Annotated in this window: 55 protein-coding genes, 1 other RNA gene and 2 pseudogenes (2 of these 58 running past the window's edge); 48 read left to right on the top strand and 10 right to left on the bottom strand. The window is 47.2% G+C overall.

Features of this window, described 5'->3' with window-relative positions; translation table 11 throughout:
- From MAMMFC1_RS11990 to smpB, 27 genes are all read left to right on the top strand, one after another.
- Positions 1 to 481, top strand: partial view of a methylated-DNA--[protein]-cysteine S-methyltransferase gene (locus MAMMFC1_RS11990; RefSeq protein WP_232035431.1) — the 3' portion only. Its footprint begins 65 nt before the window's first position; 481 of the gene's 546 nt are visible here — the last part of the coding sequence; its start codon lies beyond the left edge, outside the window; its stop codon occupies positions 479 to 481.
- 306 nt (positions 482 to 787) lie between these two features.
- Positions 788 to 1,585 carry a Cof-type HAD-IIB family hydrolase gene (locus tag MAMMFC1_RS11995; protein WP_126308735.1) on the top strand — a complete coding sequence of 266 codons (798 nt, stop codon included), beginning with the start codon at positions 788 to 790 and terminating at the stop codon, positions 1,583 to 1,585.
- Positions 1,586 to 1,747: 162 nt separating this feature from the next.
- The gene (locus tag MAMMFC1_RS12000; protein WP_126308736.1) at positions 1,748 to 3,484 is read left to right on the top strand and encodes a methyl-accepting chemotaxis protein; all 1,737 of its coding nucleotides are present in this window, start codon (positions 1,748 to 1,750) and stop codon (positions 3,482 to 3,484) included.
- Between the two features lie 193 nt (positions 3,485 to 3,677).
- Positions 3,678 to 4,259 (top strand): YqaA family protein, encoded by a 582-nt coding sequence (locus MAMMFC1_RS12005; RefSeq protein ID WP_126308737.1) that lies wholly within the window; start codon positions 3,678 to 3,680, stop codon positions 4,257 to 4,259.
- Positions 4,260 to 4,362: 103 nt separating this feature from the next.
- On the top strand, positions 4,363 to 5,085 hold the full coding sequence (locus tag MAMMFC1_RS12010; RefSeq protein WP_126308738.1) for a phosphatase: 723 nt from the start codon (positions 4,363 to 4,365) through the stop codon (positions 5,083 to 5,085).
- Positions 5,086 to 5,142: 57 nt separating this feature from the next.
- Entirely contained in the window at positions 5,143 to 6,021 is an 879-nt protein-coding gene (gene rapZ, locus MAMMFC1_RS12015) for an RNase adapter RapZ (protein WP_126308739.1), read from the top strand.
- A gap of 388 nt (positions 6,022 to 6,409) precedes the next feature.
- The gene (locus tag MAMMFC1_RS12020) at positions 6,410 to 7,765 is read left to right on the top strand and encodes a gluconeogenesis factor YvcK family protein (RefSeq protein ID WP_126308740.1); all 1,356 of its coding nucleotides are present in this window, start codon (positions 6,410 to 6,412) and stop codon (positions 7,763 to 7,765) included.
- Positions 7,766 to 8,031: 266 nt separating this feature from the next.
- Positions 8,032 to 9,000, top strand: a complete 969-nt coding sequence (gene whiA, locus MAMMFC1_RS12025) for a DNA-binding protein WhiA (RefSeq protein WP_126308741.1) — start codon at positions 8,032 to 8,034, stop codon at positions 8,998 to 9,000.
- Between the two features lie 282 nt (positions 9,001 to 9,282).
- Complete coding sequence (locus MAMMFC1_RS12030) at positions 9,283 to 10,371, top strand: copper amine oxidase (protein WP_126308742.1); 1,089 nt, start codon at positions 9,283 to 9,285, stop codon at positions 10,369 to 10,371.
- An 87-nt stretch (positions 10,372 to 10,458) separates the two neighbouring features.
- Entirely contained in the window at positions 10,459 to 10,602 is a 144-nt protein-coding gene (scfA, locus tag MAMMFC1_RS12035) for a six-cysteine ranthipeptide SCIFF (RefSeq protein WP_126308743.1), read from the top strand.
- A gap of 71 nt (positions 10,603 to 10,673) precedes the next feature.
- Complete coding sequence (gene scfB, locus MAMMFC1_RS12040) at positions 10,674 to 12,017, top strand: thioether cross-link-forming SCIFF peptide maturase (RefSeq protein ID WP_126308744.1); 1,344 nt, start codon at positions 10,674 to 10,676, stop codon at positions 12,015 to 12,017.
- Between the two features lie 312 nt (positions 12,018 to 12,329).
- On the top strand, positions 12,330 to 12,551 hold the full coding sequence (locus tag MAMMFC1_RS12045) for a HypC/HybG/HupF family hydrogenase formation chaperone (RefSeq protein ID WP_126308745.1): 222 nt from the start codon (positions 12,330 to 12,332) through the stop codon (positions 12,549 to 12,551).
- Entirely contained in the window at positions 12,541 to 13,635 is a 1,095-nt protein-coding gene (gene hypD, locus MAMMFC1_RS12050; RefSeq protein ID WP_126308746.1) for a hydrogenase formation protein HypD, read from the top strand. Before MAMMFC1_RS12045 ends, hypD begins: the two co-directional genes overlap by 11 nt.
- A gap of 2 nt (positions 13,636 to 13,637) precedes the next feature.
- Positions 13,638 to 14,645 carry a hydrogenase expression/formation protein HypE gene (gene hypE / locus MAMMFC1_RS12055; RefSeq protein WP_126310591.1) on the top strand — a complete coding sequence of 336 codons (1,008 nt, stop codon included), beginning with the start codon at positions 13,638 to 13,640 and terminating at the stop codon, positions 14,643 to 14,645.
- 154 nt (positions 14,646 to 14,799) lie between these two features.
- Positions 14,800 to 16,233, top strand: coding sequence for an RNA polymerase factor sigma-54 (gene rpoN, locus MAMMFC1_RS12060; protein ID WP_126308747.1), 1,434 nt, complete (start codon positions 14,800 to 14,802; stop codon positions 16,231 to 16,233).
- A gap of 451 nt (positions 16,234 to 16,684) precedes the next feature.
- Positions 16,685 to 17,728 carry a sugar-binding transcriptional regulator gene (locus tag MAMMFC1_RS12065; RefSeq protein WP_126308748.1) on the top strand — a complete coding sequence of 348 codons (1,044 nt, stop codon included), beginning with the start codon at positions 16,685 to 16,687 and terminating at the stop codon, positions 17,726 to 17,728.
- Positions 17,728 to 18,735 carry a type I glyceraldehyde-3-phosphate dehydrogenase gene (gap, locus tag MAMMFC1_RS12070; RefSeq protein ID WP_126308749.1) on the top strand — a complete coding sequence of 336 codons (1,008 nt, stop codon included), beginning with the start codon at positions 17,728 to 17,730 and terminating at the stop codon, positions 18,733 to 18,735. The genes MAMMFC1_RS12065 and gap overlap by 1 nt, the downstream gene beginning before the upstream one ends.
- 50 nt (positions 18,736 to 18,785) lie before the next feature.
- Positions 18,786 to 19,976 carry a phosphoglycerate kinase gene (locus MAMMFC1_RS12075; RefSeq protein ID WP_126308750.1) on the top strand — a complete coding sequence of 397 codons (1,191 nt, stop codon included), beginning with the start codon at positions 18,786 to 18,788 and terminating at the stop codon, positions 19,974 to 19,976.
- A gap of 16 nt (positions 19,977 to 19,992) precedes the next feature.
- Positions 19,993 to 20,748, top strand: coding sequence for a triose-phosphate isomerase (gene tpiA, locus MAMMFC1_RS12080; protein WP_126308751.1), 756 nt, complete (start codon positions 19,993 to 19,995; stop codon positions 20,746 to 20,748).
- Positions 20,749 to 21,141: 393 nt separating this feature from the next.
- On the top strand, positions 21,142 to 22,683 hold the full coding sequence (gene gpmI, locus MAMMFC1_RS12085; RefSeq protein WP_126308752.1) for a 2,3-bisphosphoglycerate-independent phosphoglycerate mutase: 1,542 nt from the start codon (positions 21,142 to 21,144) through the stop codon (positions 22,681 to 22,683).
- Positions 22,684 to 22,704: 21 nt separating this feature from the next.
- Entirely contained in the window at positions 22,705 to 23,991 is a 1,287-nt protein-coding gene (gene eno / locus MAMMFC1_RS12090) for a phosphopyruvate hydratase (RefSeq protein WP_126308753.1), read from the top strand.
- A 167-nt stretch (positions 23,992 to 24,158) separates the two neighbouring features.
- Positions 24,159 to 24,389, top strand: coding sequence for a preprotein translocase subunit SecG (gene secG / locus MAMMFC1_RS12095; RefSeq protein ID WP_126308754.1), 231 nt, complete (start codon positions 24,159 to 24,161; stop codon positions 24,387 to 24,389).
- A 169-nt stretch (positions 24,390 to 24,558) separates the two neighbouring features.
- Positions 24,559 to 26,562, top strand: coding sequence for a sodium-translocating pyrophosphatase (locus MAMMFC1_RS12100; protein ID WP_126308755.1), 2,004 nt, complete (start codon positions 24,559 to 24,561; stop codon positions 26,560 to 26,562).
- A gap of 200 nt (positions 26,563 to 26,762) precedes the next feature.
- Positions 26,763 to 27,494: an alpha/beta hydrolase gene (locus MAMMFC1_RS12105; protein WP_126308756.1), complete on the top strand. Its 732-nt coding sequence runs from the start codon at positions 26,763 to 26,765 to the stop codon at positions 27,492 to 27,494.
- 346 nt (positions 27,495 to 27,840) lie between these two features.
- Entirely contained in the window at positions 27,841 to 28,242 is a 402-nt protein-coding gene (locus MAMMFC1_RS12110) for a PaaI family thioesterase (protein ID WP_126308757.1), read from the top strand.
- Entirely contained in the window at positions 28,239 to 30,536 is a 2,298-nt protein-coding gene (gene rnr, locus MAMMFC1_RS12115; RefSeq protein WP_126308758.1) for a ribonuclease R, read from the top strand. The genes MAMMFC1_RS12110 and rnr overlap by 4 nt, the downstream gene beginning before the upstream one ends.
- A gap of 339 nt (positions 30,537 to 30,875) precedes the next feature.
- On the top strand, positions 30,876 to 31,352 hold the full coding sequence (gene smpB, locus MAMMFC1_RS12120; protein WP_126308759.1) for an SsrA-binding protein SmpB: 477 nt from the start codon (positions 30,876 to 30,878) through the stop codon (positions 31,350 to 31,352).
- Between the two features lie 350 nt (positions 31,353 to 31,702).
- Here the strand turns inward: smpB and MAMMFC1_RS12125 are convergent, their stop codons facing one another.
- Positions 31,703 to 32,608: a DMT family transporter gene (locus MAMMFC1_RS12125; protein WP_126308760.1), complete on the bottom strand. Its 906-nt coding sequence runs from the start codon at positions 32,606 to 32,608 to the stop codon at positions 31,703 to 31,705.
- Positions 32,609 to 32,736: 128 nt separating this feature from the next.
- Between MAMMFC1_RS12125 and ssrA the strand changes: the two genes are divergently transcribed.
- The 9 genes from ssrA (at position 32,737) to MAMMFC1_RS12170 (ending at position 41,138) form a co-directional block, all read left to right on the top strand.
- Positions 32,737 to 33,082: a transfer-messenger RNA gene (gene ssrA, locus MAMMFC1_RS12130) on the top strand.
- Between the two features lie 819 nt (positions 33,083 to 33,901).
- Positions 33,902 to 35,074 (top strand): MFS transporter, encoded by a 1,173-nt coding sequence (locus tag MAMMFC1_RS12135; protein ID WP_126308761.1) that lies wholly within the window; start codon positions 33,902 to 33,904, stop codon positions 35,072 to 35,074.
- A gap of 110 nt (positions 35,075 to 35,184) precedes the next feature.
- Complete coding sequence (locus tag MAMMFC1_RS12140) at positions 35,185 to 35,787, top strand: TetR/AcrR family transcriptional regulator (protein WP_126308762.1); 603 nt, start codon at positions 35,185 to 35,187, stop codon at positions 35,785 to 35,787.
- A gap of 694 nt (positions 35,788 to 36,481) precedes the next feature.
- Positions 36,482 to 36,661 carry a hypothetical protein gene (locus MAMMFC1_RS12145; RefSeq protein WP_126308763.1) on the top strand — a complete coding sequence of 60 codons (180 nt, stop codon included), beginning with the start codon at positions 36,482 to 36,484 and terminating at the stop codon, positions 36,659 to 36,661.
- Complete coding sequence (locus MAMMFC1_RS12150) at positions 36,655 to 36,957, top strand: type II toxin-antitoxin system RelE/ParE family toxin (RefSeq protein WP_126308764.1); 303 nt, start codon at positions 36,655 to 36,657, stop codon at positions 36,955 to 36,957. The genes MAMMFC1_RS12145 and MAMMFC1_RS12150 overlap by 7 nt, the downstream gene beginning before the upstream one ends.
- A 59-nt stretch (positions 36,958 to 37,016) precedes the next feature.
- Complete coding sequence (locus MAMMFC1_RS12155) at positions 37,017 to 37,265, top strand: hypothetical protein (protein WP_126308765.1); 249 nt, start codon at positions 37,017 to 37,019, stop codon at positions 37,263 to 37,265.
- Positions 37,266 to 38,034: 769 nt separating this feature from the next.
- On the top strand, positions 38,035 to 40,149 hold the full coding sequence (locus tag MAMMFC1_RS12160) for a catalase (RefSeq protein WP_126308766.1): 2,115 nt from the start codon (positions 38,035 to 38,037) through the stop codon (positions 40,147 to 40,149).
- 379 nt (positions 40,150 to 40,528) lie between these two features.
- Positions 40,529 to 40,804 (top strand): type II toxin-antitoxin system Phd/YefM family antitoxin, encoded by a 276-nt coding sequence (locus MAMMFC1_RS12165; RefSeq protein WP_126308767.1) that lies wholly within the window; start codon positions 40,529 to 40,531, stop codon positions 40,802 to 40,804.
- Between the two features lies 1 nt (position 40,805).
- Positions 40,806 to 41,138 (top strand): type II toxin-antitoxin system RelE/ParE family toxin, encoded by a 333-nt coding sequence (locus tag MAMMFC1_RS12170; protein WP_126308768.1) that lies wholly within the window; start codon positions 40,806 to 40,808, stop codon positions 41,136 to 41,138.
- Between the two features lie 180 nt (positions 41,139 to 41,318).
- Here MAMMFC1_RS12170 and MAMMFC1_RS12175 read toward each other — a convergent pair whose 3' ends face one another.
- Positions 41,319 to 41,540 carry a cysteine hydrolase family protein gene (locus MAMMFC1_RS12175; protein WP_126310592.1) on the bottom strand — a complete coding sequence of 74 codons (222 nt, stop codon included), beginning with the start codon at positions 41,538 to 41,540 and terminating at the stop codon, positions 41,319 to 41,321.
- 49 nt (positions 41,541 to 41,589) lie between these two features.
- On the opposite strand from MAMMFC1_RS12175, the pseudogene MAMMFC1_RS22915 reads away from it, so the two are divergent.
- From MAMMFC1_RS22915 to MAMMFC1_RS12200, 5 genes and pseudogenes are all read left to right on the top strand, one after another.
- A pseudogene (locus MAMMFC1_RS22915) lies at positions 41,590 to 41,865 on the top strand (hypothetical protein); the annotation flags it as partial.
- Between the two features lie 36 nt (positions 41,866 to 41,901).
- The gene (locus MAMMFC1_RS12180) at positions 41,902 to 42,516 is read left to right on the top strand and encodes an MORN repeat-containing protein (RefSeq protein WP_232035432.1); all 615 of its coding nucleotides are present in this window, start codon (positions 41,902 to 41,904) and stop codon (positions 42,514 to 42,516) included.
- A 1,077-nt stretch (positions 42,517 to 43,593) separates the two neighbouring features.
- Positions 43,594 to 43,929, top strand: coding sequence for a nucleotidyltransferase family protein (locus MAMMFC1_RS12185; protein ID WP_232035813.1), 336 nt, complete (start codon positions 43,594 to 43,596; stop codon positions 43,927 to 43,929).
- On the top strand, positions 43,926 to 44,330 hold the full coding sequence (locus MAMMFC1_RS12190; protein ID WP_126308771.1) for a HEPN domain-containing protein: 405 nt from the start codon (positions 43,926 to 43,928) through the stop codon (positions 44,328 to 44,330). Before MAMMFC1_RS12185 ends, MAMMFC1_RS12190 begins: the two co-directional genes overlap by 4 nt.
- A 528-nt stretch (positions 44,331 to 44,858) precedes the next feature.
- Positions 44,859 to 46,583: an SWIM zinc finger family protein gene (locus tag MAMMFC1_RS12200; protein ID WP_126310593.1), complete on the top strand. Its 1,725-nt coding sequence runs from the start codon at positions 44,859 to 44,861 to the stop codon at positions 46,581 to 46,583.
- Positions 46,584 to 46,987: 404 nt separating this feature from the next.
- Here MAMMFC1_RS12200 and MAMMFC1_RS12205 read toward each other — a convergent pair whose 3' ends face one another.
- From MAMMFC1_RS12205 to MAMMFC1_RS12215, 3 genes are read right to left on the bottom strand one after another with little or no spacing between them, the layout of a single operon-like run.
- Entirely contained in the window at positions 46,988 to 47,197 is a 210-nt protein-coding gene (locus MAMMFC1_RS12205; protein ID WP_126308772.1) for a hypothetical protein, read from the bottom strand.
- A 1-nt stretch (position 47,198) separates the two neighbouring features.
- Entirely contained in the window at positions 47,199 to 47,678 is a 480-nt protein-coding gene (locus MAMMFC1_RS12210; protein ID WP_197723809.1) for a PIN domain-containing protein, read from the bottom strand.
- Positions 47,679 to 47,691: 13 nt separating this feature from the next.
- Entirely contained in the window at positions 47,692 to 48,078 is a 387-nt protein-coding gene (locus MAMMFC1_RS12215) for a helix-turn-helix domain-containing protein (protein ID WP_126308773.1), read from the bottom strand.
- A 346-nt stretch (positions 48,079 to 48,424) separates the two neighbouring features.
- On the opposite strand from MAMMFC1_RS12215, the gene MAMMFC1_RS12220 reads away from it, so the two are divergent.
- Positions 48,425 to 48,706, top strand: a complete 282-nt coding sequence (locus MAMMFC1_RS12220; protein ID WP_232035433.1) for a metal-sensing transcriptional repressor — start codon at positions 48,425 to 48,427, stop codon at positions 48,704 to 48,706.
- 566 nt (positions 48,707 to 49,272) lie between these two features.
- Here MAMMFC1_RS12220 and MAMMFC1_RS12225 read toward each other — a convergent pair.
- The 3 genes from MAMMFC1_RS12225 to MAMMFC1_RS12235 form a co-directional block, all read right to left on the bottom strand.
- A complete protein-coding gene (locus MAMMFC1_RS12225) occupies positions 49,273 to 49,686 on the bottom strand; it encodes a Fur family transcriptional regulator (RefSeq protein ID WP_174234374.1) in 414 nt (137 codons plus the stop codon).
- Positions 49,687 to 49,895: 209 nt separating this feature from the next.
- Positions 49,896 to 50,702: a metal ABC transporter permease gene (locus MAMMFC1_RS12230; protein ID WP_197723810.1), complete on the bottom strand. Its 807-nt coding sequence runs from the start codon at positions 50,700 to 50,702 to the stop codon at positions 49,896 to 49,898.
- Complete coding sequence (locus tag MAMMFC1_RS12235) at positions 50,699 to 51,367, bottom strand: metal ABC transporter ATP-binding protein (protein WP_126308776.1); 669 nt, start codon at positions 51,365 to 51,367, stop codon at positions 50,699 to 50,701. The genes MAMMFC1_RS12230 and MAMMFC1_RS12235 overlap by 4 nt, the downstream gene beginning before the upstream one ends.
- Positions 51,368 to 51,533: 166 nt before the next feature.
- Here MAMMFC1_RS12235 and MAMMFC1_RS12240 point away from each other — a divergent pair, with 166 nt between their 5' ends.
- From MAMMFC1_RS12240 to MAMMFC1_RS12255, 5 genes and pseudogenes are all read left to right on the top strand, one after another.
- A complete protein-coding gene (locus MAMMFC1_RS12240) occupies positions 51,534 to 52,505 on the top strand; it encodes a metal ABC transporter substrate-binding protein (RefSeq protein ID WP_126308777.1) in 972 nt (323 codons plus the stop codon).
- A 224-nt stretch (positions 52,506 to 52,729) separates the two neighbouring features.
- Complete coding sequence (locus tag MAMMFC1_RS22920; protein ID WP_408631247.1) at positions 52,730 to 52,858, top strand: hypothetical protein; 129 nt, start codon at positions 52,730 to 52,732, stop codon at positions 52,856 to 52,858.
- A 357-nt stretch (positions 52,859 to 53,215) separates the two neighbouring features.
- Positions 53,216 to 54,448: an ankyrin repeat domain-containing protein gene (locus tag MAMMFC1_RS12245; protein WP_158618747.1), complete on the top strand. Its 1,233-nt coding sequence runs from the start codon at positions 53,216 to 53,218 to the stop codon at positions 54,446 to 54,448.
- 424 nt (positions 54,449 to 54,872) lie between these two features.
- Positions 54,873 to 54,950: pseudogene (locus tag MAMMFC1_RS22925) on the top strand (zinc-ribbon domain-containing protein); the annotation flags it as partial.
- A gap of 53 nt (positions 54,951 to 55,003) precedes the next feature.
- Positions 55,004 to 55,981 carry a protein kinase domain-containing protein gene (locus MAMMFC1_RS12255; protein ID WP_232035434.1) on the top strand — a complete coding sequence of 326 codons (978 nt, stop codon included), beginning with the start codon at positions 55,004 to 55,006 and terminating at the stop codon, positions 55,979 to 55,981.
- A gap of 71 nt (positions 55,982 to 56,052) precedes the next feature.
- Here the strand turns inward: MAMMFC1_RS12255 and MAMMFC1_RS12260 are convergent, their stop codons facing one another.
- The gene (locus tag MAMMFC1_RS12260; protein WP_126308781.1) at positions 56,053 to 56,364 is read right to left on the bottom strand and encodes a spore coat protein; all 312 of its coding nucleotides are present in this window, start codon (positions 56,362 to 56,364) and stop codon (positions 56,053 to 56,055) included.
- Positions 56,365 to 56,378: 14 nt separating this feature from the next.
- Positions 56,379 to 56,579 carry a hypothetical protein gene (locus tag MAMMFC1_RS12265; RefSeq protein ID WP_197723811.1) on the bottom strand — a complete coding sequence of 67 codons (201 nt, stop codon included), beginning with the start codon at positions 56,577 to 56,579 and terminating at the stop codon, positions 56,379 to 56,381.
- A 702-nt stretch (positions 56,580 to 57,281) separates the two neighbouring features.
- Between MAMMFC1_RS12265 and MAMMFC1_RS12270 the strand changes: the two genes are divergently transcribed.
- A protein-coding gene (locus tag MAMMFC1_RS12270; RefSeq protein WP_126308782.1) for a DUF1638 domain-containing protein crosses the window boundary here: on the top strand, positions 57,282 to 57,671 show its 5' portion. Its footprint extends 288 nt past the window's final position; the window shows 390 of its 678 coding nt (coding positions 1-390); its start codon is at positions 57,282 to 57,284; the stop codon falls past the right edge of the window.

Raw genomic sequence — 57,671 nt, forward strand, 5'->3', positions numbered from 1 at the left:
GGGGTATGTAGCGGCGGTCTGGTCGGAAAACGGATTATGGGAATTAGGTTTTCCCCGCCCGGATAAACAAAAGGCTTTGCAGGAAGTGAAAACGGAAAATATAGTTGAGGACAAACCATATGGGGAGATTGAAGGCAGTGAGCGGTTGCAGCGGGAACTAAACATTTATTTTCGCGGCTTTCCGGTTAAGTTTGAAACACCGGTTGACTGGCGAGGATATACACCTTTTCAAAGGGCAGTTCTCCAGTATGCCGCCGGCATTCCTTACGGGAAAGCCGCTTCTTATGGCGAAGTAGCGACCGCTGTCGGCCGCCCGAAAGCGGCGCGGGCGGTTGGCGGCGCCATGCATATTAACCGGACACCCATTATCGTTCCCTGCCACCGGGTGATCGGGGCCAATGGCGATCTTGTCGGATTCGGCGGCGGTATGGAACTTAAGCGGGCTTTACTCATTTTGGAAGGATTTCTCAGCTTAAAGTAGGGAACTGCTTATAAACCGCCATCTGCGTCGTTGCTCCTGCGGTCCTCACTACGACGTACATCCCAGTACGCCTTCGTTCCGGTCCCCGCACAAACTGTTATGCTAAGCTAACGAAATCAGAATCGTCGTCGCGCCTACGGTCTGACTATGATAGTTCGAACCGTAATTAGCAAATATCATTGCAATAAGTTTTTTTCATATGCAACGGTATCTGACGATTTTTAAGCAGTTCGCGGCAATTCATTATTTGAGTAAATTCCTTAGAGAGACATTTGGCAGAATGATTTTATACGAGGAGAGGATACAATGTCAATTAAACTGATTGCAATTGATTTGGACGATACCTTGCTTGATGATCATTTAACCATATCCCCCCGGGCCAGGGAGACAATCCGGGAAGCCGTGCGGCGGGGCGTGGCGGTTACGGTGGCGACCGGGCGGATGTACCGGTCGGCTTTGCCCTTTGCCCGGCAGCTGGAACTGGATGTGCCTTTTATTACTTATAATGGTGCGCTGATTAAATGCAGCATATCCGGTGAAATCATCCTGCATATCCCGGTTAGGCGGGAACTTGCCCAGCAAGCAGCGGAGCTGTGCCGGGTCAAAAACTGGTACATCCAGACCTATGTCAATGATATGCTGTACGTAAAAGAACTGGATCGTTATGCCGATATGTATTCCGCTCTTGCCGGGGTGGAACCTATCCCGGTCGGCGAAAACATCTACAAGGTTCAGGACCCCCCAACCAAAATGCTGATCGTCTCCGAACCGGACAATATCCCTGACATTCAACAAACACTGCAGAACGTTTTCAATGATAAGCTATACATTGTTTCATCCAAACCCATGTATGTTGAAATAACCGATCCGGCGGCCAATAAAGGCCGGGCGCTGGAGCTGCTGGCCGCCAGACTTAAAATTGACCGGCAGGAAGTCATGGCTATCGGCGACTCCGGCAATGACCTGGAGATGATCAAGTATGCCGGCTTAGGCGTTGCCATGGGGAATGCCAGGCCGGAGGTGAAAGCTGCGGCGCAAGCAGTGACGCGTCACAACAATGATGACGGCGTAGCGGCAGCAATCGAGAAATTTGTGCTGATTTAGAAAAAGTCTCTTGACTACGGGAGAAAGGATTTGGTAATATATACATAATGTAATAAAATGTAACTATTTGTAATACTATGCAAGTCTAGACGCCTGCTGCAGCAAGAGACTGTTGACAGAAAGCTTTTTGTGATTGTCACAAAGTAAGAGGGGAGCTTGTGTATGAACATCAAAAAAATACAAATTGGAATCAAAATCGGTATTGGCTTTTTTATCATGCTTGGACTCATTGCTACCATGGCTGTGGTTGCCGTTATCTCTCTCCAATCGTTTTCCCGTAATCTTGACGCTATTGACAAAGCAAACCACCGTTTGACTCTCGCCATGCAGATTGAAAGTAGTTTTTATAACAGTGTTGCGACGATACGCGGGTACATGGCCTACGGGGATGAGAAGTTCGCCAAGCAAATGGAACAAGCAGCCAGCAATGCGGTGGTACTGGAGCACGAGCTCTTGGAGCTGACCGGTGAAAACGACCGGCCGGAAGTGCAAAAACTGGTGCAACTGACCAGTAAATATTCCGACGGGGTGATGAACGACTTATTACCGGTAGTCCGCACCTACCACCAGGAACTTAAGGCCGGAAACGCTGAAAAGGCTCAGCTGTTGACTGCTGAAGCCTATCAGATTGCTGGTAAAATTAGTCCATACTCCGATCAGATCACAACTATAGTGCAAAATTTAGTTGCTAATAACAAAGCAATCGTAGCAGAAAGTACGGCATCTTCCTTAGGCAATATGAACAAGCAAATCATTTTTTCCGGCATAATTGCCGCCACCGCTATTGTTATTGGAATTATTCTCAGTTTAATTTTGACTTATATGGTGCGTAAACCAATCAACCAAATGCTGACTACTGCCAACCATATGGCGGAAGGTGATCTTGCCGGCTCCTTTTCTTATGTTGAGGAAGGTGACGAACTGAGTCAACTGGCTATTGCCCTCAATAAAATGCGGCATAGTTTTAAAACTGCTGTCAGCAAAATTTTAAATTCCGCCCGGCAGGTTGCCGCTTCCTCCAACAGCCTGGCTCACATTGTCGACGATTCGGCCAGAGCCGCTACTCAGGTCCAAGACTCCATCAGCCAAGTCACCCATAATGCCGAACAGCAGCAGGAAGCCGCCACTTTAGCTTTAGGAGCGGCGGAACATTTAGTAGCCAGTATTCAGCAAATTGCCGCCAATGCCGCTATTGTTGTCGATGTATCCCTTGAAACCGCCCAGGCGGCGCAGGCGGGAAGCGAGAAAGTCACTACTGCAGTCAGGCAGATGAGTAATATCGATCAGACAGTGGGCGGTTTGGCGCAAGTAATTGGCAAGCTGGAAGGACATTCCCAGGCAATCGGCCAGATTGTCAACACCATTTCGGCTATTGCCGGACAAACCAATTTATTGGCGCTGAATGCCGCCATTGAAGCGGCCCGGGCGGGTGAACACGGCAAAGGATTTGCCGTTGTGGCTGAGGAAGTGCGCAAACTGGCCGAACAAGCCGGAGAAGCTGCCCAGCAAATTGCCGATCTGATTGTGGAAATTCAGCAAGAAACCACTTGTGCGGTAGCCGCTATGCATTCCGGTACCCGGGAAGTGACAGTAGGAACCGAAGTGGTTAATAGTGCCGGTAAGGCGTTTGAAGATATTGCGGCTCATATTGACCGGGTCACCGGTCAGGTCCGGGAAATATCTGTGGCGATACAGGATATGGCGGAAGGCAGTCAGCAGATTGTTACCTCTGTTCAGTCTTTTGAAACCAGCAGCCGGGATATTGCCGCTCAAACGCAGACCGTTTCGTCTGCTACGGTGGAACAGTCTGTTTCCATGCAGCAATTGTCAATCGCAGGGCAAAACCTTTCTCAGATGGCGCAGGCTTTAACCGGAGTGGTAACCCACTTTAAGATTTAACTTATGTTTAACTTATGTTCCCTTGACTTTGGTTGAATTCTTAGATACAATAATTATGAAGTTTGTAAGTATATGGCAACCCTTCGGTTTGATTTATAGCCCTCTAAAATTCTTTTGGAGGGCTATTGCTGTAAGGGATTTTAACATGGCATGTTGCCGGATACGTGAAATTGATTTGGAAGGAAGGTGACTTATGGAGGAAGTAACTGCATTATTATTACAGTGGGGAGTAGCCGGCCTCATAGCGGCGGCGTTCACCGAATCATTCTGTTCGCCTATTCTCCCTGATTTTGTGCTGATTCCGCTGGCACTTGCCAGTCCTGAGAAAGCACTGTATTACGGTATGGTGGCTACTTTGGCCTCAGTTGCCGGCGGCTATGTGGGCCATTGGATCGGCAGAAAAATAGGTTTGCCGGCGGCTAGAAAGATTATTCCCCCCAAATACCAGGAGCTTGTTCAGCGATACGTCCGGGAAAACGCCGTTTGGGCCATTTTTCTCGCCGCCTTGTCGCCGATTCCCTACAAGTTCGTCAGCATTACAGCCGGCGCCCTTGGCGTTCGCCTGGATGTTTTCTTTATTGCTTCATTTGTCGGCCGGGCAAAACGATTTCTCGTGGAAGGAGTGCTAATATACTATTTCGGTCCGAAAGCCGTTGAGTTATTTTCAAACCACTCGGACAGTTTTATAATTGGGTTATTGATTGCGACCGGTCTTGTTATACTCTTGGTATATATTGTAAAGCGTTACCGCAAAGCGGAGACTGTGTCCGAATAATGGGTCTACTGCAATTAAGTCAGGCAGTAGACTCTTTTTTTGCATTTTTTTAGTTGCTGCAATATAATTGTGATATAACGGATAGTAGAGGGGAGGATAGCAAATGAAGTTTGTTGCAGACCTGCATATTCACACAATTGCCAGTGGTCACGCTTACAGCACGGTGCTTGAAATTGCCCGCGCCGCAGCGGATAAAGGGCTGCAGATGATTGCCCTGACCGACCATGGGCCTGCTATGCCGGGGGGACCTCATGCATATCATTTTGGCAACTTGACAGCCATTCCTGGCGAAATATATGGTGTAAAGATACTTAAAGGGGTAGAAGCCAACGTTATTGACCGCAAGGGCAAGCTGGACTTGGATGACGGCAGGTTAGCCAAACAGGACATCGTTTTAGCCGGACTTCACACGTTATGCGCTCCTGAAGGCTCTGTGGCCGAAAATACAGAGATGATGATTAATACGATGAAAAATCCTTGGGTGGATATTGTTGTTCACCCGGGTAATCCGGAATTTCCCGTGGACGAAGAAGCGATTGTCCAGGCTGCAGCCGAATATGGTGTGGCTATTGAGATCAATAACAGTTCACTCACAATCAGCCGTAAAGGCAGTATGCCCCATTGTGATCATATCGCTTGCCTTGCCAAGCGCTATGGGGTAATTGTTTCGGTTAGCTCAGACAGCCATTTTGCTTTTACGGTGGGAGAGTTTGACGTTGCCAATCAATTATTGGAAAAGCACGGGATAAAGGAAGAAATGGTGTTAAATACTTCTATCCAAAGGGTTTTGTCCCACTTGGAGCGGCGGAAAAACCGGGTCCGGTAATCGATTTATCATCTTATCATCTTATCATCCAACCAAGCCACTCATGAGGTGAATGCTATGGATAATTTTCGTTTGGTAATTGTTACCGGTATGTCCGGCGCGGGTAAATCCCAGGTGGTAAGAGCTATGGAAGACCTGGGCTATTTTTGTGTTGACAACCTCCCCCCCATGCTGATTCCAAAATTCGCCGAGCTGTGCGCCCAGTCAGGAGGAAAGGTGTCCAAAATTGCTCTGGTGGTGGATATACGGGGCGGCGAATTTTTTGATACGCTGATCCAAGTGCTGGAAGATATGGAGAAGCAGGGATATCTTTATGAGATATTGTTCCTGGAAGCAGCTGACGCCACACTTATCAGGCGGTATAAGGAGACCCGCCGCCGCCATCCAATGGCTCCTCACGGACGGATCAGCGAAGGTATCATGCGGGAACGGGACCGTTTGGAACATATTCGCGGCCGGGCTACTCATATAATCGATACTTCCGGATTATCAACAACTGAGCTCAAAGGAAAGATTATTGCCTTATTTGCTGAAGACCGGGAACATGAACGAATGACCATTACCGTGGTATCCTTTGGCTTTAAATACGGCATACCTTTAGATGCCGACATGGTACTGGACGTCCGGTTTTTACCTAATCCTTTCTATGTGGAGTCATTACGGCGCCATAGCGGCAAGGAGCCGCAAGTTGGCGACTACATCTGGAAGTGGCCGGTAACCCAGCAATTTATGGAAAAACTTTCCGGTCTGGTGGATTTTCTTGTTCCTCACTATGTTAAAGAAGGAAAAAGTCAGCTCATTATCGCGATTGGCTGTACCGGTGGTTTGCACCGGTCGGTGTTTGTCGCCGAAAAAATACACGAATCCTTGAAAGGTAAGGGTTATAAGACCAATGTCGAACATCGGGATATAAAGCACAACATCACCGAAGTTTAGAAAGGATTTATGCGCTTTAAGTAGGGAACTGCTTAGAAACCGCCATCTGCGTCGTTGCTCGTCCGGTCCTCACTCCGACGTACCCCCAGTACGCCTCCGTTCCGGTCCTCCTCGCGCCTAGCATCTGACGACTTCTAAGCAGTTCGAGGCAGTTGAAGAGCTGGCGGATACAAGCTTACTGCTCATTTAAGATAACGTTTTACTGCAGAGGCGCAGAGAAACTTAGTTATTTATATTTTTTTAACGCTCTTCGTTCATCTTTTCTCTGTGTTCTCAGCGTCTCTGCGGTTCCGGTTTCTTTGTCTTATGACGTTTTAGATTTTCAGGATAGTTCGAGGCAATAGAAAGGTTGAGGAATTGCAAAACGATTCTGGTAGGTGAATCCTTTATGCATATATTGAAATGGCTGTATCCTGGGATGAAATTCAAGCGCTGGCTGCTCTTGTTTTCACTTGGGGTAATTCTGGTCAGCATGGGCCTGGCAATGATATTCAACTATAAATATATTGGTGTGATTGAAGAAAGCATTTTCCGGTTATTTTACCTGACTACCGGCAAGTATTATTATGCGGTGACAGCGCTGGCCGGCATTGCCATTATCGTTGGCGGCGTGGCTGTCATGCTTTTGGCTACCAGGCAAATTATCCATTCGGTAATCAGTGTTCTTGTTCCGGAGGGATCGGAAAAACTGGTTGAAATCATCTTTCAAAAGCGGAGACTGAACCGGGGGCCCGCTCTGGCTGTGGTGGGCGGCGGTACCGGACTCTCAGTCCTGCTGCGCGGCCTCAAAAGTATCACCAGCAATCTGACTGCCATTGTAACTGTGGCCGACGATGGTGGTTCATCAGGACGCCTGCGGAAAGATTTAGGGATTGTCCCCCCGGGAGATCTGCGCAACTGTTTGGTTGCTCTGGCCGACACTGAGCCTTTGATGGAGAAATTGTTTCAGCACCGTTTCGGCGGTTGCGGTGAACTGGCCGGACACAGTTTTGGCAACCTTTATATTGCCGCCATGACGGAGATTGTCGGCGATGTTGAACTGGCTCTTAAAGAGTCCAGTAAAGTATTGGCCGTTCGCGGGCAGGTATTGCCTGCCACCGCCGAACGCATACGACTGGTGGCGGAAATGGCGGATGGCACCCGGGTAGAAGGCGAGTCGCAGATACCATTGGCCAATAAACAAATTAAAAGAGTATTTATTCAGCCTGCCGACGCCGTCCCGGTAAAAGGCGTGCTGGAAGCCATTAAGGAAGTAGATGCGTGTATCCTGGGCCCCGGCAGCCTTTACACCAGTGTACTTCCCAATCTTATGGTCAAAGGGGTGGTGGAGGCCCTTAGGGCGACCGAGGCCGTCAAAATCTATATATGCAATGTTATGACTCAGCCCGGGGAAACGGATGGGTATACTGCCTCACAGCACGTGAAGGCAATTATTGACCATATCGGCCCGGGGTGTATAGATTATGTGGTAGTCAATGTCCAGCAAGTCGCGCCGGAACTGCAGGAAGTATATGGGCAGCAGGGGGCATATCCGGTAATTGCGGATTTAGCTGAAATTGAGGCTCTTGGCGTTAAAATCGTTCAGGCCAATTTGATCAGTGAAACCAACCTGGTGCGGCATGATCCCATTCGTCTGTCCCGGACTATAATAAAACTGGTATATGACCTCAAGGTCAACTCTGACCGGATGCGGCTCCTCGATTATTACCTGATTGCCGAGACCATTAAGAAATGGAAAGAATGAAAAACTTCGCGTCTTCAAAGATGGGAACTGCTTATAAACCGCTATCTACTTCGTTGCTCCTGCGGTCTTCACTCCGACGCACAACCAAGTACGTCTCCGTTCCGGTTCTCGTCGCGCCTCGTCGGTCTGACTATGATAATCGAACCGTAATCACAAATTTCATTCCAATAAGTTTTTTTCATATGCAACGGTATTTAACGATTTTTAAGCAGTTCGAGCCAATTCAAAATTTGAGTACAATACAATAAATACAAAGGACTGACTCGATAGTGTCATTTTCTGCCGAGGTGAAAAATGAACTGGCCCGGGTAACAGGGGAAAGCCATTGCTGTCATGCCGCCGAATTGGCGGCGTTGATGCGTATGGGCGGGACGATGGTAATTGGCGGCAATACCAATTTAGGCGTGAACTTCAGCAGCGAGAATGCGGCTGTGGCGCGAAAAGTTCTTGGCCTGATTAAACGGGGATTTAAATTAGATACGGAAGTGGTTGTTACCCGCGGCCGCCGGCTAAAAAAGAATAATACTTATCATGTCCGGGTAATTCCGGGTCCGGGGGTCAACTACCTGTTCAGCGGTCTTGGCATCATGCGCGGTGACGGGATTAATATTCAATCCGACAGCGGCATTCTGCGGAAAGCCTGCTGTCGTCGTGCTTACCTCCGGGGAGCTTTTTTGGGCGGCGGGTCGGTGAACAAACCGGAGGGCGCCTATCATCTGGAACTGGTTACAGGCAACCTGGATTTTGCCAAATCCCTGGTAAGGCTGATGCGATCCTTCAATTTGCCGGCGAGACTTACCGACCGTAAAGATGACTACATAGTCTATCTGAAAGACGGTAACGCCATCACTTCATTTTTGCAGATTATCGGCGCCCACAACGCTCTCTTGACATTTGAGAATGTCCGGGTTGTCAAGGATATGCGCAATCAAGTCAACCGTCTGGTCAACTGTGAAACGGCCAATCTGCAAAAAACCGTTAATGCGGCTGTGAAACAAGTGGAAGGTATTAAAACAATTGCCGCTTTGACGGGCCTTGATAAATTGCCGCCGTCGTTACGGGAAATAGCCGAAGTGCGCTTGGCCAACCCGGAAGCTACTTTGGCGGAATTGGTAGAGGCATTGGGGGGGAGAGTCGGCAAATCAGGGATTAACCACCGGTTGCGCAAACTGGCTGAGATTGCCGACAAGCTGGCGGCTGGCCGGGCTGCCGGCGACAAAGGAGATACGGTATAATTTGACATAATTATAAACAGTGGCTGTTAACTTTTTACATTTACCCATCCTCGCATGTCTGTTATAATAAATGACTATAGAGACTGCTTATAAACGCCCATCTGCGTCGTTGCTCCTGCGGGCGCTTGCTTACGTACCGCGTCCATGTACGCCGCGCTGCGCGTCCTCGTTGCGCCTCGCATATGAACGTTTCTAAGCAGTCTCGAAATAGGGAAGGCAACCAAATACGTGGTTATATCCGGTGAATTACCGGTGTACATAACCGTTATGGGAGGGTAAATATTGAAGAAATGGTTTCGCTATACCTGTGCGGGACTGGTGCTCGTTACCGCACTGTCAATAGGTTTATCCGGTCAGGCTTTCGATGCAGGCGCTGAGCAGTTAAAAAGGACCAATATCCTGGAATTGCAAGAAATGCCGGTCACCATTACTCCCGACGGCGGCAAATTGCTTCTTTCCGACAGTCCGGAAATGGTGCCCGCATACGGTATCATGTACCAGGATACGGTGCGCGGGGACGTCCGGCTGTTTTTTCACCATGTAAATGCAACCCCTGAACCTGGTAAGATTATCGTTTTATTGGTGAACGAAGGTGAGCAGGAAGCTAACGTAGTTCTAAAGCAGCGTGGCATTAGCGGTCCTGATTTGAATTACCTGGAAGTGGGCAAAGCGGCTCAACTGGACTATCTCACCCGGAAGGATTTCGAACTCATTTGCGTACCGGCCAAAGGGACAATCCTCTTGGATTCATCCCTGGACAGCACGGTTGTAGACCAAAACATGCTGGTTAACGGCATTTATGACTTTACCATGGATCAGCCGGTTAAAGTCGTAACCATGATGCTGCCTGTTGATGCCGATCCGGCCAAATTTTTGGCAGAGGCTGAGGTGCTTCCCGCCGACAGCCAGCGTCTCCGGGGAACTTTTGACGGTATGGACCGGATTATTGCAATGAAGGGTGCGTACAACCCGAAAGAAGATGGCGCCGTAGTCATAACATTAGCGGATAACAAAAAGGACCGGTTTCTCGCCGGTACTGACGCTACCGACGGAAGCAGGACCATAAATTACGGTAATTACGGTGTCGTATATCGCCTATATATTCCATCCTATCACGACCAGAATCTTTCTGTTTACTTAAACCCCCGCGGCGGGGAATTTGCCGGCGGCCTTAACACCCAATTCCGTCACCAACAAGTAAATACGGTTGCAACTCCGTATGATAAGCTGTTCTTTGGCAGCGACAGCCGGACTGATTTTGCCCATTTAGGTGATTTCACGGGCGGGCAGTCGCTGTGGTTGACCTTTTCGCCTCCCGGCGCGTCCAACCTGCCGGTAAAAGTTATCCTTATCCCGAACATGAACTATTGATTCCTGACAATAAAAAGTATAAAATAAATTAGTAGCTTTATGGGTAGATACGGGAATCGGCCCAGCGATGAAAGGGGGACATCCATTATGGCGAAAAAACATGTAAAAACTGTTAATACAGCATCTCTGGCCAAAACAGTACATACCGGCGGTTGCGGCGAATGCCAGGCCTCCTGTCAGTCAGCCTGCAAAACTTCCTGCACTGTTGGCAATCAGGTTTGCCAGAAATAGGCCTGGTTGGCAGCCCCCTTGCCTTAGCGGTAAAGGGGCTTAATTTTTTTGAGGATGGTTGAAAATGATATATGCAAATACATAAATTTTATTTGAACGGGCTGTACCTCCTGCTGGACATCAACAGCGGGGCGGTGCATAGTATCGACAAACTTGTTTATGATATAATGGATACTTTTGACGGCCATAATGACCGGGAGGTTTCTCAGGCGCTGGCCGGACGGTATGAGCAAACGGCTATTGCCGAAGCGCTGGCCGAACTGCATGAGCTTAGCCGGGAAGGCACGCTGTTTTCGCCGTCTCTTACCGTACCTGCCCGTTTAAATGAAAAGCCTTTGGTCAAATCTCTGTGTCTTCATGTTGCCCATGACTGCAATCTGCGCTGCGGTTATTGCTTTGCCGGCGCCGGCGATTTTGGCCATGACCGTTCATTGATGAGCAAGGAAGTGGGGGAAAGGGCGGTTGAGTTCATAATCGAAAACAGTGGACCGCGCCGCAATTGCGAAATCGATTTTTTTGGCGGCGAGCCTTTACTCAACATGGATACGGTGCGTCACGTAGTGAATTACGTCCGCAGGCGGGAACCGGAAAGTAGCAAGGTTTTCAAACTGACTCTTACCACCAATGCCGTTCTGCTGGATGACAAAACCATTCAATATCTCAATGACAATAATATCAGCCTGGTTCTTAGTCTGGACGGACGCCGGCAGGTTCATGACCGCATGCGCCCATATGTGGACGACAGCGGCAGTTACGATGACGTCCTGGCCAACATCCGCCGGGCGGTGGATTCCCGGAACGGGCAAAATTACTATCTGCGCGGCACCTTTACCGCCTATAACCTGGATTTTGCGGCGGATGTAATCGATATGGCAGACAAAGGATTTACCCGGTTGTCTGTCGAACCGGTTATAGCAAAAGATTGTGACTACCAACTGACGCCGGAACACTTGCCTGAACTCTACCGGCAGTATGAAATACTGGCTGAGGAATACCTGCAGCGAAAACTCGCCGGCCGGGGATTTGATTTCTTTCATTTCAATGTGGATATCAATAACGGGCCGTGTGTGGCCAAACGTCTGAGCGGCTGCGGGGCAGGGCACGAGTATTTTGCCGTGACCCCAACGGGAGACTTGTATCCTTGTCACCAATTCGTCGGCCGGGATCATTACCGTATCGGCAACGTATTTAAAGGAGTGGAAAATACCCGGTTGTCACAGAAATTCCGTCAGGCGCATGTGCTGAACAAACCTGCTTGCCGGGAATGCTGGGCTCGCTTTTACTGCAGCGGCGGCTGCCACGCCAATGCCGATCTGTTCAGCCAAACGCTGGAAGAACCTTACCGGCTTGGCTGCGAACTGCAGAAAAAACGGCTGGAGTGTGCCATAATGATTCAGGCCAAAATGGCTTTGTAACCCTGTCTTAAAGGGGGGAACTGCTTATAAGCCGCCATCTGCGTTGTTGCTCCTGCGGTCCTCACTCCAGCGTACGTCCAGTACGCTTGCGTTCCGGTCCTCGTCGCGCCTAGCACCTGGCGACTTCTAAGCAGTTCGAGGCAGATGATGAGATGGCGGATACAAGCTTACTGCAAAGTGTTGGAAAACCTTCTGTATTCTCTGCGTCTTTGAGGTTCCGGTTTCTTTGTCTGATGACGTTTTAGATTTTCAGGATAGTTCGTGGGAGTTTATAGACTGAGGTAAATACCGTGTGGAAAGGAGCCGATGATCGTGTGTTTAGCTGTTCCGGCCAGGATTATAAGTAAGGAAGACTTTATCGCCACAGTAGATATCAGCGGCGTTACCCGGCAGGTTAGTCTGATGCTGCTGCCGGAGGCCCGAATCGGTGAGTATGTTCTGATTCACGCCGGTTTTGCCATTCAGTCCGTTGACGAGGAAGAAGCCCGGCGCACGCTGGAACTTTTCCGGGAGCTGGAAAGAGATGAATCTTAAAACGGAGGAAATTCAGAAAGCGGCGGCGTATTTTACTGCTGGGATTGAGCGTCTGGCTGATGGCCCGCTGCGCATCATGGAAGTATGCGGCACGCATACGGTCGCCATATTCCGGGCCGGGATCCGGCAAGTGCTGCCGGACAATGTGGAATTGGTCAGCGGCCCCGGCTGCCCGGTGTGTGTCACGCCAAACGAATATTTGGATACCGCTGTCGCTTATAGCCGCCGGCCTGATACCGTCATCGCCACATTTGGCGACATGATGAAGGTGCCGGGTACGTCATCCACGCTGCTGGCGGAGAAAGCCGGCGGCGCGGATGTACGGATGGTGTATTCGCCGTTGGAGGCAGTACAAATTGCTCAGGATAACCCGGGGAAAAGGGTTATCTTTCTCGCGGTTGGCTTTGAAACCACCGCCCCTACGGCGGCGGCCGCAGTTTTGGCGGCAGTGGCGGCCGGCGTGAAGAACTTTTTTTTACTCACGGCTCATAAGCTGGTGCCGCCGGCGCTGACTGCCTTGCTTTGCCTGCCGGAAACAAAAGTGGACGGCTTTTTACTGCCCGGCCACGTATGTGCCATAACCGGGATCAAGCCGTTTGAATTTTTGGCGGCGGAATTTGGTGTTCCCAGCGTAATAGCCGGTTTTGAAGCCCTTGATATTTTGCAGGGAGTATATATGCTGGCCAAGCAAATCCATACCGGCCAAGCGCAATTAAAAAACCAGTACCGGCGAATCGTACCGGCTGACGGTAATCCGGTCGCCCGCAGGGTAATGGAACAGGTTTTCACCGTGAGCCATGCCTCCTGGCGTGGGTTCGGAAAAATTCCCGACTCCGGTTTAAATTTGAACGAACGCTTCCGGCATTTTGACGCGCTCCATGCCCTGCCGGTTGAGGTTACCGGCTCGCAGGAATCCGCAGGATGCCGCTGCGGCGAGGTTCTGCGCGGCAAGATTAAGCCGCCGGAGTGTCCGCATTTCGGCCGAAGCTGTACGCCGGAAAATCCGGTGGGATCTTGCATGGTTTCCGTCGAGGGTTCTTGCGCGGCCTGGTTCAAGTATGGAGCAGGGAGGTGGCAGTTTTGAACATTGGCGATCGGATACTGCTGGCTCATGGCAGCGGCGGTAAATTGAGCCATGAGCTGGTAACCGGAGTCATGGCGCCGGTATTTGACAATTCCATTCTGGCCGAGATGCATGACGGCGCTTTTTTGAATATCAAAGGGGTACAGCTGGCATTTACCACTGACAGCTATGTGGTTAAGCCCCGTTTTTTCCCCGGCGGCGATATCGGCAAACTGGCGGTGTGCGGAACAGTGAACGATTTGGCTGTATCTGGCGCGGAACCTTTGTATTTGAGCGCCGGCTTTGTGCTGGAAGAAGGTCTGGCCCTGGCCGAACTGGAACGGATCGTTGCATCCATGGGATTAGCCGCTGCCGAGGCCGGTGTTCAAATTGTCACCGGCGACACCAAGGTGGTGGAAAGGGGAGCAATTGACGGTATTTATATCAATACAGCCGGCATTGGCGCCGTTTTTCCCGGGGTCCATATTTCTGCCGGCCGCGTTAAGCCCGGCCAGGATGTGATTGTCAGCGGCTGCCTGGGAGACCACGCCATAGCGGTGATGAGCGAGCGGCACGGCCTGACTCTTCCTGCCCCGGTGGTTAGTGACTGTGCCCCGTTAGCCGGCATGGTAAAGGACATTCTTAAAATAGCGCCGCAGGTCCCCATGCTGAGGGATCCAACCCGGGGTGGACTGGCGACTGCGCTCAATGAAATTGCCCTTCAAACCGGAATGGGCATTTTGCTGGAGGAAACCGCCATACCTGTGCGGCCGGAAATTAAGGCTGTCTGTGATATTTTGGGATTTGATCCTTTGTATTTAGCCAATGAAGGAAAAGTAATAGTCCTTGTCGAAAAACAGGATACAGAAAAGGTACTTGCCGCTATGAAATCTCATCCCTACGGATTGCATTCCTGTGTCATTGGCGCCGTTACCGCCCGGCCGGCCGGACAAGTCGGCATTAAAACGGCTATCGGCGGTACTAGAATGCTGGATATGCTCACCGGTGAACAGTTACCGCGAATTTGTTGACATATTTCGGGCTTAACCTTAATATGTCAGGGGTCAGGGACCGGCTTTACAACCGACCGGCGGCATGTCATATTGTTAATTTACTGATTATTTTGGCATTATTGCCGGCTTTCTGGGGAATTCCGGCTTTGATTGTTCCGGAGGTAAGCTTAGTATGCAGATAGATTACGCTCTCAGACTGGAGACAACACAAAAATTAATAATGACTCCCCAGTTGCGGCAAGCCATAGCCATTCTGCAATTATCAGCCGTGGAACTGGAGGCTATGGTAGAGAATGAATTTTTGGAAAATCCTGTACTGGAGTTGGAGGAAAAGAGAGCGGCGGAGGAACAGGAAAATGTTGTCCAAGCTGAGGTTGAGGCTGCCGGAAACCCGGAAGACGGACGGAACGGTGATGCGGCAGATGCCAATTACGATGAGTGGGCCGAGTATTTTGAAAACGGCATGGGACATGGGCAAAACTTATCAACCGCAGAGTCTAACAATAGTCTGGAATTATTGGCTGCCAACACTTTATCCCTGCATGAACATCTGGAGATGCAGCTTCATTTTGCTATCTTAAATACCGCGTCCTGGGAGATCGGCAGATTTCTTATCGGCTGTATAGACGATAACGGTTACTTCTGCTGTACCGTCAGGGATGTGGCGGAAAACCTGCATGTCTCTCCCAGTATAGTCGAAGATGTCCTTAAAGTTATTCAAACATTTGATCCGGTGGGGGTTGGTGCCTCGAATCTGAAAGAATGCCTGTTGTTGCAAGTTGATCAGAAAGGGATTATCCAGGATGGCGCCCTCTATCGCCTGGTGACTTTAATTATTGATAATTACTTGGAACATGTGGCCAACGGGCGGGTTAAGTTCATTGCCGATTCTTTGGGAGCCACTGTCCAGGAAGTGCAACACGCGATAGACATAATCCGGAGATTGGACCCCAAGCCGGGCCGGGCTTTCGGGGGAATTCAGCCGGCCTATATATTGCCCGATGTGACTGTAGAACGGGTCAACGGGTCTTACATGATTATAATTAACGATACCAATGTCCCTCAACTTTCAATAAACCCTTACTACCGGCAGGTTATCCGGGATGCCGACGGGGAAGCCAAGAAATTTGTTGAAGGGCGCATCAATTCTGCTGTCTGGCTGATTAAAAGCATTGAACAGCGGCGCAGAACCTTATACAGGGTGGCCGAGGCCATCGTTGAATTGCAACGTGATTTCTTCGATCACGGGGTAAAGCACTTAAAACCGCTGACCATGAAGAAGGTGGCGGAACGAATCGAGGTTCATGAATCCACTGTGAGCCGGGCTGTAGCCAACAAGTATATGGCCACTCCGCATGGGTTGTTCAGTATGCACACATTCTTCTCTTCCGGCATCCAGGGGGTCAGCGGCGAAGATGTGGCTGCCAGCCGGGTTAAACAGGAAATCAGGGAACTGATAGCTACGGAAGACTCAACTCAGCCTTTGAGCGATCAAGGGTTGAGCAATATCCTAAACAAACGCGGGATTCATGTTTCCCGGCGAACAGTGGCTAAATACCGGGAAGAAATCAATATTCCCGCTTCATCAAAGCGGAAACGGTATTAATTTATATTTTATAAAAAAATTTGTCTGCGTTCTATATGGAATTCAAAAATGATTTTCTATTAATCGTAATGCTAGGAACGCTTCGACGCTGCCGCTTAACCTACGCTTATCCTAGCATTACGATTGTAACTCATTTTTGAAAACTATATATATAGTGATTATTAAAATAATTTAGTAATTTAACAGAAGGACTTTTTTTAATCACAAAGAATACAATATTAGGTAAGGTAATCCCAAAATAGGCCAACGGGAGAATATTTTGTCGTTTTGGGACATAATTTGTTCATGCGGGACAATAAATGCCCTGCAGTTATGACTCAAAATGCGGTTAAAGAGGATGCTAGGTGGTAAGGCTATGCTTATAAGCAGGGAAAAGTCAGTTTTTCTGTTTACCCATATTGGGACATATTATGGACAACTGGGACATGAACTCGCCTAGAGGGGATTAATCGTGGAAAAAATTATCCAGTTACAGCGTAAAATCGCGCCGGAATTTACGGCAGTCATCGAATCCAGATATAACATTCTCCGTTGTATTCAATATGCTGAACCTGTCGGGCGACGGGCGCTGGCCATGATGCTCAATACGGGTGAAAGAGTAGTCAGAGCCCAGGTGGAGTTTCTTAAAGATGCCGGACTTGTTGATGTTTCCCAACTGGGCATGACTGTTACAGTGGAAGGGAAAGTCGTCCTGGCGGAATTGGCGGATTATATCCGGCTGCTCCGCGGTCTGGTGGGCCTGGAGGAAGAGATGACTCAGGCGCTTCATCTCAAACGGGTTATCATCCTGCCGGGTGACAGTGAGGCTGACAGCGCCGTCCAGCGGGAACTGGGGCGAGTAACGGCAGGTGTAGTTGGCCAGTGTTTGGGTGATAATATGACTATCGCTGTCAGCGGCGGTTCTACCATGGCCAGTGTGGCTGAAGCCGTTAATTTTTCCGCGCCTTCTACTACCGTAGTGCCTGCCCGGGGCGGTCTGGGTGAAAAAGTGGAATATCAGGCTAACACGATCGCCGCCGTGATGGCGGGCAAGCTGGGCGGACGCTACCGCCTGCTGCATATTCCCGACGGGGTAAGCGAGGAAGCGCTGGAAGTCATACTGGCGGATGACGCCAACGTGCGGGTTGTGGCGGAAATCATCAGGCAGGCTGATATTTTGGTTCACGGTATAGGGCAGGCGGCGGAAATGGCCAAACAGCGGGGATTATCCGCCAACATTGTCGACGAACTTGTCCGCCGGGGGGCGGTAGGCGAGGCCCTGGGCCAATACTACACTATCGAAGGAAATATTGTATATGTAACAAGCAGCATAGGGTTGCATCTGGATGATTTGGCGGGAATTCGCACGGTAATCGCCGTGGCCGGTGGCGGGAAAAAGGCTCAAGCCATTATGGCGGTAGCCAGTACCGGTAGTCATGATGTTCTGATTACCGACGAAGCCGCCGCCAGAGCCATCCAGCAGATTATAAACAATAATGACAGGGGGAATTTCTAATGACAATTAAAGTTGGTATCAACGGTTTTGGCCGTATCGGCCGAAATGTACTCCGGGCAGCAATAAACAATACCAAATTTGAAATTGTAGCTGTAAATGACTTGACGGATGCAAAAACTCTGGCTCATCTTTTGAAATATGATTCGGTTCACGGTACCTTCCAGGCCGAGGTAAAAGCGGCTGACGGCGGTATCGTTGTCAATGGCAAAACTGTAAAAGTATTCGCTGAAAAAGATCCGGCCAACCTGCCCTGGAAGGCTGTGGGGGTTGACCTTGTTGTGGAATCTACCGGCCGCTTCACCGACAAGGAAAAAGCTGCGGCGCATATTGCGGCCGGAGCGAAAAAGGTAATCATTTCCGCTCCCGCTAAAAACGAAGACATCACCATTGTTTTAGGCGTTAACGAAGCCAAGTATGATCCTGCCAGCCACCATGTAATCTCCAACGCATCCTGCACCACCAACTGCCTGGCTCCCTTTACCAAAGTGCTTAACGATAAATTCGGCATTAAATTCGGCCTTATGACCACTGTTCACTCCTATACCAACGATCAAAACATCCTTGATCTGCCCCACAAAGACTTGCGCCGCGCCCGGGCCGCCGCTATGTCCATCATTCCTACCACCACCGGCGCCGCCAAAGCAGTAGCCCTTGTTTTGCCCGAACTGAAAGGAAAACTGAACGGTTTTTCTCTGCGGGTGCCTACTCCCAATGTATCCCTTACCGACTTGGTGGCGCAGCTGGAGAAACCGGCAACTGTTGAAGCCGTCAACGCCGCTTTCAAGGAAGCTGCCGCAGGTGAACTGAAAGGTATTCTTGGCTACTCGGAAGAGCCATTGGTTTCCCGAGACTACAACGGGGACAGCCGCTCCTCCATCGTTGATGGCCTATCCACCCTGATGGTTGGCGAAAACCTGGTAAAGGTAGTAGCCTGGTATGACAACGAATGGGGCTATTCCTGCCGCGTAGTTGACCTCCTGGATTACGTCATCGGCAAGGGCCTGTGAGTTTAAGCAGCGGTATGAGGGGCAATTAGAGATGATGCGGAGGAATTTGTGTGCAAAAGAAAAGCTTAGGTGATGTTTTTATCAATCACAAAAAAGTATTGGTTCGCGTGGACTATAATGTCCCCATGGATAAAGAAGGCAATATAACGGACGACACCCGGATCCGGGCTACTTTACCTACGCTTGAATACCTTATTTCCCAGAACGCAGCGATTATTCTTGCCAGTCATTTAGGGCGCCCTAAGGGAAAACCCAATCCGGAATTCAGCCTGGCTCCCGTAGCCAAAAAATTGTCAAACCTCATGTTTGGCCGCGAGATACTGTTTGCTCCCGACTGCGTCGGGGAAAAAACCGCTAAAATGGCTGCCGATCTGAACCCCGGCCAGATTCTTCTTTTAGAAAATTTGCGATTTCATGCGGAAGAAGAAAAGAATGATCCCGAATTTGCCCGTCAGTTAGCCAGCTTGGCTGAAATCCTGGTTAATGATGCCTTCGGCGTATCCCATCGGGCCCATGCTTCCGTACACGGCATTACCAAATACATACCTGCTGTGTCCGGCTTTTTAATGGATAAAGAACTCTTGTATCTTGGTCAAGCCGTAAACAATCCGGCCCATCCTTTTGTCGCCATTATCGGCGGCGCAAAGGTGTCCGACAAAATCAGCGTTATTGAGAATCTGTTAAACAAAGTAGACACCCTGATCATCGGCGGCGGCATGGCCAATACCTTTATTGCCGCGCAAGGCTATAAGCCTGGAAAATCTCTGGTTGAAACCGACAAACTGGAATTGGCGAAAGAGCTTATGATTAAAGCTAAGGAAAAAGGCGTTACGCTGCTCTTACCTACCGATGTAGTTGTTGCCGACAAGTTTGCCGCTGATGCGCAATATAAAACTGTCAGTATCGGTGAGATTCCTGCGGAGTGGCTGGCTTTGGATATTGGTCCGGAAACCGCCAAGGTTTTCGCTGCCGCTTTGAACGGCGCAAAAACCATTGTCTGGAACGGCCCCATGGGCGTATTTGAGTTTGATAACTTTGCCGTAGGCACAGAGGCTGTGGCCAAAGCCGTTGCCGCATCCGGCGCCAGGAGCATTGTCGGCGGCGGCGACTCGGTAGCCGCTTTGGAAAAACTTAAACTTGCCGATAAAATTACCCATATCTCCACTGGCGGCGGCGCTTCCCTCGAATTCCTCGAAGGCAAGGAATTGCCCGGTATTGCCGCCCTGGCCGATAAAGAATGAGGGGGGTGTATTCTGAATGAGACGACCCATCATCGCCGGCAACTGGAAGATGCACAAAACTACCCGGGAAGCCACGGCTCTGGTCACAGAAATCAATGGCTTAACCGGCAGTGTAACTGATGTGGAAATCGTCGTGTGTCCGCCGTTTACCGCTTTGCCGGCTGTGCAGCAGGCAGTAACGGGTACCAATATTCATCTGGGCGCACAAAATATGCACTGGGAAGAAAAAGGCGCTTTTACCGGCGAAATTGCGCCCGGTATGCTGAAAGATCTTGCCTGCACCTATGTAATTATCGGTCACTCCGAGCGGCGTCAGTACTTTGCTGAGACGGATGCCAATATAAATAAGAAAGTAAAAACAGCCTTAAAGGCTGAGCTTATCCCCATAGTTTGCGTTGGTGAAACCCTGGCCGAGAGAGAAGCCGGCACTACCGAAAAAGTAATAGCCACTCAGGTGCAGGGCGGTCTTGCCGGCATTCCGGCGGCCCAGGCAGCCCGTTTGGTGATTGCCTACGAACCCGTGTGGGCCATCGGTACCGGCCGCACTGCTTCCGCCGATGACGCCAATGCCGTCTGTGCCTTTATCCGCAAAATCATTACCGGCATGTTTGGCTCCCAGGCCGCCGCCGCCATCCGTATCCAATACGGCGGCAGCGTAAAACCCGACAACATTGCCGAACTGATGGCCAAACCCGACATCGACGGCGCCCTCGTCGGCGGCGCCAGCCTGGAGGCCGCATCCTTCAGTAAACTGGTACGCTGGACATCGTAAGCGTCTGAATTTCCCAAGTGTTATGAGGCTAGTGGTCTGTAAACCCTAATTCTATAGTGTTCTTGCGAGATCTTTTCCGTCCTGCTTTGTTGTCGTCGGCTTACATATTCCCGATATGCGCGCCTCCTCCGCCTCGCAGGACGAAAAACCTCTCGCAATTCATCCTATAGTTTTAGAGTTTATAGACCACTAGTTACAAAGAGTGTAACGACTTAAAATATACAATTGTCACGAACTGCTTAGAAATCGTTAGATGCTAGGCGTGACGAGAACCGGAGCGGAGGCGTACTTGGGGGTACGCCGGAGCGAGGATCGCAGGAACAACGACGCAGATGATGGTTTATAAGCAGTTCCCTGCTAAAATGTGAGATAGTAATGAAAGGAGAGTTGTGTGTGACAAAATTGAACACCCCCATTGCTCTTCTGATCCTGGACGGATGGGGACTGGGGGACCCTGCTGACCAATACAATGCCGTTGCCCGGGCCGGAGCGGCGCATATGACTCTCTTGGCGGAAATATATCCCACTACCGGTCTGATTTGTTCCGGTGAGGCGGTGGGCCTGCCTGACGGCCAAATGGGCAACTCCGAGGTAGGACACTTAAACATTGGCGCCGGCCGGGTAGTCTATCAGGAGCTTACCCGTATCAGCAAATCAATTCGTGACGGCGATTTTTTCACCAATCCCGTTCTGGAAGCTGTATGTGCAAATACCAAGGCATCAGGCGGGGCGCTCCACCTGATGGGGCTCTTGTCCGACGGCGGCGTCCATAGCCATAATACTCATTTGTATGCTCTCCTCGACCTGGCTAAAAAACATGGTCTGCAAAAAGTTTACGTTCATGCCTACCTGGACGGACGGGACGTGCCGCCGGCCAGCGCCAAGGAATTCGTCGCCGACCTGGAAGCAGCGATGGCGGCTAAGGGAATCGGGCAAATTTCCACTATATCCGGCCGCTACTACGCCATGGACCGGGATAAACGCTGGGAGCGCACGGAGAAAGCCTATGCCGCCCTGGTTTACCGGGAAGGTCTCAAGGCGGCCGGCGCTGGCGAAGCTGTGGCCAGCGCTTACCAAAACGGACAAACCGATGAGTTTGTCATCCCTACTGTAATTACCAAAGCGGATGATACCGGCATTAAGGCCAATGACGGCCTAATCTTCTTCAATTTTCGCCCCGACCGGACCCGTCAGATGACCCGCGCCTTTGCCGATGCGGATTTCAGCGGCTTTGAACGGCGGAATGGTTTTTTCCCCGTACATTTTGCCACTATGACCCAATATGATGAAAAACTTGCTGTGCCGGTAGCATTTCCCCCCAATCATCCGAAAAATACCCTGGGTGAAATTGTAAGCAAGGCCGGGTTTACCCAGCTGCGAATTGCGGAAACCGAAAAATACGCCCATGTTACCTACTTTTTCAGTGGTGGCGAAGAGCAGCCTTTTCCCGGCGAAGACCGTCTCTTAATTCCGTCGCCCAAAGTCGCCACTTATGATTTGAAACCGGAAATGAGCGCCATTGAAGTTACCGACAACGTAGTTAACGCCGTCAGGTCCGGTAAATACGACTTTATTATCCTTAACTACGCCAACGGCGACATGGTGGGACATACCGGCATTCTTGACGCGGCAATCGCAGCGGTTAAAACAGTCGACCAATGCGTCGGCCGGGTAGTTGAGGCCATGCGGGAACGAGGCGGGATCACCCTCATTACAGCCGACCACGGCAATGCCGAATATATGCTGGACCACGTAACGGGCGAACCGTTTACCGCCCATACCACCAACCGGGTGCCATTCATCATGGTGTCGGAATCTCACCGCGGCGTGAAGCTGCGGGAAGGCATCCTGGCCGATATCGCCCCCACCATCTTGGAACTGGCGGGAATTAAGGCTCCGTCCGATATGACGGGAACAAGTCTGATTGAAAAGTAAGATTTATAAGGAGGCAGACTCATGTCAACCATCATCGTAGATATTTTAGCTCGTGAAATCCTGGACTCCCGTGGTAACCCCACCGTAGAAGTAGATGTACTTTTAGAAGACGGGACAATGGGCCGGGCGGCTGTTCCCTCCGGCGCATCCACAGGCGCATACGAGGCTGTTGAACTTAGAGATGGGGACAAATCCCGTTACCTGGGTAAAGGTGTGCTCAAAGCCGTAGATAACGTCAACGAAATTATTGCGTCGGAAATTATCGGCATGGATGCCATCGACCAGGTTGGTATCGACCAAGCCATGATTGAGCTTGACGGCACTGCCAACAAAGGCAAACTGGGCGCTAACGCCATTCTTGGCGTGTCTTTGGCTGTCGCCAAAGCGGCCGCCGAATCTTCCGGTCTTCCTTTGTACCAGTACCTGGGCGGTTTCAACGCCAAGGAACTGCCTGTGCCGATGATGAACATTCTCAACGGCGGCAAACATGCCGACAATAACTTGGATATCCAGGAATTCATGGTGATGCCTGTAGGCGCCGGTTCTTTCGCTGAAGCCTTAAGAATGTGTGCCGAGATTTACCATAGCCTGAAAAAAGTTTTGAAAGATCGCAACCTGGCTACTGCCATCGGTGACGAAGGCGGTTTCGCTCCCAACCTGGCGTCCAATGAAGAAGCGCTCGAAGTCATTGTTCAGGCTATCGGCCAAGCCGGATACAAGGCCGGCGAACAAGTAATGCTGGCGCTTGACGTGGCCGCTACCGAACTTTTTAAAGACGGAAAATACCACCTTGAAGGCGAAGGCGTTGTGAAAACTTCGGCCGAAATGGTGGAATACTATAACCGGCTGGTGGATAAATTCCCGATCATCTCCATCGAAGACGGCATGTCGGAAGACGACTGGGAAGGCTGGAAACTTCTTACCGACCGTATCGGGCAAAAAATTCAGCTTGTCGGCGACGACCTTTTTGTTACCAATGTTGAACGCCTGAGCCGGGGTATCGCCGCTGATACGGCCAATGCCATCCTGGTAAAAGTCAATCAGATCGGTACTCTTACCGAAACCTTTGACACCATTGAAATGGCGAAACGGGCCGGTTACACCTGCATTATTTCCCACCGTTCCGGCGAGACCGAAGATGCTACCATCGCTGATATCGCCGTCGCCGTCAATGCCGGGCAAATTAAAACCGGCGCTCCTGCCCGTACCGACCGGGTAGCGAAATACAACCAGCTTCTCCGTATTGAAGAGCAACTGGATGAAGTAGCTCAGTATCGCGGCCGCAAAGTTTTTTACAATCTGAAATAGACTTTTGGTCACTAAGTGTATAGTTTTGGTATAAAAAGTAAAATTTATTTCTAATGATCAATTGTCAAGCCTTGGTCTATTGTGTTAAAATATTGTCGTGCCTATGTGGTCGGGTTAGAAAACAGCTGGTTGGTATGGCGGAGAGGCGGTAGGGAGGTGTTGGACAAGTGGTAACTGGACTTATGATTTTAGATGCTGTTCTTGCAATTGCAGTAATTGCCGTCGTTGTGCTGCAGTCCGGGAAAAGCGCCGGCTTGTCGGGATCAATCGCCGGCGGAGCCGAGACTTTATTTGGCGGCAAGAAGAAAGGAATCGACGAACTCCTGGCACAGGCGACAATTATCCTTGGCGCTCTGTTCGGGATAGTCACAATGGTTTTGGGTAGAGTAATGCAGTAGGGTGCCTACCTCAATATCGGGTGTGATGAGCGCCTAATATTGAGGTATTTTAACGCGTTGCGCTTTTCCGGCAGTATACTTTTCCGGCCTTTTTTGCAAATTTGAAAACGTTTCGCGTATTCCATGAGTACCCGAACTGCTATGGTAAATTAAAGGAGGAAGCAAATCAATGGAATTAGTTTATTTTGCACCTGCGGCGGGTCTGGTAGCGCTGGCTTTTGCAGCGTACCTGATGGCCAGCGTCCTGAAGGAAAGTCCGGGCAACCAAAAAATGCAGGAACTTTCCCAGGCCATCTTTGAAGGGGCGATGGCATTTCTCAATCGCCAATACAAAACCCTTATTCCTTTTACTGTAGTTATTTTCCTTATTTTATTCTTTATCGAAGGATATAAATTAGCCGTATCCTTCCTGGTTGGCGCCATATGCTCGGCTGTTGCCGGCTACGTCGGGATGACCTCAACCACCAAATCCAATGCCCGTACTACCGAAGCTGCCCGTACCAGCTTAAACAAAGCCCTTAACGTATCCTTCCGCGCCGGCGCCGTAATGGGCATGTCCGTTGCCGGGCTGGGCCTATTAGGTGTATCCGGCTTGTACATAATTTTCCGGGACCCCGTCGTAATCAACAGCTTCGCTTTCGGCGCCAGCGCCATTGCCTTCTTCGCCCGTGTCGGCGGCGGCATCTATACCAAAGCTGCCGACGTCGGCGCTGACCTGGTCGGTAAAGTTGAAGCCGGCATTCCGGAAGACGACCCCCGTAACCCTGCCGTTATCGCCGATAACGTCGGCGACAACGTCGGCGACACCGCCGGCATGGGCGCCGACTTGTTTGAATCTTACGGCGCAACCGCTATTGCCGCCATGTTGATCGGGAACGCCCTTTTCGGCGTCAATGGCGTAATCTTCCCGCTGTTAATCGGGGCTGCCGGAATTGCGGCAGCTATTATCAGCACCTTCCTTGTCCGCACTTCTGAGGACGGCGATCCCCAGGCCGCTCTTAACCGGGGTATTTGGGGCACCAACATTCTGGTTGCTGTCGCTACCTACTTCCTGGGGACGATGATCTTTCCGCAAGAAGGCCTCGGTCTGACCATTGCCGTTGTCGCCGGCCTGGCAGTCAACGTGCTTGTCGGCATGATTACCGAATACTATACATCCAATAGCAAACCGCCTACCCAAAAGATTGCTGATGCTTCCCAAACCGGTCCTGCCACCAACATTATCTCCGGTCTTGCCACCGGTCTTAGAAGCACCGCTTTGCCGATGGTTGTATTTGCTGTAGCCATCGGAGTTTCTTATAACGCAGCCGGTATTTACGGTATCGCCATGGCCGCCATGGGTATGCTGTGTACGGCCGGTATGGTTGTTGCCGTTGACTCTTTCGGTCCGGTTGCGGATAACGCCGGCGGTATCGCCGAAATGGCCGAACTGGGGCCTGAAGTCCGTAAAACAACCGACAAATTGGATTCTGTTGGTAATACTACCGCGGCTATAGCCAAAGGATTTGCTATTGGTTCCGCTGCTTTGACCGCATTGGCGCTCTTCACCGCTTTTGCTGAAGAAATTAAAAAGAATCCCAAACTTTCCGCCCTGTTGACCGGCAACGGCGAATTGGTCATCAACCTGACCGAACCTACCGTTATTATCGGTATCTTTCTTGGCGCTGCTCTGCCCTTCCTGGTTTGTGCCTTCACCATGGAAGCGGTAGGCAAGGCTGCCTTCGAAATGATTGCCGAAGTGCGCCGCCAGTTCCGCGAGATCCCTGGAATTATGGAAGGCACAGGCCGGCCCGACTATGCAAGATGCGTTGATATCAGTACTGTGGCCGCTATCCGCGAGATGATGATTCCGGGTCTGTTTGCAGTGGGAACGCCGATCTTTGTCGGTTTTGTTCTTGGCGCCAAAGCTTTGGCCGGATTCCTCGCCGGCGCCACTGCCGCCGGTGTTCTGCTGGCGCTCTTCATGGCCAACGCCGGCGGGGCCTGGGACAATGCCAAGAAATTCATTGAAGCCGGCCAATACGGCGGGAAAGGCACTTCGACCCACGCTGCCGCCGTTATCGGCGACACGGTGGGCGACCCCTTCAAGGATACTTCCGGCCCGGCGATGAACCCGCTCATCAAAGTTGCGGGGACCATCTCCCTCATCATCGCGCCGCTGCTGTTCTTTTAGTTAATCAAACAACTGACGCGTCAGGCATGTCTGCCTGACGCGTTTTGGTATTTATATATCTATATTATCGCCTTATTTAGGAAAAATTGACGAAAGATGCTATAATGGGAGTATAACACATTCTGGAATAAGTTTGGAAACATTTGTAATATGGCATACTATATAATACAGAATACAGACCGGAAAAATGGGGTGGACATATGGCTATATTACGCGGGGCAGAACCTTTCTTACTGCCTGGCGGGCGGCGGGGAGTGCTGGTAGTTCACGGTTTTACCGGCTCGCCGTCAGAAATGCGCCTGATTGGGGAATATTTACATCAGCAAGGCTTTACTGTACTTGGCCCCAGATTGTGTGGTCACGGCACCACACCGGAAGAAATGTCCCGGACAGCCTGGCAGCATTGGTACAGCGCCGTAGAAGACGGCTACCACTACCTGGCCGGGATGTGTGACGAAGTACTGGCTGTTGGTTTGTCCATGGGCGGCCTAATGGTATTGAAGCTAAGCAGTGAATACGAAGTAGGCAAAACGGCCATTTTGAGCGCCCCCATTTATATCGCTGAACGGCGGCTGCGACTGCTGCCTGTTTACCGTATGTTCCGGGATTATGTGTCCAGAAAGCGGAAACGCATAGCCGGCATTGACGACGTTTACTCGGTAACTTATGATCGTACGCCCCTCCGCAGTCTCACCAGTCTGCTGGATTTTATCAAACAAGTGGACCGGCTGTTACCGGCCATAACCACGCCGTCGCTCATTGTCCAGTCCCTTACCGAGCATACTGTCCGGCCGGAGAGTGCCCAGCATATCTTCGACCGCCTCGGCAGCAAGGACAAGAAACTGGTATGGCTCAAAAAATCAGGACATGTCATAACCCTGGACGTGGAAAAGGAGCAGGTATTTAACGAGGTCGTCCAATTTTTTGGATAATTGAAAATTATTCACATAAAGTTGGGAACTGCATATAAACCGCCATCTGCGGCGCCGCACAATCTGCGTTGCTGTCATCTGCGACAAGTTAACTCGCGTTGATAACACTAACGAAATCAGAATCGTGCTCCTGCGGTCCTCACTACGACGTACATCCCAGTACGCCTCCGTTCCGGTCCTCGTCGCGCCTAGACGGTCTGACTATGATTGATCATAAATGATTATCAAGTTGATATTCAATAAGTTTGTTTCATATGCAACGGTATCTGACGATTTCTAAGCAGTTCGAGTAATTCGATAGTTTGGGGAGACACGATAACTCATAAAGAATTTGAGGTGTAAACATATGGATGAACGCAACCAGTGGTGCTTTGCCTGCGGGCCGCGCAACCCCATCGGACTAAAACTTGAGTTCAGGGAAGAAGATGACAACTATTTGACCACGTTCACGGCCGGACCGGAGCACCAGGGCTATGACGGCATTGTCCACGGGGGTATTATCAGCACCCTCCTGGATGAAATCATGGCCCGCTATATCTACGCCAAAGGCTTTGAGGCGGTTACTGCCAAACTGGAAATCCGCTACCGCAAACCTACTCCCATCGGGCAGCCGCTCACCGTCGGCGGCCGGATTACCGGCAAGCTTGGGAACATCTACCAACTTACCGGACAGATCACGTTGCCCGACGGTACCGTAACCGCCATAGGAAAAGCCAAAGTGGCAGTGATAGGTGAGAGTGCGATATGAGCAGTGCCGACAAAATTCTTGCATTCATGCGGGAAGAAGCCTATAAACCTCTTACAGCGGAAGATCTGGCCGCAGAGATGGATATCCGCGGCAAGGAACTGGCCGAGTTTTGGCAGACTCTGGACAAGCTGGAGGCCACGGCTGAGGTCATTAAAACCCGCTATGGCAAATATGGACTGCCGGACCGGATGAATCTGGTGGTCGGCAAGCTGTCAGCCAGTAGCAAAGGTTACGGCTTTCTTATGCCTGACAACCCGGAGGCGGAGGATATTTTTATTCCGCCTAACGCCATGGGGGGGGCGATGCACAATGACCGGGTAGTTGCCCGCGTTCACCGCCGTCCCGGTCCGGGCAAAGCATCGGAAGGAGAAATCATCCGGGTTGTGGAACGGGCCAACAGCAAAGTGGTGGGAACGTTCGAAGCCAGCCGCCACTTTGGTTTTGTGTTGCCTGACGACAGGCGTATCGGTCATGACATATTTGTCCCCAAGGATGAATTTAATGGTGCGAAGACAGGTTCAAAGGTCGTCGTCGAAATCACCGAATGGCCGCATAAACAAAAAAGCGCCGAGGGGCGCGTTATCGAAGTGCTGGGGAGTACAGGCGACCCCGGCATTGAGATCCTGTCCATCATTAAAAATCATGGCTTGCCTACAGAATTTCCGCCGGAGGTGGAGCGGGCAGCGGCCAAGATTCCGACTGTAATCAGTGATGAAGAACTTGCCGAACGGCGGGATCTCAGAGATCTCCACCTGGTTACAATTGACGGGGAAGATGCCAAAGATTTAGATGACGCTGTTCATGTGGAACGGTTGAAAAACGGCCGTTACCTCCTTGGTGTACACATCGCTGATGTTAGCTACTATGTTCGTGAAAATACCCCCCTGGATAAAGAGGCCCTATCCCGGGGAACCAGCGTATACCTGGTTGATCGGGTACTGCCCATGTTGCCGCCCAGGCTGTCCAACGGAATCTGCAGCCTAAACGCAGGGGAAGACCGGCTGGCCTTGTCGGTACATATGGAAGTTGACAGCCGGGGTCAAGTGATAAAATATGAAGTTTTTCCCAGTGTCATCCGGGTGAAAAACCGGTTAACCTATAACATCGTCCGGCAGATTTTGGCCGAGCATGATGAAACGCTGCGGGAAGAATACCATTATCTTATTAATAATCTTGAGGAGATGGAACGGCTCTGCCGTATTCTGCGGGAGCGCCGCATGCGGCGGGGGGCCATTGACTTCGACTTCCCGGAATTAAAAGTTAAACTGGATGATGCAGGCCGTCCGGTAGCCATCGTTAAGCGCATTCGCAGCATAGCCGAATCCATTATTGAAGAATTTATGCTGGTTGCCAACGAGACGGTGGCCGAGCACATGCACTGGCTGAAGGTTCCTTCGGTTTACCGGGTGCATGAAGAACCCGACTTTGAAAAAATGGTAAACCTGGATTCTTTGCTGCATAATTTTGGCCAGCGGCTGCCTAAACTTAACAAGGACGCCGAGATTCACCCCATGGCCCTCCAAAAAGTATTAAGCCGCATCCACGGGCGTCCGGAAGAGCGAATTATCAGTACTGTCGTGCTTCGTTCCCTTAAGCAGGCTCGCTACGATGCCGAAAACCTGGGCCATTTCGGGCTGGCTGCCGATTTCTATACCCACTTTACCTCGCCTATTCGACGCTATCCCGATCTGGTCGTTCACCGCCTTATTCGCGAGACCTTTACCACCGGCGATGTCTCAGCCAAACGCCGCCAGAAGCTGGCTGTCATGCTGCCGGAGATAGCCCGGCATTCTTCAGAGCGGGAGAGAGCTGCCGCCGAAGCTGAGCGGGAGACTGTGGATCTTAAAAAAGTAGAATACATGGCCCAATATATCGGGCAGGAATTCCCCGGCATCATCAGCGGCGTAACCGCCTTCGGACTGTTCGTCGAGATAGAGAACGGGGTGGAGGGACTGGTTCACGTCTCCAGCATGGATGACGACTATTACCAGTACATAGAAGATCAGTACGCCTTAATCGGCGAGCGGACCAAGGTCATCTACCGTTTGGGCGAACCCGTCCGGATCGTTGTCGCCAAAGTAAATCCGGCCGACCGAACCATTGACTATGTTCTTGCTCCCACCGGTCAAAGTCCCATCAAAGTAGTAAAAGCATCTGACGGCAAAAAGCAAAACCAGGAAACAACCGACCAGCGCCGCGCCCCCAATAGGGCCGTCGGCGGCAAAGGCAGGAAGAAAAACCCAAGCAGCCAACCGAAGAAAGACAGGCTGGGACCAAAAGGACGCAAGCGGTAACCCTGTCATTGACGAAAAGGGTTGCATCGTATACAATAAGCTAAGTATCTATTTAGCTTCAGTTATCAAATGCCACGAACTGCTTAGAAATCGTCAGCTGCTAGGAGCGATGAGGACCGGAACGGAGGCGTACTGGGTTGTACGTCGAAGTGAGGACCGCAAGAGCACGATTCTGCTTTCGTTAGTGTTATCAACGCGAGTTAACTTGTCGCAGATGACAGCAACGCAGATTGTGCGGCGCCGCAGGATGGCGGTTTATAAGCAGTTCCCTACTTAAAGTGGATAGCTACAATTAAGCGCTTTTGCGCGATATTCCCGGATGTTTAGAGGTGAACCACAGTGGCCGACAAGGAGCAAGGTATCAAAACCGTGGCGGAGAACCGCAAGGCACGCCATGATTATCATATACACGAAACCTATGAAGCAGGTATTGTTCTCACCGGAACAGAAGTCAAATCCCTGCGGGCAGGCAAGGCCAACCTGAAAGATTCTTACGCCCGCGTTGATCATGGCGAGCTTTTTCTCCACAATATGCACATCAGTCCTTACGAGCAGGGCAACCGGTTCAATCATGAACCTCTCCGTACCCGTAAACTGTTGATGCATCGCCTGGAAATCAATAAACTTATCGGTAAAACCAAAGAAAAAGGCTACACCCTGGTACCGCTAAAACTATACTTTTCCCGGGGTAAAGCCAAGTTGGAGCTTGGACTGGCCTCAGGCAAGCACACCTATGACAAGCGCCAGGATCTAGCCGAACGGGACGCCAAGCGGGAGATGGACCGGGTATTCCGGGACAGACAAAAGGAGTGTTAACTGGTTAGGGAGTGTTAACTGGTTAGCCTAATGGGGGGAACTGCTTATAAGCCGCCATCCTGCGGCGCCGCACAATCTGCGTTGCTGTTATCTGCGACAAGTTAACTCGCGTTGATAACACTAACGAAAGCAGAATCGTGCTCCTGCGGTCCTCACTTCGACGTACAACCAGTACGCCTCCGTTCCGGTCCTCGTCGCGCCTACGGTCTGACTATGATAGTTCGAATTGTAGTTGGCAAATATCATTACAATAAGTTTCTTTCATATGCAACGGTATCTGACGACTTCTAAGCAGTTCGTGGCTGTTGATAAATTGGCGGATACAAGATTTATTATTTTTTAGGTTTTTGTTAGCTTGCGGATTCAGCAACTTTGGTTGCTGTTTCTTTTCCGCCGGCCCAAAGCTGGAGAATGAGTATACTGCTTAAGATCAGCAAGCCGCCGCCCAGTTGCATGGGCGTTATTTTTTCGGCCAGGAGCAGAACCGACAACATAACGGTAATGACCGGCTCCGCTGTACTGATAATCGATGTGTTAGCCGGGCCGATGAGTCTTATGCCGGCGAAGCAGCCCAAAATGCCGACGACGGTTGACACAAGGGCAATAGCCAGCAGGATCAGCCAGCCTGCCATTGGCAGGGTAGTAACGAATTCGCCGGTAACGGCACAAGTCAGGGTGAAAGTAATCGCCGCCGCTGAACAGACGTAGGTTGTGGCGACTAATGGGTCTACATCTTTAAGCACCTTGCTGCTGACCAGGAGATAGGCAGAGTAGATAAGGGATGAAGCCATTCCCAACATAATGCCCATAAGACTGATGCCGGCAAAAGATACTTTGAGAATGAGAAAGAGTCCGCAGAAAGACAGCACTAAAGCCAGTCCTTTTTTCCAGTTGAACTCATCTACCCCAACAAGGAAGGACATCAAGGTAACGATAGCCGGATAGGTGTAAAGCAGCAGGGAAGACATTGACGCCGGCAGATATTTCAGCGACGCCGCAAAAAAAGTAGACATAAGACCATAACCCGCTATACCCAGGAGACAAAGGGATATGGCGGTCTTCCTGCTTACTTTGGCTGCAAGATTGCGCCAGCGCAATATCCCCCACAGACAAAGCGAAGCCAGAATAAAGCGGGCTGTCAGGATGGTAATGGTATTGGCGCCCAGCGCATAGGCCAATTTGATAAAAATCGGGAGCATGGCAAAGCCCGTGGCAGATGCCAGGACCATGAGCGCTCCGGTATGCTGTGGTTTCATAACAACACTCCATTTCCGCCGTTTTGGCAATAAATACGGCTGGATAAAGTACAATTATTATGATATAATAATTTGCACGATAAAGGAAGTATGATTTTCGTTTGCAGATCAATGATCCATAAGAACCCGGGGGCGTACTGGTTTCGACAGGGGTAGTTATGGTATGGGTAGCGAGCCGGGGTCCCATCAGCCCGTAATACGGTGGAACTAAAGTAAACGCAAACGAAGATTACGCTTTAGCAGCTTAATGCTAACGTCTTACCTACGCACTCCCGCGGCCTAGGATAAGGCGTCACTTAGCGGGATACCTGGGGCCCAATTCTCGGAGGGCCGACTGGGAACCTTTATCGAGATAGTACCCGGGCAGCCTGTCTGTGGGCGGCAAGGGCGCGAAACTCAAATCACCGACTGCGCTCGGAGAAACCCATGCAGTAATACCTTTGGACAGGAGTTCGATTCTCCTCGCCTCCACCACTCATATGTACAAAAAGAACGAGGAATACTTCGACGTATTCCTCGTAAACTACTACTTTTTCAACATAGGTCTGGATGATCTTTTTAAGGTCATCCGGATTTTTGCTTTTTAGTGCAGCTATATCTTTTTCAAGATAGGCAACAATCATTGATTTGTCTAGTGATACAGATTTCAGCTTAGTTTGATATTCATTGATTATCATAAGAATTTCGGCTTTTTCTTGCTCCAGCTTGTCCATAGTTATTTTCATGCTGGAATTATATAGGCCATCAGCAATGGCATTGATAAAATTATCAAGCTTTTTCTGGGTATCGGCGAGCCGCTGTTCAAAAACCTGAATGCCTTTTTTCTTGTCAGTCTGAGTGCTATGGTAATGTTCGATTAACTTATCGGCAAGACGGTTAATGGTACTAACATTGAATATTTTTTGCTGCAAATCTGCAATGGCAATATCCTCAATTAAGCTGATAACCATTCCGGTAGAATTTGCTATAGGGAGAGAAGGGCTGTCTAATCCAATGCCGGAAGTATTAAGACAATGAGAAGAAAAATAGAGTGTAAAATATGATTAAGAACATTCAGCTGATTGCCCGAACAGGCTCATAAGCTGAAAGCAATGATTGCTTCTTTTAGGGTGCCACCTTAATGTCGAACCATAAATATGGTGAGGCTTTTTTTCTTATATGGTACTTCCTAAATAAAATCACTAAAAATTCTATTTTGGATTATTTGATCCAAAAATCATTGACAGATAAGTGATGGGGGTTGTAAAATCATATTTGGAACGATCGTTCCAAATATGATTAAGGAGCTTTTAAATGAAAGAGAATACAAATAATGGTGAAAAACAACGCCTTCCAATCTTGGGTCTATTGGCTTTAGCTATGGCAGGGTTTATGGCGATTATGACAGAAACTCTCCCAGCCGGGTTGCTTCCACAGATAAGTAATGGACTTAATGTTTCAGAAAGTCTTGCAGGACAGTTAGTTACTTTATATGCAATTGGATCATTGACAGCAGCCATCCCTGTTATTGTCACTACTCGACGGTGGCGTCGTCGTCCTCTTCTCCTATTAGCCATTTGTGGTTTCCTTGTTTTTAATAGTATCACGGCTGTATCATCTGACTATATACTGACCTTGGTTGCTCGTTTTTTTGCCGGAGTATCTGCCGGTATTGCATGGGGATTAATTGCAGGTTATGCCCGGCGTATGGTATCTGATGAATTTAAGGGACGTGGTATGGCAATAGCGATGATTGGTACACCTATTGCTTTGACTTTTGGTGTACCAATTGGAACGTTTTTGGGAGCGTTCATTGGTTGGCGTTCAGTATTTGGAATCATGTCTCTTATGGCTCTTATACTGATTGGTTGGGTGCTCTGGAAAGTGCCGGACTATCCAGGACAGTCTAATGGTGACCAACTTTCGATTATTGATGTTTTTAAAACCCCTGAAGTGCGCTCTATCCTTTTTGTGGTTATGACTTGGATGACAGCTCACAATATACTTTATACGTATATTGCCCCCTTTCTTATTTCACTTGATATGCAACGTGTGGATTTGGCCCTGTTTCTATTTGGAGTTTCAGCACTTACAAGTATTTTTATTGTAGGCTCACTGATTGATCGTTGGTTACGTACCTTGTTACTGGGCAGTATAGCTGCTTTTACAATAGATTCGGTTCTACTTGGAATTAGCGGTGGTAATGCTATTGTGATCTATCTGGGGGTTATTATGTGGGGGCTGACATTTGGTGGTGCCGCGACATTATTGCAGACGGCACTTGCGGAAGCTGTTAAAGATGAGGCCGTTGATATGGTTATGTCAATAAATACAACGGTATGGAACTTAGCTATTGCGAGTGGTGGCTTAACAGGAGGCATACTTCTAAAAACAATAGGTGCCGGCTCATTTTCATGGGCAATGTTTGTTTTATTACTTTTGGCATTATTCGCAGCACTAAGGTCAAAGAGGCACGGATTTACTTGAGTCTTGGTTCCGGGCTAGGGTTCTAAAGAGAATGAACGTTTAACGTAATACTTGTTTACAGTTTTTTTATTAGTTATAATATATACAAACTCAGGAAGGAGGAGCATCTTATGGTTAAGACGGGACGGCCGCGAGTGTTTGACCGAGATAAAGCGATATTTGATGCAATGATGCTTTTTTGGGAGCAGGGATTTGAATCTACTTCACTTTCGCAGCTTAGAGAAGTTATGGGAAACATTTCGGCAGGCAGTTTTTACACAGCCTTTGAGTCAAAAGAAAAGTTATTCAAAGAAGTAATTGATTTATATACATCTACTTATGGTCAAGTTATGTTAAATCTAACAGACGTTTTACTTAATCCCGGGAAGGCTATTGAGATGTCATTAAGGCAATCGGCCAAAATGCAAACAGACCGATGTCACCCTTTGGGATGTTTAACTGTGATTTCGGCAAGTACCTGTTCTTTGGAACATATGCATATACGTGATATGCTCAAAGAGCAAAGGGATTTAGTACGGAGTTGGATGTCCAACTGTATACGGCGTGCTGTTGATCAGGGGGAACTTCCAGCTTCGACAGATATTAATGTGTTGACGACATTTTTTGTATCCTTTCTGCACGGGATTTCAATTCAAGCAAGAGATGGAGTGCCATTCGAGACAATAGACGCAGCGATAACTCAAACTATGAGTATATGGGATAGTCTAAGGTAGCGCAAAATCCGAAGAGTGAGCCAAAGCTACTCCGAAGGAGATTGGGGAAAAGGTTAGGGCCTATTTGTTTCTCAAAGGAACTAAATGGTTACAAGAAGAAACAAAGAGAAACTCGATAAACCATTGATTTATCTGAGTTTCTCTCATGGATGACAAAAGATGCAAAATGCACTTAGCTCATTGCTAAATCGTTAATATGATTACTTTAAACTAATTAAATTGAGATTTGTGTCGATACCCAGTGAGTTGCGTTGTACATACGATTCGGTAGGGTTCACCCCCACCAGCTAAAACCGGACAGTAAAAATGAACTGCAAAAAAAGCTGTTTGCCATGATGCGGTGAACAGCTCCTTTTTTCTTTTGCTGATGTAAGATGTGTTGGTAGTGCAAAAAACTAGGGCGATTGGGGCGATAGTGTGTGCCCTAAACGCCCCGCTTTTTTCGGGGAGGATTGAATTTTTGTTCTCCTTGCTGCCTGCTAAAAAGAAGGGAGGTGTAGAAGTAAACATAAACGGGACGCAGACAGGTTTGTCGTTCCGTCGCCAGCAATATCAATGACGGATTAAATCCTCACCAAGAGTGAGGGTTTACTTTTGAATCTGCGGAATTTATGATATAATGATCTCGCAGAAAATAAATGTAAGCAGTAGCTTGATATATTTTAACGAGTATAATTTTGAGGAGGTAGCCTTGATGCAAACATTAAAACAAGAAGCTATTGAGGCAATTTCCAAATTGCCCGATTCGGCTAGTCTTGAGGAAATTATGTATAGACTGTATGTTATAGACAAAGTGAGAAAGGGCTTAGAAGCTACTGAACGCGGGGAAACGATTTCAGTTGGTGATATGAAAAAAGAGATTGGTGTATGGTAAAGTGGTCTATACCGGCTAAACAAGATTTAAAACAAATTCATGATTTTATAGCGCGTGATTCAGACCGTTATGCCAAGAAAGTTGCAATGGAAATTGTTGATAGATCTGAAGCATTAAGCCATTTTCCTGAGATGGGAAGGAGTATTCCAGAACTCAATGATCCGAGCATCAGGGAAATGGTTATTTATTCTTACCGTCTAATTTACAGGGTGTCACTTAATGAAGTGGAAATTTTAGCATTAGTTCATTCAAGAAGAGAACTTACGGTTGAATCTTTAGATGATTTGAAAAGCTAGATTTTATTTGGTGCTTTTTCCATAGTATAAGATGCCATAGTGGGGAGATGATTGACACCATGCCATTTGTAAGAAAAATTGTTAATAGTAATGTCTTAGCCGGAATTATTGATATTCCTGAAGCTTTACAAAATAAAAGAGTTGAAGTAATTATTTTTTCCTTGGATGACAATAGTACAACTGTGAGCCAAATTGGAAAAACAAAAAAAGCAAAAGGTTTTCTGGATAAATACAAAAATACTGCTCTTATCGAGAAAGAATCTGCGGCTTGGGCAGAGGCGGCGACCGGAAAACATGAACATCGTTGATGCAAATATTATTTTGCGGGACGAACCCAGGATGGCCTAGGTTCATTTTAATTATTGGTTTTCGCCAGTGGAGCGCGTGAATTTTGCGCTCCACTATTACTGTTGCCTCAAATGTCCAGCAATAGACGGTATTTTTTGACCGAAACTTGACGGAAACCCTGACCATCGTAACCTCATCATTAGAACGGAAGAGGGGAGAATTATGTTAATTCTCCCAGAATTGCAGTATATGGGGACGCCTGGGGACGTTCGGGATACCTGGGGCCAATTCTCGGAGGGCCGACTGGGAACCTTTATCGAGATAGTACCCGGGCAGCCTGTCTGTGGGCGGCAAGGGCGCGAAACTTAAATCACCAACTGCGCTCGGAGAAACCCATGCAGTAATACCTTTGGACAGGAGTTCGATTCTCCTCGTCTCCACCAGAATTTGGAAATTGAAAATACCCGCGAAATTTTCGCGGGTATTTTGCTTTATATTAGGAAAAAGTAACTGTGCTAAACCGAATTTTATTATATTTCCGGTAACATGGGCAATCATTAGCAAGAGGGTTGACTGGAATTGTGGAGATACGGGCAAGATGCTCTTTGATTTATTGAACATCAAGTTTAGTGAGAAAAAAAGTGAAATAGCGAATGTGAATTATTTCATTGTTAGGGGATAAGCGGGAATAAATGATTCTTCCAATAGGTATATTAAACCTTAGTAAGGTGAATAGATCTTATGTTTTTAATTAGATGTTGATGGTATTACAGAGTAAGGAGATAAATCATGGACAAAGAAAATACAATGAGTAATTCGGGAAAACTTACAAAAGAACAGGGCTTAACTCTCAATGGAAACTTACAGGTGGCTGTTGGTGGTGAGGTACACCAAATAGCCGGTGGCGAACACCCCGCGCTCACTACTAACCAGGGCGTCCCGCTTTCCGATAATCAAAACTCGCTCAGGGCCAACCCGAACGGCCCTACCCTTGGGGAGGATTTCATTCTTAGAGAGAAAATTACCCATTTTGATCACGAGCGTATTCCGGAACGTGTCGTTCACGCACGAGGGACAGGCGTGCATGGATTCTTCGAGTTGACCACCTCATTGAAGCAATACACCACCGCCAGGATACTCACCGAGGTAGGTGAGAGGACACCCGTGTTTACTCGTTTCTCTACCGTTGCCGGTGGTGCAGGTTCGGTAGATACCCCCCGTGACGTACGTGGATTTGCTGTCAAGTTTTACACTAAGGAGGGCAACTGGGATCTGGTCGGCAACAACATTCCGGTTTTCTTCATTCAGGATGCCATTAAATTCCCCGACCTTATTCATGCTGTAAAAATGGAACCCGATCGCGGTTTTCCGCAATCGGCAACCGCTCACGACACATTCTGGGATTTTATTTCACTCACGCCTGAATCCATGCATATGGTAATGTGGATCATGTCTGATCGCACAATACCACGTTCTTTACGGATGATTGAAGGTTTTGGCGTGCATAGTTTCCGGCTGATTAATGATTCAGGCGAATCCACTTTCGTCAAATTCCACTGGCGTCCCAAACTAGGTTTGCAGTCCACTATTTGGGATGAGACAGTCAAGATTTCCGGTGCGGATCAAGACTTCCACCGGCGCGATATGTTCGACGCCATCACGTCAGGTAATTTTCCTGAATGGGAATTTGCGGTTCAGCTTTTCACGCAGGCGGAAGCGGACACATTCCCGTTCGATCATCTGGACCCGACTAAGCTGATTCCCGAAGAATTGGTGCCCCTGAAAGTGATTGGACGCATGGTGCTGGATCGTTGGCCGAACAATTTCTTCGCGGAGACGGAACAGATTGCTTTTTGTCCCTCTCATCTCGTACCAGGTATTGATTTTTCCAATGATCCACTGTTGCAGGGCCGTTTATTTTCCTATCATGACACACAGCTTTCGCGTCTGGGTACGCCCAATTTTCACCAGATTCCGATAAACGCTCCCAAGTGCCCGTTTTCCAATCAACAACGTGATGGACACATGCAGATGGCGCAACAGGCGGGCCGTGTTGCCTATGATCCCAGTTCCCTGTCCGGTGAATCGCCACGCGAAACACCGACCAACGGTTTTCATAGTGCTGCGATAACTGAACCAGGCGGAAAAGGCCGCATCCGTGCTGCAAGCTTTGCTGATCACTACAGTCAAGCGCGACTGTTTTATATCAGCCAAACAGCGTATGAGCAAGCGCATATCGCTTCAGCTTTGGTGTTTGAGCTTTCCAAGGTTGAACATGTTCACGTGCGTGAGGCGATAGTCGGTCATCTGCGACATATTGATGAAGCCCTTGCCCAAAGGGTCGCTGCCGGCCTTGGGTTCAACAAGATTCCTGATGCACCGGTGGCCGCAAGGCCTGTGCAGGAGATGAAGCCTTCGCCTGCATTGCAGATCATCGGCAAGATGAAAGACACGCTTATGGGGCGTGCGATTGGTATCCTGATCGCGAATGGTTCAGACGGTGCTGTAGTCGAGAAGATTAAAAAGGCGGCGACGGGTGCAGGTGCCACCGTGAAGATTGTCTCCCCAAAAGTGGGAGACGTGAAGCTTGCTGATGGTCTGATGTTGGCTATTGACGGACAACTGGCTGGTTGCCCTTCTGTGTTATTTGATGCAGTTGCTGTTATTCTCTCTGATGAAGGCGCAAAGGCGCTGTCGATGGAAAGCGCTGCCATCGATTTTGTGCGCGATGCTTTCGGTCATCTCAAGGCAATTGCCGTCGATAAAGAGGGTCAGGCGCTTTTGAAAATAGCGAATGTGGGACAAGATGCGGGTGTTGTGGACGCTAATAACCAAGAAGCATTTATTGTTGCGGCAAAGACCCGCCAATGGAACCGGGAAAAATCCATTCGAACATTGGCGTAAATAGAAAGTAGCAATGCCGATGTTAAGTCAAACTATTGACCGAGAGTATTATCTTTTTATATGCTGGTTATGAATCTCCCCTCCACCTTAAGATATAATGGAAATATTATATCTTAAGGTGGAGGTTTGGTTTTATAAAGGTAATTTGCCATCTGTGTGGATTAAGGCGGTCGCACGGCGGGTCGATCTCATGAACTATTCGCTTGTTTGATAAAGAATAGCAACATGGACTGCTAGCTGTCCATGTTGCGTAAAGTAACTATAATTAGGGCGTTTTCTTCTGTCATTATTCCATTACCACAGTGTATCTACTTGAATATTTGACACAATAAATGATATAATAATGTCATAATTGAGACATTGTTTGGGGGGTTTTGTTATGAGAGTTCCTGTTGTAAAGCCGATCAAAGAATTACGTGATACAAAGACCATCGCCGCCATTTGTAATGAACAGGGGAGGCCGGTCATTATTACAAATAATGGACGGACGCAGCTTGTTATTATTAGTGAAGCTCAATTTGAAGAGTACGAGAATATGAAAGCAAGACTTGATTTGTACGAGAAGTTAGCGGAAGCGGAAGCGGAGGCGAATACGGGATTTGAAGGACATCGCCTATCCGACGTAGCAAAAAATCTAATGGCAGATTTAATTTGATATGACGATGGTTCCCTTTGCGATCAAACTGTTGACACCTGCACGGCAGGATTTGTATGAAATCAAGCAATTTATTCAACAAGATCGTCCGCTTACAGCCAGGCGGGTTATGGAAAAAATTTTTCAGGACATCATAACGCTGGAAACATTGCCAGAGGCGGGTTCAGTGGTTTATGACAAGCGGCTGCAGATGATGGGATATCGATATTGGCCTGTGCTTGACGGCAAGTACATTGCTTTTTACGTAGCTTACAAAAGTAAAAGGCTTGTACAAATACGGCGCATTTTGTCTGCAAGACAGGATTATTTGCCGATTTTGCGCGGGAAGCTGTAGCAGTATGAAGGGACACCTGGGGACGTTCCTGTTTTGTCACATTTGCAAACTCGTTTTGCGATAACCGCCAAGAGGAGGTAGTAAAATATTGACGGATTAGGAACGTCCCCTAGCGTCCATTCTTTGTCAACAACCTGACCGGAAGGTGTTATGCTTCGTCCGGTATTGTCTTGCCTAACTCTATTCCAACGCCTTTTTCAAGATATTCAGCGAAATGCTGTCGTTGATGCTCTCGACAAAAGGAATGTTTGCCGGGGTTACGCTGGCGAGGGTCCAGCGCAGCAGGGCGGGTGTAAAGTCTTTATCCAGCGCGCCGCGATAGGTGGATAAGACGCAGTATTCGGCGCAAAAACCGCTGATAATGATCGTATCAACACCCAGGCCGCGCAGTACCGTTTCCAGTTCGGCATAAGAAGTCGATCATCGGGTTAGTTGCGGCTCTTTTAATCCTGTGCGGGGGCTTTACTGCTGCGAAAATTATCGGCGGTTCCGCGAAGATAGCCTCTTTGGCCTTTGCTCCGAATGGGACATACGAAGGCGTCGTAAAAGATGGGAAACCAGCCGGGAAGGGGGTAGTCAGTTTCCCCATGGAAAAAAATACGAAGGCTCTTTTAATGGCTTCGTATTATCAGGCCAGTTCATCTTGACGGACGCTCGCGGCAACCGTTACGAGGGCAGCTTTAACAACGGCTTGCTTCAAGGGAAAGGCCAATTTACCTCCGGGGATCAAACACAATCCTACGAAGGGAACTTTCTTAATAACATGTACGACGGTCAGGGCATCTTGATAGACAAGGGCAAGGGAACCTATACCGGGGAATTCAAAAATAGCAGGTTCCATGGCTTCGGAAGATTCACGGCTAACGACGGTTCCATTTACGAAGGTACTTTTGCCAATGGGATACTGAATGGAGATGGGTCCATAACATATCCAGACGGGAGTAAGTTCAGCGGGAAGTTTGTCAACGGGACACCGGTAGCAAAACCTATTTCCATAAGGGACTTTGCAATAAACGGGATATCCTTGGGTAGTCTTTTGGCGGATGCCTCCGCAAAATTGGGGAATCCGCTTTCCGAGAACCGATTGCAACAACGGATGAGCATATACCAAATGTCCAACAATGTCGAGATAGTTGCTATGGGCGGAAGGGTTGTACGCCTTACACTGAAGGGAGCAAGCTCCCTCTCGACGGCAAGGGGTATTAAAATTGGGGATAATTTAACTAAGGTTAAACTTTTTTATGGGAACGGATATAGAGAGAATCGCTTCCAAAACACCAACAGCATAAACTGCGATTTCGGCGATAAAGGAATACGCTTTATAATGGATAGCGCAGACATAGTACAACAAATCGACATCCAGTTTTACACCGGCTGATAGCTATAGTAGGACGAAAATTCAGGGGATATATTGGTGATTGAGGCCAGGCGACGTCCGATAGTCAGTTTATGTCATGTGGGATATGGGAGACAGGAATACTGTCCCAGTGAATTATCTGATTGGGAATTGACGGATTTACAAGGTCACGGATCAGCCTCTACCAAAACTTGAATGTCGCTTCCGCCTAATGTATTATGGTTTATAGCCTATCGTATATTTGTGCGCGGTCAAGAGGTTTGGATAGAAAATGGACAATAAATTTTGGACGAAATTATCTAGCCAATTGACAATTGCCTGTAGTTAAGCATTCTTCGTCATTTTTATGATCTTATCTCTTCCACCTTGACCATCAAGGGTCCGCTAACGCCAGCGAAAAGAAACCGCTCGCCCTTGACAACCAAGGTTCCAGAAATTTTGTATAATCAAGCGACGAAGAATTATTCAAAAAACGCAAAAGCCATCTTCAGTAGAAGAATGGCTTTCTTATTTAGCTTCAATATGCGATATTTATACCAAAGTATCTACTCTTCAATGTATGGATACGCTAATTAATGAGTCGGATTGACCCGTTACGGGTCAGAAACTTTTATCGACGTGCTTTAAGGCGGTTTCTGCGGACGGCAATGCTTAATGTCCAGCCTAAAAGGCAATCTTGTATCGGTTTTAAGGGATGTGTCCTGTTGTGATTCAAACGTTCAAACTCCTGTCAAAAAATTGATGTAAACTATGTCTAAACACTTGATTTTACTGACATTGTCTGGTTTTTCTTTTAGAAATAATAATTATACATAAGACTGGGATTTTGGTTAATTTTTGTGATATTTTTAAAATGGGTATGAGAATTTTACATGGGTACTTACGACATAAGGGACATTTCGGATTGAGGGTGCCAGTGTTTAGGATAATTGGTTATAAGTGAATAGCTTTGAATTATAAGCTGTTTAGGTTTAGATACAGCTCATATGAATGGCTTGAGTAGAATGTATGATGTGGTAGTGATTTTTGCTATAATATATGTATAGATAAAGTGCTATAAACATGTTTTCATTTGATTGGGAGGTGTGTGGGGTGGCTATGGATTTACTGAAAGCTAAGGATAATGAGCATGTTGCACTGGCTGAACTAAAGAAACGTGTACAAGAGAAAACGGCAGTCGCGAAAGTTGTTGTTTTTGGTTCGGTAGCTCGTGGCGAGGCAACAGAAGACTCCGATCTGGACGTACTGATTCTTACGGAAGAGCAAATCTCTTATTCAGAGGAAACTTCTATATTTGATATAGCGTTCTTTGTTAACCTGGAGTACGATACCAACATTAGCGTAGTGGTTGTTCCAAAGGAAAAATGGGAATCTCCTGTCTGGTCGCTGCTGCCACTTCATCAAGCGATTGCCAGAGAAGGAATTGCCGTATGACCGCAGAAGGCAGTGTGAAGGAGTTAGCGCGTTATTGGCTGAGCAAGTCGCTGGAGGCGGAAGAAAGTGCGACGCTGCTGTTTGAGCATCGGCAATGGTCGGCTTGCGTCAGTAGATTGTACTATGCCTCATTTTACGCTATGAGTGCACTTCTTGTATTGCGTCAATTAAGCTACGGAAGGCATTCCGCTGTTAGGGCCAGCTTACATAGAGATTTTGTAAAAACGGGCGCATTGCCTGTAGAGGCGGGTATGGTGTACAATCGGCTGTTTGAATGGAGACAAAAGGCCGATTACGAAGCTTTTCTGGAAATGAATGAGCAAATGGCTGAAGATCTGTTGATACAAGCAAGGGATTTGCTTACAATCTTGCGCAAGTATGCAGAAAATGAAATAGGCTGACGGAGTTTGAGTGGCTAGAGGAGTTTTCTAAAAGATGTTTAGGGTGCCGCGCGTCAGGCAGGTTCGGGCTTGCAATGATTACGTTCTGCGGGTTACGTTGACAATAGAGTAACGAAGCTTATGATCTAAAGCCTAAATTGAATGATGAGCGCTTTCTCATTTTATTCGATAGAGGCTTTTTTAAAAACATACAGGTTGACGGCGGAGGAGTCGGAATTAGTTGGAGCGGTGATGTCGACTTGAGCGAAAACGAACTTTGGACTAAAGGCAAGGAACTGAGTTAACCGAATTCCAAATTGTGGAATAGGATATGGGATTTGTCTGGTTGCGGATCGCCTCCGCCAATTGAATCTCCCCTCCACCTTAGTTATAATAGAAATATATTATGTCTAAGGTGGAGGTTTTATTTTGCATGTGACGTGCCATTTCTGTGGCACCGGATTTGACCAAGCCAAAAATTTCCAGATAGGTGCAGGCTGAATTCCAGAAGGTCATAGAGTGCTTGATAAAAGAAGGAAGGATTTCTTGATGAATCTTAACGATTTTGAAAGCTATATCGATAGAAAAATTCTTGCAAGAGGATATGACTATTTTGAAAACAACTGTGTGGTCTCAATAAAGGAAACGGATGACAATATATATGAGGCGGAAGTGGCAGGCACAGAGCTTTATCTAGTGAACGTTGAGCTGGATGGCGAAGCCAATATAATTGATACCCAATGCGGCTGCCCTTATGACATGGGAGAGTATTGCAAGCACCAGGTGGCGGTATTTTTTGCATTGAGGGATATGAAGGCGGATCATCCTCAAAAAGATAGCGATGATTTAAAAAGTAAAATTAGTTTGGGACCGGGGAATAAATTTTTTGTCCTCCCGCAAGGGAAGGCCCGCAGTATTGAAGATATTCTTTCCCAAAGAACAAAGGAAGAACTGGTTGGGTTCTTGCTGGATATTGCAGCCGAGTACGATGAGATAAAACAACGGATTGAGTTGAATTTTGGCGATACAAATGATGCTGAGGAGATCAAAAAATCGATTGAGCTTATTCGTACTTTTTTCAATAAGAATTCCGACCGGCATGGCTTCGTTGCTTATGGTGATACTTATGAAGCCGTAAGAGGTGCGGACTTGGTATTAAAAAAGGCCCGGGCTGCCTTTGAACACAAGAAAACCCTTCATGCTTTAGATCTTACCCTTTGTGTAATACATGAGCTGATGGACCTGCTGGAAAACTGTGATGATTCTGATGGCATTGTTGGTGGGGCTATTGAGGAAAACCTTGATTTTATAAAAGAAATGGTTGAGGAGGAAGAATTCAATCCGGCCGTTAAAGAAGGCTTCTTTAACAAGCTTATGGAAGAAGCGGCCAATAAACGGTATGATGGATGGTCTGACTGGAAGCTGGAACTGTTGGAAAATTGTTCGACACTGGCGGATATTCCTTCTTTAAGAAACAGATTGGAAAATCGCCTGCAATCAATGCTGGATGACGAAGAAGGGGATTCCTGGAGCGTCAATTATTTCAATGAAAAAGTATTTCAAATCAGATATAATATGATATTGCAGAATGAGGACGAGAAGGCGGCGCTGGATTTTGTAGAGCAAAACCTCCAGTTCTCCAGCTTCAGAAAAATGACCATAGGACGGGCGATGCAGAGCAAGGATTATGATCAGGTAATCAAGCTTGCACTTGAAGGAGAGGCAAAGGACAAAGATTTGCCGGGTCTTGTGAATGACTGGAGGGAGTACCGGTACAAAGCATATAACCTTTTAGGGAAGCTTGATGAACAGCGTGGATTGGCAACAGATTTTATTCTGGCTGGCAGCTTTGAATATTATAAGGATTTGAGAAGCACCTATAATGACGAAGAATGGGCTGTTGTATATCCTCAAATCATCTCCCGGCTGGAAGATCAAAAGAAATTTCATAGCGACATTTATACCCGTATTCTTATCGAGGAAGGGGAAAAGAAAAAACTCCTTGAGTATGTTAAAAAAAATCCCTCAGCAGTTGAAAGCTATTATAAACACCTTGTTCCTGAATTCAGGGAAGAGGTTTTTGATTTGTTTTTGAAATATATCGAACAGGTGGCAGCAAGGGCGGGCAACAGAAGGGATTATCAAGGAGTTTGCGCTATTATCCGGAACTTGAAAAAAGCAGGGGGAAAAGATCAGGCGTTGGAAATCAAACAGAAGTTTTCTATCAAATATGCAAACAGACCGGCGTTCAGGGATGAATTGACAAAGGTATAGGCTCATTTTAAATAGAACAGGGACCAGCTAATTAAAGTCAAGCCCTAAATACAATTTTTGATCAAAGTAAAAAAAAATAAGCATAGGAAACAAGCCTTTCTCAAACGCGAACGTTAATTAAGAAAGGCGCAAACAATGTTCATTTGATTCTTGCCCTAAACTCAATGTTTGTATAAATCACCTGCTGTTCTCTCCGATGATTCAACCGAATAATGCTCTTTCAGCTGGTCAAACAAACTTGGGCCGCACTCATACCTGGATTTTGCCGCAGTCAGTCGAGCACTACTCCTTCATAAAGTTTTAGGTTAGTTTTTCTTTCGCCCAATAATATCGCTATATCTAAGCAGCGTGGATGAAGAGGCTTGTGAATTTTGGGAGCGTGTTTGGGATGAAGTTAACGCCCGCTATGAATTATACAGTTTACTAATTGCGTTCATCGCATTTTTACTAAATTCTCTAACGCTTATATCAGTGTCAAAATGTTTATCTTGCCATTTCGTATAATCGAAAGGTTCTTTAATGATTAAGGAAATGAAGCGTTCTGCATCGACTTTACCGAGTTTATTAATTAAAATACTCATACCTTCATTTTTGATAACGCTATCCGTTTTCATTTTATTCGACCTCCAGCCTAGTTAAGAATTCAATCGGATCTATTACGTCAATTTCAGAAATATCTTTATTTAATAGTTTCCTATCCGTAGTAAGATAATAATCACATTTTGATGCAACAGCACAAGAAATATGCAAAGCATCTTTTGTTTTGATTCCTTTTACTGTTAAGGATTCAGCAAATAATAAAATTTCTTCGGATTCAATAATGGTTTCAGCGGCAATATCTTTCCAAAGAATGATAGAATTTCTTCTGATTTCAAAAGGGTTTTGCATATTTTCATATTCTAAAACATATGACCAAACAAAATCAAATTCCCCCTTCAATATTTGATCTTGGACATATAGTTTTGCTTGGGTTTCTAAATGGATTCTTAATTGAGTCTGATTGTCAAAAGGGCGGTTAAAACAACAATTATCCAAATAAATTTTTAATTTTTTGGATTCCGCTTTTCGTTTGGCATATTTTTCTATTAAATTCACGCAACCGTCCCCCTTATACCGTCCCTTTTATCAATATCTTTGGTTTAACAAATTCATACTCGCGTTCAAGTGTATCATCGACTGCTTTTTTACCACGTTCATCTAGAGTGCGGTATTTTTTTATAATGGTCTGTTCTTGAGGGGTATAAGGGTCAGCTATAGGGGGCGAGACATCCTTTCCTGCTATAAGAAAAGTGGAAGAAACCTCCAAAGCATTTGCAACTCTTTCTATTAATTCCAAAGGAATTTTGCGCTTGCCAACCTCATAACCAGCATATGTAGATTGAGGTATGCCCAATACCTTTGCAAACTCGTTTTGTGATAGCCCTTTATCTTGACGAACATTAGCAAGCCTTTTGCCAAATTGAATATAAATATCTGTGTCCGTTATGATATTCACCTTCTTTCACTTGATTAAAGATTAGCACAGTATAGCGCAATTTGCAATTGAAAACAATAAAAATATATTGACTTAAACGTAATATGAGGTTAAAGAGGGACAGGGGGACAGGTGTGCGCCACGAAAAGTGTCCCTCAGATTGTACAGAACTGTCTTTGAAAATGGGTGGATTTGCAGGGTCACGGATCAGTCTTCTGAACCCTTGGCCGTACTCTCGTTAAACCCTATTGTGACTGGGCTTAACGGGATATAGATGTTAAAAGAACTCTGCTGTCATGATGACAATAGAGTTCTTTTTTGTACCTTGACAATATCCCCCTGGGGGGGATATCATATTGCTGGAGGGATGAATTTGGAGAACCATGTTCACGCACACCAGAAACAGGTTGTAAATAGGCTCGCAAGGGTCGAAGGTCATGTGAGAGCCGTCAAGCAAATGGTTGCAGATGGGCGGGATTGTCCCGAGGTTCTGCTCCAGATTGCCGCCATCCAGAAGGCCATTGACAATACCGCAAAGTTAATTCTGAAGGACCATCTGGAACATTGCCTTGTCCACGCAGTCAACGAAGGCGGGCATGAGGATTTCCTGGAGAAGCTCCAGGAAGCTCTTGACCGTTATATCAGATAGGAGGGAGATTAATGAGAGCGGTACTATTTTTGGCAGTCTTGTTGGCCACTCCATCCGTTGCTTACGCTCACTCAGGCGCAGTCTTTAGAGTAGCTGTAAACTATATTCCTATGCTACTGGCATTGGTTCCTATTTTCTGGACTCCGATTTCTAAATTTTTCAGGCGATGGAGGGACTTATTCAGAAAAGAAGACAAGTAGGAATAAGGGACTCCAAAAATATTGATCCATTAGAGTTTAGTTGAAAAGATACGAAAGTTCATCGGGGAATATGTTGAATAACTATCGTTAAAAGAAATTTTAAATAATACTTTCACTGTGGCGTTGGCAAGATAGCTTTGTTCGTTAATATCCGGTAGAATTCAGTCCTGAACAATATAAAAAAGTCCAGCCTCTGATCTCAGAAGCTGGACAATCCATTTTTAATATTAATATTTGCATTAATCTATAAATTATCTGCATCCCTTGCCTAAGGCATAATCCTATTTCTGTCCCGCGGCAACAGATCCCATATAATTGGAATCCAGAGAACAACGGTAGCGTTTTCTTGGGATAGAGAGCTTCGATTCAGGTCGGCTTGCAATCCTCGCAAAACCCAAATACCTCCAGATTATGGCCCATTACATGAAAATTTTCATCTTCAAGCTTCGGAATGAACTTCTCCATCGGGCAATTAGCCATTGCTATGATTTTGTGGCAGTTCATGCAGACAGCATAATGCTTATGCTTGAAACGGTTTAGTTCATACACTGCCATTTCATTATTCATTACATTGGTTTTAATCACCATGCCCTTTTTTACGAAAAGCTCCAGTATCCGGTAGACGGTTGACATCCAAGCCACATCCCCGCTTTTCTCCATTTTAGAGCATATATCCGCAGCACTTAAGGGTTTTTCGGAATTTTCAAGTACTGAGAGCACACTTTCACGCTGCCGCGTTCTCTTTATTCCCGCAGGCCATCTATTCTGTTTCTCTTTCACTGTATTCACCTCATTCTTTTTTAACCAAGGGCTGTACAGCATCTCCAGTATTCGGCATGGATTTGCTGTATTTCTAAAAAGCGTGCTCTCAAATTCTTTTTATATGACACGTAAATGCGTTTTATTCGCATTTAAACTTATTATAGAGTGCGAACCCTGTAAAGTCAAGTTTTTGCGGGTGTTAGCAGGATGCTGGGATATGGGCGTCATTAGCATCGGGTGGTGCGCAGCTTTTTTGTGAGCAAAACCAGGACAAGGACGGCAACGGAAATCAGAGCGGTAAATCCACCGGGAGCTACATCGAGATAATACGAAATAAACAGCCCGAGCATGATGTCAATTATGCTGAAAACGATTGAAAATATCAAGGTTAGCTTGAATCCCTTTCCGAGCTGCAGCGCTGTGGCGACGGGGAGGGCAATCATGGAACTGAGTACCAGCACGCCAACGATTTTTATAGATATAGAGATTGCAGAGGCCACGAGGATGGAAAAAATATAATTGATTAATCCTACTTTTACGCCGGCTACTTTGGCTGCCTCTTCGTCATAGGCGATATAAATCATCTGATTGTATAGAAAAATCAGCGTCAAAACGGAAATGGCACTGAGGACCAGCACCATGATCATATCAAACCGGGTCACGGTAAGGATACTGCCGAACAAAAAGGAATCAGCATTTGCGTGGAGCTTGCCGGAGCTGATTATGGTGATCGCGGTGCCCACGCTCAGGGAGAGCACAATAGTGAGAATCAAGTCGGTGTACTTTTGGAAATAGCTGCGCAGAAACTCAATCAGCGCACCACAGATAGATGTAAAGACAAATGCGCCAAGTATGGGGTTTTGATTTGACATTAGCCCGATTGCGACACCGGCCAGCGAGGCATGGGATAATGTGTCCCCGATCATGGAATAACGGCGGAGCACCAAGAAGATACCGATGCAAGGGCATAAAATCGAAATAAATATAGAAACGAAAATTGCGTTTTGCATAAAGCTATAACTAAATATCGTCATCGCTTTTCCCCCCTGTTTTTCAAGAATTCGTCTACATATTGCCGAGGGGTGCAGAGGTGTCCCTGCCCACACATCAGATGATAAATTAAGGTTGAGTTTGAAATTGCGGCATCCAGGTTGTGTTCTACGGAAACAACAGTAATGCCGTTTTCTTTGTTTATTTTTTTCAAGAACTCATAGATCTCTTTTTGGCCGTTAATATCCACTCCGGTCGAAGGTTCGTCCAGAATAAGCAAATCCGGTTTTCCCAATAGTGCCCGCGCAATCAGTATTTTTTGGTTCTGCCCCCCAGATAGGGTACCCATCAAGACGTCTGTAAAATCAGACATTCCAACCTGCTCAAGCGCGTCCGTAATTATATCTTTGCTTTTGATTTTCAATAACTTGCGATAAGAATTCAGTGCTTCATAGACCGTAATGGGAAAATTAGAATTTGAGAAATCATTTTTCTGCGGGACATATCCGATCCTCTTTGTCTGAACTGCGATGCGTCCGCTTGTGGGTTTTATGAACTTTAATATCAACCGCATCAGCGTACTCTTTCCACTGCCGTTTTCACCTACTACCGATACATACTCGCCATTGCGTATTTCCCAGTTAATACCGTCCAGCACATACGGCGGCGAACCTGTATAGGAAAAAAATAAATTATCTGCCTTGATCACGAACAACACCCTTTCCGAATACGAACCATAAGTCTTCTTTGTTGCAAATGCGCGTCAAATGCAAATGCGCTTCATTTGCACTTGACAATTATATCCTCGCACGCTATCATCTATTATAGATGCAAATAGGAAGCATTTGCAAGTATAATTTCTGGAGGCGGATAATATGTTAAAAAGATGGGTTGCTATGCTACTCTGCCTGGTTGCCATTGTAAGTTTTTCAGCGTGCAGTAGCAATTCGGACTCGGCAAGTAAGCGAGGAGGAAGCAATATACCGGGGAGCGGTGCGGAAGAAAAGATCAAAGTGTCTGTCACCTTTGATGCAATAAAGGAGTTTGTTGCAGCTGTCGGAAAAGACAAAGTGGAAATTTCAGTGATTATCCCTGCCGGAACGGAACCTCACGATTTCGAACCAAAGGCACGGGATCTGGCAAGTCTGAGTGCCGCTAAGGTTTTTGTCTATAACGGACTCGGGATGGAAGCATGGGCAGAAGAAGCAATCCAAGCCGCAAATAACAACAATCTGATTGTTGTGGACGCATCCAAGGGAGCCGATGTTATCACAAAAGAAACGACGTCGGAAAATCATGAGGAAGGCGCGGATCACAAAGAGGGGCATGACCATGGGAAGTATGATCCCCATCTGTGGCTGAGCTTAAAAGGCGCACAAACTGAGGTGAAAAACATCAAGGATGCGCTTGTCCAGGCAGACCCATCTAATAAAGATTATTACGAACAGAACGGCAATAATTTTATCTCTCAGTTGGGAAACCTTTATAACGAATATAACGGTAAATTCCAGTCCGTGGCGAAAAAGAACTTTGTGACAGGGCATGCCGCTTTTGGTTATCTCTGCCGTGACTTTGGCTTGGAACAAAACAGTGTTAGTGATATTTATGCGGAAGGAGAACCTTCAGCGCAACAACTGGCCAAACTCGTAGAATACTGCAGGGCAAACAACGTAACGACCATTTTTGCCGAAGAAATGGCAAGCCCGAAGGTCTCACAAACGTTGGCCAATGAAGTCGGCGCAAAAGTAGAAACCATCTACACGATTGAAAGCGCCGAGGATAATATGACATATCTGGAGCGGATGGAGAGAAACCTATCTAAGATTTACGATAGCTTGACCAAATAGGCGATTTACTTTACTATCGTCACTTCTAAGCGGCACACCAATGGGGATTATGCAGCGAGTGCTTTGATAAGCTGAAAGCCGCCTCCACAATATAATAAGGGTTTTGGAAAAAGAGGGCTGCTTGAAGGCAGAAAAAACACAGGCAATAGAGATCATTAAGCGCGGAAGGGCCTAATTTGGTGTTCTAAACACGAATTTCAGGCCCTTTTGCATCTCTTTCGCTAATTGCCGCTAGCGGAATTAATGTTAATAATATAGAGAAGTATGCCGGAACAGGGGTAGATGTGATTGCCACTTCAAACCTTTTTCATGGAAAGCCACTTGATATTGGCGTAAAAATGAGCATGCGTTAGTCGAACTGGCAGATGTTCAACCTGCCCCGGGTTGAAGTGACAGAGGCATCTGTCCTCTTAATTAAGTTTTGGTTAAATTTATCATAACGTAAAGGAAATTATCAAAACATATCGAAATATATCAAACAAAAGTAATACATAGTTTTAAGAAGAAACCCGCTATAATTAGGGGTTTTTGTGTTTTGCGTGCAGCATGACGCGAAAATGATTACAATCCATGACAAAGTAGGAGATAAAGTATCTTATGCCGCTATTCGGCTAGCTAGAAAAGGTTACATTCGTTCTCTAACTATGTATTTTAAAACAAGCGCTGAGAGGTCGTTATCATCAAAAAGCGGGAAACGGAGTGTAGCTGTCATGAAAAAAATAATTACCGGTTTTTCCACCTTTTTTATTCTGTTGGTTTTGCTTGTTGTTCCCCATAATATGGTGCAGGCTGCGGAAGAACAAACGGTCGAAGACTATCTGGCAACAGCAAAGCAGTATTTACAGCAAAAGGACTATAACGGCGCGTTAAAGGCCTGCGATCAGGGGCTGAAATTGGATCCACAATCAGTAAAAATCTATGAAATTCGCGGGGATATATTTACCGCTCAGGGTAACACGGACAAAGCCATTGCCGATTATAATCAGGCGATTTCCCTTGGATCTAACAGCCCGCGGATATATTTTTCCCGCGGTAATAAATTCCTCATGAAAGGGATGTTTGATAAGGCGATAACTGATTGCAATACGGCCCTGGAATTAAGGCCAGACTATTACATTGCTTACATTCTTCGTGGAAATGCCTATTATTTCAAAGGAATGAATGACAAAGCACTGGAAGATTTTAAAGCCTATTTCCGATCCGCTCCTTCCGACGACCCGGCGCGGGCGTCAGCGCAGAAATTGCTGCCGGAAGGTTTTGGTGTTGTCAATACAGGGGGGACAACGAACGTCAGACGGGTGGGCAAAATTAAGCCGGTAAGTCCTGATGTTGGTAATGTTACCATGAATAAACTGCTCATAAATGGCGTTAGTAATAATGATATGTCAACAGTTAAAATGGCGGTTGAAGGTGGCGCAAATGTAAACATATTTGGATCGTACTACAATACAGTGCTGATTATGGCCATGGAAAAAAATAATATAGAAATGATTAATTATTTGATTGATCATGGCGCTGATGTAAATGTACATATAGAACCATATGGATATCTTAATGGATATTTTGAAACACCACTAATGATAGCTGTGCGGGCAAACAATATTGATCTGGTTAAAATACTGATTAATGCCGGTGCCGATATTAATGCTTATGACCCACCGTACAAAAAAACACCACTATTTTATGCTTTATTCCACAAAAATACAGACATTCTACAATACCTGATTGCCCAAGGTGCTGATGTCAATTTTACCCAAAGCGATGGAACAACTCATTTAATGACGGCAGCAGCGAATAATAAATTGGCAAGCGCCAAAATACTGCTCGAAGCAGGAGCCGACCCTACTAGGAAAAACAAGGATGGAAAGACGGCATTAATAATTGCAATTGAAAAAAATAATAAAGAATTAATTGATTTATTATTGCCGCTAACACCGCATTAAAATGCTGTTAGCAGGCGCAGTTCGTTTTTCCCTTTATTTTTATTAGTATGCTGTTGCCCCATCCCGCTCTGGGGAGTATAATTTGAAGCGGGACGGGGATACCTCGTTCATTACAACTAAATAGGGAGGCTGGTGGAAAATGCTTAATCATGACGCCCAACTCGGCGTATTGCTGCTGCCTGGAGCAGAGAATACAAGAGTTGCCAAACATTGTCGTGACGCATAGCGCCCGCCTCCGGACAAGAAAACCCGCGAATTTCGCGGGTTTTTGTTGCCGGTATCGCCGCATGCAATGCATCAAACTCCGGATGGCAGTTTCCCGTATGGAATATGCTTGCCAAATAATCGTTCAGGAATTAAAATATTAATAAATGTGTACATTATCTAATAAATGTACATTATCTTAAGAAGGAGGAGATTTCCCATGCAATGTCCTGTTTGCAGCAAACAAATCCAAGACGAATTTAAATTTTGTCCGCATTGCGGTAATAAAGTGAACACATCCTGCGCCGGATGCGGGAAAAGTTTGCAACCTGAGTGGGTCACCTGCCCGTATTGTGGTTTGGCTGCGAAGGGACAGGCTGCACAGTCAACCCCTTCCCAGCCGTCGCAACACCCGCAGAATCCGCAATACAATCAATATCCTCCCACATATCCGCCCGGTCGTCGGGACTATCATTCCGGTTCATCGGGGCATCACCAAAGACGGAAGAAAGGCTTGCTTGGCAATTTTTTTTCCTCCTGAAGTCCTTATCGCCAATCAACGGGTATCATGTTGAGGCGCTGCTAGGTGGCGGAAGTTACGGAATGGTGGTAAAAGTCATAAAAGCGGGCCGTTATTACGCCATGAAGGTTTGTTCCCAACAATACTTGCGGCAGATACGCCAACCTCCTTGCGCGGCCGCCGATTTGTGCCGCCGGGAGGCGGAGGTGCTTAAGTGCATCCGTCATCCAGAAATTCCAGGGTACGTTGACTTTTTCCAGTACGAAGGCTTATTTTGCTTAGTAGAAGAATATATGCCCGGCGACACACTGGCAATGGCAATTAGCAGTGATTACCGCTACCAGGAAGAGGAAGTAAGAGAAATTATCTTAAAATTACTGTTGATCCTGGAGTTTCTTCACACGCCGACTGCGGGGAAACCTGCCGTCATTCACCGGGACTTGCGGTTATCTAACTTAATCATGATCGACGGGCGCCTGGTTCTTATTGATTTCGGTCTGGCATACCGCATACAAAATTGCAGTGATATGGAGTTGTTGGTCCAATGCCAGATGGCTAGAACGGACGTGGATGATTCACTCTCTTATGTTGAAAATCGAAACGGTTTTTCGCTACAGAGCGATTTGTTCGGGGCCGGAGTGGTCGCAGTTGATCTTTTTACTAATTCGGCAATTGGGGACGAGGGAACCTCCTGGGAACAGAAAATACCGGTTTCGCGGCCATTTATATTATACATTCGGAAGTTGCTAGGGGTCGAGGGCGTGTTTGCGTCCTGTTCTGAAGCAATGAAATATTTGCGCTCAATTTAGAGGTCAATCGCTTGCAAAAATAAGAAAGAGACCGTGTTGAAACGTAAAAAGTTTCAGCGCGGTCTTTTTGTCTATTGCTGCAGATAATTTTTTGATTGACCTTGCACTTGCTGCTGCAGGGTGGTGAAACTCTGCTGAATGCGGGTATATTGGTCTTGGGGAGCCGGTTCTACTTTGTACCAGCCTTTTTGATTCATACAGTCAAATACGATTTTTTGGTTTTGGAAGCTTTTGTTTAGTATTTGGGTTAATTGTGAGCGTACATTATTATTGGTGCTTTCTAATATTGCAGTGCAGAGTGTTGTTGCTTCTGTCTTCAATTGATAAAGCAGCGCCCCGATCCGTTCCATGTCGCGCTTTGATTGCTGAGTTTGCTGTGCCATGTTAGATTAACCTCCTATTGTATTTGTTTGTTGTTAATTACGATGTTTGACAGTATTTGTACCCATTGCTGGTGGTCCTGGGAGAGTCCTTGCAGCACTGCCTTTAGCTGCTGGTCATCTGTATTTTGCGCTCTATGGATGCAGGTTTGATTTATGGATTCGAACAATTTGCCAAGGTCTTCAAGATACAGTAGTTCTTTTGTGGTCAAATTCATATCAAGTCCTCCTATGTGCGAAAATGTAGTTGCATACTATTAAGTATAGCTTGTATACTCTTTTGTAGTTTATACGCGGTAAATCCTAAAAAAAGGACTGTTTCAGAAATATTTCTCCGATTTTCGGCGCACAGGATGGTAACTTGAACATAAAAAGAAGGAATATACTTGAAAGTCTCTCTTCCGGATGCATGATAAAAAACTTCTGCTAAATTCTATTATGAATTTGGCAGGAGTTTTCTATGTTTATGGGAAATAAAAATATATGGAACCGAATTTGATTTTAGCAAAGAAAATCGGTGAAGGTGAGTCAAAATGAGTCGAGGAACTGCCAACTGATCTCTGAAAGAACATTGAATCAATATAAAGTGGTTTTTCGTAGCGAAACGTATCAAGAGGAACAGGATACCTGCTTGACTTATACAGAGCGGTATTGTCTTTTCGCACCATTACTGTTAGAATGAGATAGTACTGCTCCCATGCAGTAGATAGTATTTTTTAGATACGATAGGAAAAATAGAAAAAACGGCAGATGATAATTGAACATGCTTTCGGCACGGCCAAACGAAGCTGGGGTGCCTGGTATGCTCCCGATAAATTTTTGCCATGAAGCTTGACTAAAAATTTGCAATTGTAATATTATAAAGATAATAGATTTAATATACTGAAAAGTTTTACTTGTTTGGGAGTGGGGGAACGTAAGTGCGAATCAAGTTAATTGGCTGTCCTTCCACCAGGAATGAAGTGATGGCGATGGAACTTCCCTCTAATGTGGATTGTGAGTTTTTGGACTTTTCCTTGCATGCCTTCCCCGACGAATTGCACAACGAGCTACAGCGTCGAATTGATGCGAGTCAGGCATACGATTTGATCATTCTGCTTTACGGGCGGTGTTCCCGCGCGGTGGCAGGGTTAGTTTCCGCCGGAATCCCGATGGTGTTGCCTGCTGTACACGACTGCATCAGCTTATTGTTGGGGTCGGATCTGCGGCGGCAGCAACTGTCCGCGCGTAATCCGGCAGTTTATTATTTCAGTCAGGGATGGCTGGAATACGGACGGGATCCTTATGCCGAATACTGCGAATATGTGGAC

Origin of the sequence: Methylomusa anaerophila (genome assembly GCF_003966895.1) — a bacterium.
Classification (GTDB): Bacteria; Bacillota; Negativicutes; order Sporomusales; family Sporomusaceae; genus Methylomusa; species Methylomusa anaerophila.

What these genes read in the sequence shown, in the direction of transcription:
- MAMMFC1_RS11995 (WP_126308735.1), top strand. Translation starts at nt 788, where the DNA reads ATGTCAATTAAACTGATTGCAATTGATTTGGACGATACCTTGCTTGAT.
- MAMMFC1_RS12000 (WP_126308736.1), top strand. Translation starts at nt 1,748, where the DNA reads ATGAACATCAAAAAAATACAAATTGGAATCAAAATCGGTATTGGCTTT.
- MAMMFC1_RS12005 (WP_126308737.1), top strand. Translation starts at nt 3,678, where the DNA reads ATGGAGGAAGTAACTGCATTATTATTACAGTGGGGAGTAGCCGGCCTC.
- MAMMFC1_RS12010 (WP_126308738.1), top strand. Translation starts at nt 4,363, where the DNA reads ATGAAGTTTGTTGCAGACCTGCATATTCACACAATTGCCAGTGGTCAC.
- rapZ (WP_126308739.1), top strand. Translation starts at nt 5,143, where the DNA reads ATGGATAATTTTCGTTTGGTAATTGTTACCGGTATGTCCGGCGCGGGT.
- MAMMFC1_RS12020 (WP_126308740.1), top strand. Translation starts at nt 6,410, where the DNA reads ATGCATATATTGAAATGGCTGTATCCTGGGATGAAATTCAAGCGCTGG.
- scfA (WP_126308743.1), top strand. Translation starts at nt 10,459, where the DNA reads ATGGCGAAAAAACATGTAAAAACTGTTAATACAGCATCTCTGGCCAAA.
- scfB (WP_126308744.1), top strand. Translation starts at nt 10,674, where the DNA reads ATGCAAATACATAAATTTTATTTGAACGGGCTGTACCTCCTGCTGGAC.
- hypD (WP_126308746.1), top strand. Translation starts at nt 12,541, where the DNA reads ATGAATCTTAAAACGGAGGAAATTCAGAAAGCGGCGGCGTATTTTACT.
- rpoN (WP_126308747.1), top strand. Translation starts at nt 14,800, where the DNA reads ATGCAGATAGATTACGCTCTCAGACTGGAGACAACACAAAAATTAATA.
- gap (WP_126308749.1), top strand. Translation starts at nt 17,728, where the DNA reads ATGACAATTAAAGTTGGTATCAACGGTTTTGGCCGTATCGGCCGAAAT.
- tpiA (WP_126308751.1), top strand. Translation starts at nt 19,993, where the DNA reads ATGAGACGACCCATCATCGCCGGCAACTGGAAGATGCACAAAACTACC.
- eno (WP_126308753.1), top strand. Translation starts at nt 22,705, where the DNA reads ATGTCAACCATCATCGTAGATATTTTAGCTCGTGAAATCCTGGACTCC.
- MAMMFC1_RS12100 (WP_126308755.1), top strand. Translation starts at nt 24,559, where the DNA reads ATGGAATTAGTTTATTTTGCACCTGCGGCGGGTCTGGTAGCGCTGGCT.
- MAMMFC1_RS12105 (WP_126308756.1), top strand. Translation starts at nt 26,763, where the DNA reads ATGGCTATATTACGCGGGGCAGAACCTTTCTTACTGCCTGGCGGGCGG.
- MAMMFC1_RS12110 (WP_126308757.1), top strand. Translation starts at nt 27,841, where the DNA reads ATGGATGAACGCAACCAGTGGTGCTTTGCCTGCGGGCCGCGCAACCCC.
- rnr (WP_126308758.1), top strand. Translation starts at nt 28,239, where the DNA reads ATGAGCAGTGCCGACAAAATTCTTGCATTCATGCGGGAAGAAGCCTAT.
- MAMMFC1_RS12125 (WP_126308760.1), bottom strand. Translation starts at nt 32,608, where the DNA reads ATGAAACCACAGCATACCGGAGCGCTCATGGTCCTGGCATCTGCCACG.
- MAMMFC1_RS12135 (WP_126308761.1), top strand. Translation starts at nt 33,902, where the DNA reads ATGAAAGAGAATACAAATAATGGTGAAAAACAACGCCTTCCAATCTTG.
- MAMMFC1_RS12140 (WP_126308762.1), top strand. Translation starts at nt 35,185, where the DNA reads ATGGTTAAGACGGGACGGCCGCGAGTGTTTGACCGAGATAAAGCGATA.
- MAMMFC1_RS12145 (WP_126308763.1), top strand. Translation starts at nt 36,482, where the DNA reads ATGCAAACATTAAAACAAGAAGCTATTGAGGCAATTTCCAAATTGCCC.
- MAMMFC1_RS12150 (WP_126308764.1), top strand. Translation starts at nt 36,655, where the DNA reads ATGGTAAAGTGGTCTATACCGGCTAAACAAGATTTAAAACAAATTCAT.
- MAMMFC1_RS12155 (WP_126308765.1), top strand. Translation starts at nt 37,017, where the DNA reads ATGCCATTTGTAAGAAAAATTGTTAATAGTAATGTCTTAGCCGGAATT.
- MAMMFC1_RS12160 (WP_126308766.1), top strand. Translation starts at nt 38,035, where the DNA reads ATGGACAAAGAAAATACAATGAGTAATTCGGGAAAACTTACAAAAGAA.
- MAMMFC1_RS12165 (WP_126308767.1), top strand. Translation starts at nt 40,529, where the DNA reads ATGAGAGTTCCTGTTGTAAAGCCGATCAAAGAATTACGTGATACAAAG.
- MAMMFC1_RS12170 (WP_126308768.1), top strand. Translation starts at nt 40,806, where the DNA reads ATGACGATGGTTCCCTTTGCGATCAAACTGTTGACACCTGCACGGCAG.
- MAMMFC1_RS12180 (WP_232035432.1), top strand. Translation starts at nt 41,902, where the DNA reads ATGTACGACGGTCAGGGCATCTTGATAGACAAGGGCAAGGGAACCTAT.
- MAMMFC1_RS12185 (WP_232035813.1), top strand. Translation starts at nt 43,594, where the DNA reads ATGGATTTACTGAAAGCTAAGGATAATGAGCATGTTGCACTGGCTGAA.
- MAMMFC1_RS12190 (WP_126308771.1), top strand. Translation starts at nt 43,926, where the DNA reads ATGACCGCAGAAGGCAGTGTGAAGGAGTTAGCGCGTTATTGGCTGAGC.
- MAMMFC1_RS12200 (WP_126310593.1), top strand. Translation starts at nt 44,859, where the DNA reads ATGAATCTTAACGATTTTGAAAGCTATATCGATAGAAAAATTCTTGCA.
- MAMMFC1_RS12205 (WP_126308772.1), bottom strand. Translation starts at nt 47,197, where the DNA reads ATGAAAACGGATAGCGTTATCAAAAATGAAGGTATGAGTATTTTAATT.
- MAMMFC1_RS12220 (WP_232035433.1), top strand. Translation starts at nt 48,425, where the DNA reads ATGAATTTGGAGAACCATGTTCACGCACACCAGAAACAGGTTGTAAAT.
- MAMMFC1_RS12230 (WP_197723810.1), bottom strand. Translation starts at nt 50,702, where the DNA reads ATGACGATATTTAGTTATAGCTTTATGCAAAACGCAATTTTCGTTTCT.
- MAMMFC1_RS12240 (WP_126308777.1), top strand. Translation starts at nt 51,534, where the DNA reads ATGTTAAAAAGATGGGTTGCTATGCTACTCTGCCTGGTTGCCATTGTA.
- MAMMFC1_RS12245 (WP_158618747.1), top strand. Translation starts at nt 53,216, where the DNA reads ATGAAAAAAATAATTACCGGTTTTTCCACCTTTTTTATTCTGTTGGTT.
- MAMMFC1_RS12260 (WP_126308781.1), bottom strand. Translation starts at nt 56,364, where the DNA reads ATGGCACAGCAAACTCAGCAATCAAAGCGCGACATGGAACGGATCGGG.
- MAMMFC1_RS12265 (WP_197723811.1), bottom strand. Translation starts at nt 56,579, where the DNA reads ATGAATTTGACCACAAAAGAACTACTGTATCTTGAAGACCTTGGCAAA.